The sequence below is a fragment of the Pseudomonas sp. NPDC089530 genome (genome assembly GCF_050280705.1).
Classification (GTDB): Bacteria; Pseudomonadota; Gammaproteobacteria; order Pseudomonadales; family Pseudomonadaceae; genus Aquipseudomonas.
In genome coordinates, this window is sequence record NZ_JBNNVU010000001.1 from 168,245 (window position 1) to 223,692 (window position 55,448).

Below are 55,448 nucleotides of genomic sequence, written 5' to 3' on the forward strand. Positions count from 1 at the left end.
TCCGAGCTCAGGTTCTTTGCTTTATCATTTGCGACTTTGTAGATCTTTGCTTCGGGGCTTGCATAGCCACTAATATCTTCTTCGATGCCCTGATATTCCAAGACTTTCTTGCCAATCTCTTCTCCGAGACTTCTGCAGAGCCCTTGCATATCTTCCGCCCGTTGGATTGCTCCCTTCCTTCCCAACACAATGCTTTTAAGCAGCTCTTTTCTTTCTTCCTGCGTTATTTCCTCAGCGCCAATTTTGGTAAACTCTTCAAACTCAGACTGATACACTCTGGATTGGGAGACGATATCCGTGGCAAGAGATATTATTTTTCCAAAAACATCTTTTGCTTGTTTTGTCGGAGAAGAGTCCGCAAGGTAATTATTGAATGAATCAACATCCCCAAACGCCTTCATAAACAGGGACAATTTATTTAACGCAGCGTAACAGTTTTCAACCAGAGCCTCTTCCTCCGGAAAATTGCCATAGGTATTGACAAAGCTGTTTCTCCTGATGGGCAGGCAGTACACCTTCAATATTGCCATTTGCAATTGGTACCAATCCTCCTTAAATAAAGAAAAGCTGGTTGTGCCGCTGCTCGTTGTCGTAATGAGCTGCAGGCTGTTTTCCATGTTATCGAAGGCGAGTTTTATATCAGATAGGTTTGACATTGCTTCTTTCCTTGAAGTCTGTTGGCTGAAAATTCCGAGCACGGAAACTCTATATCATCAGCACGCTGACAATATTTATAAAGCGAAGACTACAACGATCAACTTGCCTTGACCTTATAGTCAATGAAAGTAAGCACTGCAAGTCGAATTAGCCTTTCGAGGAGTTCTCTAGCCTGTCGTCTCAAACGAAGTGCATTGGCATATCGTACGTTGCAGCATCCCGCAGATTTCTTCGCACAGCTCTTATGCGTCTTCGGCAACAAGCGTCGCCTTTAAATACTGTGCAGAAAGTAATTGGTTAGGATGTGATCTTCGAAAACAGCCGTTCCTGCCCACCTGATGACTGTCCCAACAGGCTGCATGCATCCCTGCTGGCCAATGCGAAGATTTTGCCGCGCGCCAGACAGGGAGCTGCTTTTCAACAGAGTCGGCAGGAAGCAGCCTCGGGTCAACGTCTCTCCTGCTGTTTCTGGCCAATAGCCGCCTATCGCCAAGGGCAGCTCCGGGTCGGCAACCGACCTACAGAGGAAGCAGAAAACATCCAGGTTCAGTCGTCTATGAATAACGGAAGGCCCCTTGATCGGTTACAACACCATGCATCGCAACAGCTAAGCTTTTTCCAGTGAACCTCGCCTTTCAAGGGTGACTCCATGAACAGCGCCCCGCTGTCTGAACTCGATGCCGCGCTACCGGGTCTGGCTCGCAAGATCCGTGTACTGGATGCCCTGTCCTGGCCGGATGGCGTCGAGGAAGTTTTCCTGGCGCATTGGCGTGACGGCAAAGCGCAATTGCCCAGCGTCCAATTGCGCCCCCGCGATCACAGTGCCGACATCGCCGCTCTGGAAGCCTTTATCGGGCGTTGCGATCTGGGGCATCCCGCCGGGAACTATCTCGCCATGACCGCGCGTAGCTATGCCACGGCCGGACGCCTGCTGGGGGCGATTGGCACTCCCGCCTTTACTCGCTATTCATCCGCGTTGTACCGACGCCCGGATTTCTATTATTCGAACCAGAAACTCAGCATGCTGGACGCGGCCCAATTCTTTCTCACCACCACCGACGCCCTGCTGGGGGGAGCGCGTATTCCACCGACCCAGGCTGAGATCCCGGCCGAGGCGTTCGCCGCCTGGATGCAGCCGGAACTGGACCGTTTCTTCGGCGAGGGCCGGGTCACGGTCGTGCTCGACCCGACCCTGGCGGCCAAGGCGATCGCCGGGGCAAGCCGCATACGCCTGCGTGCCGGCGCCCTGTTCTCTGAACTGGACAAGAATCAGTTATTGCAGCATGAGGCCTTCGTGCATGTGGCTACCGCGCAAAATGGCGCGCTCCAGCCCAACCTCAAAAGCCTGGGCCTGGGAGCGCCACGCACGACTCAAACCCAGGAAGGCATTGCCACCCTGGCCGAACTCTTCACCGGCAGCATGGATATCAGCCGCTTGCGCCGCCTGGCCCTGCGCGTGCTGGCGGTCCAGCAAGCGTTGGACGGTGCCGACTTCATACAGGTATTCGAGGGTTTTCTTGCCGCCGGCCAGTCCCAAGAGGAGTCCTTCCGCTCAACCCAGCGGATCTTCCGTGGCGCCGATCTACGGGGTGGTTCGGCGTTTACCAAGGATGCCGCTTACCTGACGGGCTTGCTGGGCGTCCATACCCTGCTGCGCATCGCGATCCGCGACAATCGACCGGAACTGGTAGGGCATTTGTTTGCCGGGCGTCTCAGCCTGGCCGACACCGTACGCCTGGCGCCGCTATTCGAGTCCGGCTGGCTCCAGGGCCCCGTCCATCTACCGGCCTGGGCCTGCGATCTACGTCGGCTCGCCGCCAACCTGGCCTTCTCCGCATTTATCGCCCAGATAAAACTGGATGTACTCGACCTGGAAGTGTTCATGGCATTTGCGGACGAGCACGAAGACGATGCCAGCGCCCTGTGATCATGGGCATCGCTCTCATGTATCACAGTGTGTCTGCATGACGTCCCGCTACATAAGCTTTCATCCCCCTAAAAACCCGACACATCCCAGATACGTCTCTGCCTCCAAATGCACCCACGGTTGAAGTGGATCACCCCGATCCCCTACCCCACACGCTGCATTCAATGGAGAGACCAGCATGAAACTGCTCAACCCCACTACCGGCAAAATCGGCTCATCAATCCTGGCGCTCACCCTGTTCGGCCTCCTCGGCACCGCCCAGGCGCAAACGACCACTGCAGTACCGCCAGAAGCGAAGAGCGCCAACACCCCTTACGCAGCCCCCTCGCCTTTCGGCCCGCTGAAACACGTCGAGGCCGGATTGCTGAATGTGGCCTATGCCGAAACCGGCCCCGCCGATGGCCCGGTGGTGATTCTGCTGCATGGCTGGCCGTACGACATTCACAGTTATGACGAGGTCGCGCCCTTGCTGGCGGCCAAGGGGTATCGGGTGTTGATGCCTTATGCGCGGGGTTACGGCGATACGCGTTTCCTGTCGGCGAACACCCTGCGCAACGGTCAGCCGGCCGCGCTGGCCAGTGATGTCATCGATTTCATGGACGCACTGCAGATCAAGCAGGCGGTGCTCGGCGGTTATGACTGGGGCGCACGTTCGGCGGATATCGTGGCGGCGCTGTGGCCGGAACGGGTCAAGGCGCTGGTGGCGGTCAGCGGCTATCTGATCGGCAATCAGGCAGCCGGGCAGAACCCGCTGCCGCCCAAGGCCGAATTGCAGTGGTGGTATCAGTTCTATTTCGCCACCGATCGTGGCCGCGCCGGCTACGCCAAAAACACCCACGACTTCGCCAAATTGATCTGGCAACTGGCGTCGCCGAAATGGACGTTCGACGACGCCACCTTCGAGCGCAGCGCCCAGGCCCTGGACAACCCCGACCATGTGGACATCACGGTGTTCAACTACCGCTGGCGCCTGGGGCTGGTCCAGGGCGAAAGCCGCTACGCCGCGCTGGAGCAGAAACTGGCCACGGCGCCGGCCATCGGCGTGCCGACCATCGCCCTGGAAGGCGATGCCAACGGCGCGCCGCACCCGGCTCCCGAGGATTACGCCAAGCGCTTTACCGGTAAATACCAGTTCCGCCTGATCAGCGGTGGCATCGGCCATAACCTGCCGCAGGAAGATCCGCAGGCGTTCGCCAAGGCGGTGATCGATGCGGATCATCTTTGAATGAGCGGCTTCGGTAACTGATCCATCGCCGCTTCCGAGAGCCCGCGGGCAGGCCTGTCGACATTGAGCAGGCTGTGCCCGCGGCCCCAGTAACGCGCTTGCTCATCGACAAGCCTTCTCCCTCGACCGGTCCCAGACGCTCCTTTTCGAAAACATGGCTTGCTCAATATATATGGATATCCGTATATTCGGTTTTCCATATTCATGAGCCACCCCATGATCACTCCCCCCGAGGTTTTCAAGAGCCTGGCCGACGAGACCCGCGCTCGCGCCACCCTGCTGATCGCCCATCAAGGCGAGCTGTGCGTGTGCGAACTGATGTGCGCCTTGAGCGACAGCCAGCCGAAGATCAGCCGCCATCTCGCCCAGTTGCGCAGCAGCGGCCTGTTGCTGGATCGCCGTCAGGGCCAGTGGGTCTATTACCGGCTCAATCCGCAGTTGCCGGCCTGGGTCCACGACATGCTGCAGCTGACGCTGAAGGCCAATGCGGGGTGGCTGGAAGACAACGCCGCCCGCCTGCAGAACATGGACGGCCGCCCCGTGCGCGACGCGTCCTGTTGCTGAACTTTTGACATTCGCCTCGACGCCATAGGAGCCACCATGCGAGTCCTGTTCATGTGCACCGCCAACAGCTGTCGCAGCATTCTTTCCGAAGCGCTGTTCAACCACCTGGCGCCGCCGGGTTTCACCGCGGTGAGCGCCGGGAGCTTTCCCAAGGGGCAGGTGTTGCCGCGCAGCCTCAGCACCTTGCAGCAGGCCGGCATCGCCATCGCCGGCTTGAGCAGCAAAGGCAACGACGCCTTCGCCGACAACCCGCCGGATATCGTCATCACCGTCTGTGACAAGGCCGCAGGCGAAACCTGCCCGGTGTATTTCGGCCCGGCGCTGAAGGCCCACTGGGGGCTGGAAGATCCTTCCGAGGTCAAGGGCGACGAGACCACCGTCGACGCCGCCTTCCGCGCCACCCTGGCGCATATCGAGCGGCGCTGCAAAGCCTTCCTCGCCCTGCCCTTCACCACCCTCGGCCGCGACGAACTCCAGCGCGAGCTGGACCGTATTGGCGCTCTCTGAGCCGGAGAATCCATGTCGGAACAACTGCCCAACCTCGACCTTTCCCTGTTCGACACGCTCCCGGCCGCCAGCCGCTCCGGCAGCCACAAACCGCGCATCCTGCTGCTCTACGGATCCACCCGGGAACGTTCGTTCAGCCGCCTGCTGGTGGAAGAAGCGGCACGCCTGCTGGAGCACTTCGGTGCCGAAACCCGGGTCTTCGATCCTTCAGGGCTGCCGCTCCCCGACGATGCCCCCGTAGAGCATCCGAAAGTGCAGGAACTGCGGGAACTGATGCAATGGTCGCAGGGCCAGGTCTGGTGCTCGCCGGAACGCCATGGCGCGATGTCCGCGGTGTTCAAGGCGCAGATCGACTGGATTCCCCTGGCGCTCGGCGCCCTCCGCCCCACCCAGGGCAAGACCCTGGCGGTGATGCAGGTCTGCGGCGGCTCGCAGTCCTTCAACGTGGTCAATCAGCTGCGGGTGCTGGGCCGCTGGATGCGCATGTTCACCATTCCCAACCAGTCCTCGGTGCCCAAGGCCTACCTGGAGTTCGACGATGCCGGGCGGATGAAACCCTCGGCGCTCTACGACCGCGTGGTCGATGTAATGGAAGAACTGGTGAAGTTCACCCTGCTGTTGCGCGATCACCAGGAGGTCCTGGTCGATCGCTATTCCGAGCGCAAGGAGAGCGCCGAACAGCTCAGCGCCCGCGTCAACCAGCGCTCGATCTGAGGCCGCCGCGCCTGGCGCGGCGAATCAACGGCTTAGGCCCGCCGCGCCAGCAGCAACACCGAAGCCGCCGCCGACAACAACGCTGCGCAACACCGATTGAAGATCTTCTTGCCCCGCGGCTCGGCGAACCAGCGGCGCATGTGCAGGCCCATGTAGGCGTAGGCGCTGATGGCGATCCATTCCAGGACCAGGAACAAGGCGCCCAGCACCAGGAACTGGCCGGGAACCGGGGCCGCGGGGTCAACGAACTGCGGCAGGAAGGCGGTGAAGATCAGGATGGCCTTGGGATTGCCGATGGCCACCAGGAATTCCTGCCTGGCCAGGGCGGACAGCCCCAAGGGCGCGCTCTTGCTCTCGGTCTCGGCCTGGGTATCGGCGGTCCAGAGCTGATACGCCAGGTACAGCAGGTAGGCCGCGCCCAGGATCTTGATCCCGTAGAACAGCAGTTCCGAGGCTTGCAGCACCACCGCCAGGCCGGCCGAGGCCAGGGCGATCATCAGGGCGAAGGCGGCCAGGCGCCCGGCGCCCGCCAGGCAGGAGGTGCGAAAGCCGTAGGCGGTGGCGTTGCGGACCGACAGCAGGTTGTTGGGCCCCGGCGCCATGTTCAGGGCGAAACAGGCCGGGAGAAACAGCACCAGGGTGGCGAGGTTCATAGGGAGTCCATCTGCAAGGAATCGAACGGGTCGGGCTTGAAACATAAAGAGCATCAGGGCGCAATACAACCCGCATCCGCGACCCGGCCGTCACTAAAACCGTCGCCACCACCACGGTGTTCTAGGCTACTGAAAACCCGTTACCCTCTTCACCCCCACGCCATCGCAAGGAGCGCCCCATGGCCGATTTCCAGAACGCCCAGACCCTTGACGGTTTCACCATGAAGCTCTGGCGCGGCGAACGCATGTGCCTGATCGGCTTCGATGTCGAGAACCCTCCCGCGGACCTGGTGGGGTTCGCCATCGAATGCAAGTTCCCCGGCAGCGACGACTTCACGCCCCTGCCCAACCGCATCGCCTTCACCTACGACGAACCCGCGCACACCGCCGTCGATGGCACGCGCAAGTTCTCGTCGCTGGAAGCGCCGTTCCAGAAGTTTCGCTGGATCCACGTGCCCCATGATGTCGAGCACGGCACCTTCGTCTATCGGGGGCGGATGATGCATATGCCCAGCGATGGCCAGCTGGTCGCCGGCACCACCATCGAGCTGCCTATCGACCTCAACCCCACCAGCTACGAAGGCATCCTGGACGTTGGTTTCACCCGCGGTTTCACCTCCTCCCAGGCCTTCGTCGACCGGGTGCCGGCGGGCGTCGATGTGAATACCTATGGCAAGAGCCTGATTCCCTCGAAGACCAAGGACGGGCTCGACCACCCGAAGACCGAGACGGCCATGTACCAGTGGATGGGCTTCGAGGCCGTGGCCATGATTTTCGCGGTGCTGGACGAAGTGCAGCAGCAGCCGGACACCACCCTGGATGTCTTTGCCTATGACTTCAACGAACCGGACATCCTGGCCAAGATGGAGGCCCTCGGCGGCCGTCTGCGCATCATCATCGACGACGCCGGCGATCATGCCGCCCCCGACAGCTGCGAGACCCGGGCCGCCCAGCGCCTGACGGCCTCCGCCGGCGCAGCCCGGGTCAAACGCACCCATTTCAACGGCCTGCAGCATCACAAGGTGCTGATCGCCCGACGCAACGGCCAGCCTTACCAGGTGCTGTGCGGCTCCACCAACTTCAGCTTCCGTGGCTGTTATGTGCAGAACAACAATGCGCTGCTGTTCAAGCAGCCCGACGTGGCGGACCTGTTCGGCGAGGTCTTCGAGGCGTCCTTCAACGACCCCGAGCACTTCAAGGCAGGCGCCCTGGCGCAAAAATGGCACATCATCGAAACCGCGGTCGCCGGGGCGGCAGCGGGCCCGCGCCTGCACTTCTGCTTTTCGCCGCACGCCAGCAGCGATCTGTCGCTCGACCCGATCGGCAACGCCATCGACCAGGCGACCGATTCGGTGCTGTTCAATATCGCCTTCCTCAATCAGATCACCAGCGGCCCGCTGTACGACTCCATCAGCCACCTCTACAAGCGCCCGCTGTTCAACTACGGGGTTTCCGACAAGGCCTCGGGCATGGATGTGATCAAGCCGGACGGCACCTCGGCCGAGGTGGACTTCGCCTATCTGGCCAAGTACGCGCCGGAACCCTTTCGCAGCGAATGGTCGGGCGGCACCGGCATTTCCGTGCACAACAAGTTCGTCGTCACCGACTTCAACCTGCCCAGCGCCAAGGTCTTCACCGGCTCTTCGAACCTGTCGGTCTCGGGGGAGGAAAAGAACGGCGATCACCTGATCCTGATCGAGGACCAGAAAATCGCCGTGGTCTATGCCATCGATGCCCTGCTGATCTTCGACCACCTGCACTTTCGCAGCGCCATGCAACAGGCCTTCACCAACGGCGGGAACAACCAGAAGACACCGATCCCGCCCTTGCTGCTGAAAAAGCCCACGGCGATCTCGGGCAAGCCGGCCTGGTTCGAGGAGTACTACGCCGAAGGCTCGCAGAAACAGAACGACCGGCGCTTGTTCTCTCACTAGGGCAACCGGGAGGGCTTTGTGCCCTCCCGTCGCCTGTACGGGTCAGACCGAGAAGATCATGCAGCCGATGGCGCCGGCCTCATGGTAGATGGCCTGGCCGCTGTTCTCGGCCGTGAACCCGCGCAGCATGCGCTTGGCCTCGTCGCTATAGCCCAGGGCCACCACCCAGCGGGCCTCGACGGGCTCGGTGTATTTGGCGATCTTCTCGATGTCCTTGCGGGTTTCCGTCAGCAGTTTGCCGCCGGCGTTGGTGGCGCTCTCGACTTTCGCCTCGATGGCATAACTCTCGACGTTATGGCTGGCCAGCACATCCAGGCGCAGGGTCCGGTTCGGCGGCGGGTAAGGCACTTCGCGGGCGACGTCCATATGGGCCGCCCGCAGCAGCATGAGAAATTCGACCTGGAACCAGACGTCCCAGGCGGCGCCGGTACTGATGGCGGCCTCGATGCGCGAGTGGTCGCTCAAGATGATATGGCTGAGTTCGTTGTTGTTCATGGTGCGCTCCTTCTGCTGGATGGGTGCGGATAGGAACGCACCGGGCGCGGCGCTGTGAAGGCGAGGCCCGGGCGGCCCCGGCATAAAGCCGCTCGGGCGGAACGGTTCTGATTTACAATGCCCGCCCCTTTGGCCCAGGCGAGCGTGCCGTGGATGCTTTCGCGTTTGTCTACCCGCATCTGAACGAATGGCTGATCGAGCCGGTCAGCCGACAGTTTCTCGGCCTGTTCAACCTGAACGGCCGCCTCGGGGCCGGCTTCCTGCTGATTTCCTATGCCATTGCCTACGGCCTGTTCCGCTACCGCAAGCAGCACAGCCTGACCGAGGCCCGGACCTTCGGCCAGTTCATCGGCGGCCGCCGGGTGCACCTGCACCGCTCGGCGCTGCTGGATTACCGCTACTACTTCGTGCGCGCCATCCTCAAGGTCGCCCTGGTGCTGCCCATCGTCCATCTGGTCGACCCCTATATCCTGCGCTCCGGGGACTACCTGGCGTTCTTCGGCAATCTCTGGGGCGCCCGCCCGCGCCTTGGCGAAAACCTCGCCCTCGCCCTGCTGTACGGGCTGGGGCTGTTCCTGCTCAAGGACTTGATCCATTACTGGCTGCACCGGGCCTTTCACAGCCGCTGGCTCTGGGAATTCCACAAGGTCCACCATTCGGCGCCAGTGCTGGTGCCGGCGACCGCGAGTCGGGTGCACTTCGTGGAAAAGATCGTCGAGAAACTGGCGCTCACCGCGGGCCTGGGCCTGTATGCGGGTGGCTTCTGGTATCTCTGCGGCGGTGAGGTCGGCCGCTACACCCTGTTCGGCGTGACCTATCTGGTGTTCATCTTCAATAGCCTGGGGGCCAACCTGCGGCACAGCCATGTCTGGCTGTCGTTCGGCCCGCGGCTCGAGCATGTGCTGAACAGCCCGGCGCAACACCAGGTTCACCACAGCGACGCGCCGCGCCACTTCAACAAGAACTTCGCCATCAACCTGTCGCTCTGGGACTGGCTGTTCGGCACCCTCTATGTCACCACGCCGACCCCGGAACCCCTGCGCTTCGGCACCGGGGAACAGGACCAGCGGCGCTACCTGACGGTCTACAGCCTGATCGTCACGCCCTTTGTCGAGACCGCCCGCAAGCTCCTGCTCCTGGCCAGGCGCCCGCAACGGGTAGCCGTCCGGGGTCGCGTCAGGCCTTGAGGCTGTCCAGGGCGCGCTGGGTCACTGCCTCGATATAAACCGGATCGGCATAGATGCGCGCCAACAGGATCGCGCCCTCGTAGTCCGCCACCAGCTGGCGCCCCAGCGCCATGGCCTGCGCCTCGTCGAAGCGGTCGCGGAACAGCTGGGCGAAGGCCTGGGCCCAGTCATCGAAAAACGCCCGGATCGGTGCCATCAGCGCGCTTTTACCGTAGGCCGCGTCGACCGCGACCACGCCCATCAGGCAGCCGATGGAGTCGTCCTGGAACAGCCGAGCGGCCTTGCGCCCCATCTTCGTCAGGCGCTCGGCCGGGGTCAGCTTCTCGTCGAAGGCGGTCGCGAACAGCGCCTGGCCGATGCTCTGGTGGGTCCACTCCAGGACATCGCGCAGCAGCGACTCCTTGTTCGGGTAGTGGTGATAGAAGGAGGCCTTGGTGAAGCCGCAGGCCTCGGCCAGCACGTCCATGGTGGTGCCGTGATAACCGAGGCGCTTGAAGGTACTGGCGCAGCGTTGCAGCAGCTCGTCACGGGGAATTTTCAAAGGGCGCACGGGGGTTTCCTGCTCTCGATCACGGCCGGTGATTCTAGGGCATAAGCCATCCCCGCTCAATTTGACGCTAACCAAACGTTCGTTTAATTTCTCAAAACCAAACGAACGGTCAGTAACTTTCAAGCGCTGACCCACCCTCGATAGCCAGGAGAGCAAAGTGATGAGCGAAGCCAATAGCGGACCGGGCCGGGTCACCCGTGAACAGCGTGGACACCTGTGGTTGATCGGCCTGGACCGGGCCGGAAAACGCAACGCCTTCGACAGTGCCATGCTCAGCGACCTGGCCCTGGCCCTGGGCGAATACGAGCGCAACGACGAGCTGCGCTGCGCCGTGCTGTTCGCCCACGGCGAGCACTTCACCGCCGGGCTCGACCTGCTGGAACTGACGCCGAAACTGGCGGCCGGCGGCTTCCAGTACCCGGAAGGCGGCATCGACCCCTGGGGCGTTTCCCACCCCCGGCGCACCAAGCCCGTGGTCACCGCCGTGGAAGGCACCTGCTGGACCGCCGGCATCGAGTTGCTGCTCAACGCCGATATCGCCATCGCCGCCAGCAACGCGCGCTTCGCCCATCTGGAAGTGCTACGCGGCATTTCCCCAGCCGGCGGCTCCACCGTGCGTTTCACCCGGGCGGCCGGTTGGACCGATGCCATGCGCTATATGCTGACAGGCGAGGCGTTCGACGCGGCGGAAGCCCGGCGCATGCGCCTGCTGACCGAGGTGGTCGAACCCGGCCAGGCCCTGCCCCGCGCCCTCGAATACGCCGAGCGCATTGCCAAGGCCGCGCCCCTGGCGATCCGCGCCACCCTGCATTCGGCCTTCGAGGCCCTGGACGAAGGGGACGATTTCGCCCTGTCTAGACTCAACGAATACCTGCTCGGCCAGATCAAGAGCGAGGACGTCCGCGAGGGCGTGATGGCGATGATGCAAAAACGCGAACCGCAGTTCAAAGGCCGCTGACCCAAGCCTCTCCACCGCCCTGGCGCCGGCCCGATGACGCCCGCGCCAGGCAGTCCACCCAGCGGAACCCGACAGATGAAAGCGACTCCTCCCGCCCCGGACCCGACGATCCGGATGGAATCCATCCCCCTGCCCGCCCGCGATGGCTACCCGCTGATCGCCCAGCGCTACCTGGCCCCAGGCCCGGCCAAAGGCAACCTGATCGTGGCCGGCGCCACGGGCGTGCAGCAACGTTTTTACCGGCGTTTCGCCGAATACGCGGCGTGCCAGGGCTTCAACGTGCTGACCCTGGATTACCGGGGGATCGGCCAGTCCAAGCCGGCCAGTCTGAAGGGGTTTGCCATGTCCTACCTGGACTGGGCCAGCCTGGACCTGGCCGCCGCCGTCGATCTGCTGCGCCAGGAACCGCTGCCGCTGTATTGGGTGGGCCATTCGTTCGGCGGCCATGCCATCGGCCTGCTGCCCAACCACGAGGCCATCGCCGCCTGCTACAGCCTGGGCTGCGGCGCCGGCTGGAGCGGCTGGATGTCGAAGACCGAGGCCCTCAAGGTGCGCCTGCTGTGGACCCTGGTGCTGCCGCCGATCGTTGCCTGGAAAGGTTATATGGCCTGGAGCCTGCTGGGCATGGGCGACGACCTGCCCCTGGACGTGTACCGGCAATGGCGGCGCTGGTGCACCTACCCGCATTACTACTTCGACGACCCGGCCATGGCCCATGTCGCCGAGTTGTACGCCCAGGTGCGCACGCCGTGCCTGTTCGCCACCTCGGTGGACGATCCCTGGTCGCCGCCCCGCTCCCGGGACGCCTTCGTCAAGAGCTACCGCAATGCCCCGCTGACCCGTCTCGACCTGCGCCCGCCGGCCGGCGGCAAGCCGTTGGGGCATATGGGCTATTTCCGCGACAGCTCGCAACCGCTGTGGGACGACATCCTGCACTGGCTGTTGAGCCATGGGCCGGCGCCCGTTGCGCCTTAGCCGGCAGCCGACGACAGGAACCGGCGGCCCGGCTCCTGTCTGCCTCAAGGGGGTTATCGGCTGATGGAGACGATACTGGCCGCGCCGCCTTCCAGGCGGAAGGTAAAGGTCACCCGCTCGCCCACCTTCAGCCCCGCCAACTGCTCCGCGGTCGCGGCGAAGGCCATGGTCATCGGCGGCCACTGCACGGCGGGAACGGCGCCGTGGGCGATGGTCACCCGCTGCTTCTGCATATCGATGGCCTTGATCGTGCCTTCGGCGGTGGCCTGCGGCGCCTTCGAGGCTTCCTGTTTCATCGGCATGCCCTCCATTTTCATGCCCGGCATGTCGTTCATGTTCATGCCAGGAATTTCTTCTGCCCAGGCTGCAAGAGACAGCGCCGCCAGGGTAGCGGCCACAACGATGCGTATCGGTTTCATAGGTCTTTTCCTTCGGTGATGGATGCAACAGGGAGATGCCGGCGGCGCATCAGGCGATAGGCCGCCGGAATCACGAACAGGGACAGCAGGGGCGCGGTGAGCATGCCGCCGACCATGGGCGCGGCGATGCGGCTCATCACTTCGCTGCCGGTGCCGCTGCCCAGCAGGATCGGCAACAGGCCAGCGACGATTACCGCCACGGTCATGGCCTTGGGGCGCACGCGCTGCACCGCGCCTTCGCGGATCGCCGCGAGCAACCCGGGCTCGCTGGCCTCGCCGCTTTCCTGGCGCTCGGTCCAGGCGTTCTTCAGGTACAGCAGCATGATCACACCGAATTCGGCGGACACCCCGGCCAGGGCGATAAAGCCGACGCCCGTGGCCACCGACAGGTTGAACCCCAGCCCATAGAGGAACCACACCCCGCCGGTCAGGGCGAACGGCAGCGTGGCCATGATCAGCAAGGCCTCGTCGAAGCGGGCGAAGGTCAGGTACAGCAGCACGAAGATGATCAGCAGGGTCGCCGGCACCAACCACTGGAGCCGGGCGTTGGCCCGTTCGAGAAACTCGAACTGCCCGGAGTAGCTCAGGCTCATGCCCGGCTGCAGCTTGACCTGCTCGCCCACCGCCCGGCGCAGGTCGGCCACCACCGAAGCGATATCCCGCCCGCGCACATCGACATAGACCCAGCCCGAAGGCCGGGCGTTTTCGCTCTTGAGCATGGGCGGCCCCGCGCTGACCTTGACCCTGGCCACCGTGCCGAGGGTGATCTGGCTGCCCTGGGGGGTGTAGATCGGCAACTGCTCCAGGGCATCCAGCGAGTCCCGCCACTCCCGGGGGTAACGCAGGTTGATCGGGAAACGGGCCAGCCCTTCCACCGTCTCGCCGATGTTCTCCCCGCCAATGGCGCCGGCGACGATCGACTGCACATCGGCGATGTTCAGGCCGTAGCGCGCCGCCGCCGGGCGGTCGATGTCCACATCGACGTAGCGGCCACCGCCCAGGCGCTCGGCCAGGGCCGAACTGACGCCGGGCACCGTCCTGGCCACCCGTTCGACGGCCTGGGTCGCCATGTCGATCTCCCCCAGGTTACTGCCGGCCACCTTGACCCCGATCGGGCTCTTGATCCCGGTGGCGAGCATGTCGACCCGGTTGCGGATCGGCGGAATCCAGATATTGGTCAGCCCTGGCACCCGCACCACCCGGTCCAGCTCTTCCACCAGCTTTTCCTGGGTCATGCCGGGGCGCCATTGCCCGTGGGGCTTGAACTGGATGGTGGTTTCGAACATCTCCAGCGGCGCCGGGTCGGTGGCGGTTTCGGCGCGGCCGGCCTTGCCGTAGACATGGGCGACCTCGGGCACGCTCTTGATCAGCCGGTCGGTCTGTTGCAGCAGTTGCGCCGCCTTCTGCGCCGACAGGCCCGGCAGCGCCGAAGGCATGTACAGCAGGTCGCCTTCGTCCAGGGGCGGCAGGAACTCGCCGCCCAGGCGCGAGATCGGCCACAACGCGCTGAGGAACACCAGCAAGGCCACCAGCAGCGTGGTCCTGGGCCAGCGCAATACCGCGTCCAGGGCCGGTTCGTAGCAGCGGATCAACCAGCGGTTCAGCGGGTTCTGCTGCTCATTGGGAATCCGCCCGCGAATCCAGTAGCCCATCAACACCGGGACCAGGGTCACCGACAGCCCCGCCGCCGCGGCCATGGCATAGGTCTTGGTGAAGGCCAGCGGCCCGAACAGCCGCCCTTCCTGGGCCTGCAGGGTGAACACCGGAATGAACGACAGGGTGATGATCAGCAGGCAGAAGAACAGCGCCGGCCCGACCTCGGTCGCCGCCGCGGTCATCACCTGCCAGCGCGCCTCGCCCCGCAGTTCCTGCCCAGGGTGAGCGTGGTGCCAGGCTTCGAGCTTCTTGTGGGCGTTCTCGATCATCACCACCGCGGCGTCGACCATGGCCCCGATCGCGATGGCGATGCCGCCCAGGGACATGATGTTGGCGTTGAGCCCCTGGTGGCGCATCACGATAAAGGCCATCAGCACCCCCACCGGCAAGGAAATGATCGCCACCAGGGACGAACGCAGGTGCCAGAGAAAGAGCCCGCAGACCAGGGCGACGACGAGGAACTCCTCCAACAGCTTGTGGCTGAGGTTGCTCACCGCGCGGTCGATCAGCTGGCTGCGGTCGTAGGTGGTGACGATCTCCACCCCCGCCGGCAGGCTGCCCTTGAGCTCGTCGAGCCGGGTCTTGACCGCGGCGATGGTGTCCCGGGCGTTCTTGCCGCTGCGCAGGATCACCACGCCGCCCACCGCCTCGCCTTCACCGTCGAGCTCGCCGATGCCGCGGCGCATCTCCGGCCCGAGCTGGACCGTAGCCACATCACCCAGGGTCACCGGCACCCCGCCCGCCCCCGACTTGAGCGGGATCGCACGAAAGTCGTCGAGGCTCTTCAGGTAGCCGGAAGCGCGCACCATGAACTCGGTCTCGGCCAGCTCCAGCACCGCGCCGCCGGTTTCCTGGTTGGCCCTGCCGATCGCCGCGCCGACCTCGGCCTGGGTGATGCCCAGGCTCGCCAGCTTCAACGGGTCGAGCTGCACCTGGTACTGCTTGACCATTCCGCCCACGGTGGCCACTTCCGCCACGTTGGGCAGGGTCTTGAGCTCGAACTTGAGGAACCAGTCCTGCAGCGCGCGCAATTGCGCCAGGTCGTGCTGGCCCGTGCGGTCCACCAGGGCGTACTGGAAAATCCAGCCCACCCCCGTGGCATCCGGCCCCAGCGCCGGCCTGGCGTTGGCCGGCAAGCGGCTCTGGACCTGGCTCAGGTACTCCAGCACCCGCGAACGGGCCCAGTACAGGTCGGTGCCGTCTTCGAACAGCACATAGACGAAGCTGTCGCCGAAGAACGAATAGCCACGCACGGTCTTGGCCCCGGGCACCGCCAGCATGGTGGTCGCCAACGGGTAGGTGACCTGGTTCTCGACGATCTGCGGCGCCTGCCCCGGATAGGGCGTGCGGATGATCACCTGCACATCCGACAGGTCCGGCAGCGCGTCGACGGGGGTACTCTGCACCGACCAGATGCCCCAGGCGGTGACGAACAGGGTCGCCAGCAACACCAGGAAGCGGTTGGCCACCGACCAACGAATCACCGCGGCGATCATGGCTGGCCCTCCATTTTCTCCAGGCGCTCGACCTGCAGCCCACTGTCGGTGGTAGTCACCGCGACCCGCACCTTGTCACCTACCTTGAGGCCCTGCATCAGGCCTGGGTTGGCCAGGAGGAAGGTCATGGTCATGCCGGGCATGCCCAGGGTCTTGAACGGGCCGTGGGCCAGGGTGACTTCCTGGCTGTCGAGCGCCAGGATCTGTCCTTCGGCTTCATGCAGGGCGGTTTCATGCAGGACGGTTTCATGGGCAGCGGCTGTCGCGGCAGGCCGGTCCAGCGGCGCGGCGACCAGGCCTTTGAGGCTGGCTTCCGAGTCCAGCAGGAACTGGCCGGAACTCACCACCTGCTGCCCCTCCTCCAGGCCTTGCAGGATTGCAGTCTTGCCGTCGCTGTCCGGCCCCGTCCGTACCTCCACCGGACGGTAGCGCCCCGCGTCTTCGGCGAGCATCACCAGGGCCCGGCGTCCCGTGCGGATCACCGCCTCGCTGGGCACCCACAACAGGCTTTGCCGGGTCGAGCGCCGGAGACTGACCTCAGCGGTCATGCCCGGCCGCAGCCGGCCCTGGGGGTTGGGCAACTCGACGCGAACGCGCAACGTGCGGCTATCGGCATTGGCCTCCGGCAGAATCGCGCTGACCCGCCCCTTGAACACCTCCCCCGGGAACGCCGGCAAACGAGCCTCGGCGTCCTGCCCCGCGACTATCGAGCCGGCCTGGGACTCCGGCACCGCCACGGCCAGCCAGACCTGGCCCAGGCCATTGACCCGCGCCAGGGTCTCGCCGGCGGCGACCGTCATGCCCTGGCGCACGTTCAGCTCTTGCAGCACCCCACCGATGGGGCTAGTGAGGGTCAGGGTCGGCTGGACCTTGCCACTGCGCTCGACCTGGGCGATCAACCCCGGCGGCATCCCGCTCAGGCGCAAGCGTTGCCGTGCCGCCGCGAGCAAACCCGCATCGCCACTGCGCTTGAGGGCCAGGAACTCTTCCTGGGCCGCTGCCCACTCCGGCACCAGGATTTCCGCCAGGGCCGCGTTGGCCTCCAGCACATCCCCCGGCGCCCGGGCCTGCACCCCTTCGACGAACCCCGCGGTCCGCGATTGAATCACCGCCACCTCGCGCTCGTTGAAGGCCAGCCGGCCGGTCACCTCGACGCTGGCGGCAAAGCCGGCGCGGCTGACGGTGGCCAGGCGCACACCGAGGTTCTGGGTCAGGCCCGGGTCGATGCGCAGCGCTGCGCTTTCACCCTGGCCGTCGGCATAACGCGGGACCAGGGGCATGTCCATGAAGGGCGATTTTCCCGGCTGGTCGAACTTCTGCTGCGGGTACATCGGGTCGTACCAATACAGCGCCTTGGCTTCGCCCGGGCTGCCCGGCCCGGCCGCGACCGGCGCTACATCGCCGATGCGCGCTCGGGCCAGCCAGTAACCACCGGCCCCGCCCAGGGCAATCGAACAACCGACTATGACCGCCACTTTCCAGATCGGCGAACTCATTGCGCAGACTCCCCATAGGCAAAATACAAGCGGGCATTGATCAGGGCCCGCTGTTCCTCGACATCGATCTGTTTGAGGCGGGCTTCGATCAGCTCGCGGCGGGCGGCGACCACCGCCGCCAGGTCGCCCTTGCCGGCGCGGTAGCTGGCCAGGCTCAGGGCGACCTTTTCCTGGGCCAGGGGCACCAGGCTCTGCTGGTTGCGGCGCACCGCGCGATCGAGCCGCTGGAAGTCGGCCAGCTGCGTTTCCAGTTGCTGGGCATGCTCACGCGACAGGGCTTCGCGCTCGGCCTCCAGTTGGCTCAGCTCGGCCTGCCGGGCAGCAATCCTCGGGTTCTGCCGCGAGCCGGGAAACAGCGGCAAGTCCCAGGAGAACTGCACGCTGACCATGTCGCCGAACTCCCGGCCACGGCGCTGGTAATCCACCTCCCAGCTCCAGTCCGACTGCTTTTCCGCCTCGGCTTCGCGAACCCTGGCTTGCGCCTCGCGGGTCATGGGCGCGAACGCCGCCAGCTCGGGGTGGTGTTGCAACTGGTGCGAGTAGCCCGCGGTATCCACCGGCCATTGCGGCAGGCGCCCCACCGGCTGTTGATTGGCCGCCGCGCCAATCCAGCGCTTGAGGGCCGCCCGGGCCTGGGCCCGCTGGCTGACCAGTTCGTCCTCGCGCTCGGCCAATTGCGCCGCTTCCTGCTTGGGGGCCACGGCGTCCGCCGGCAGTGCCCGGCCACCAGCGATCTGCACCCGGACGCTGGCGCCGAGCAAGCGGTTCTCCTGGTAGAAGTCCTGGAACAACGCTTCCTTGCGCGCCACCGAATAGCTGCCGATCCAGGCCAGGGCCGTGGCCTGGCGCACGTTCAGCCGCTCGACCCGGCGCTCGGCGGCGGCACGCTCCACCGCCCCGGCGGCCACCTCGATGCGGGCCTTGCGCTTGTCGCTGTTGGGCATGTCCTGGCGGATCCCGACCATCTGCATGGTCATGGAGTCCTGGTCGAGGCTCCCGCGGTCCGGACCGCCGATGGGGAAGTTCTGCACTCCCAGCAACAGCTTGGGATCGGGCAACTCGCCAGCGGGAATGGCCGCGCTGCTGGCGGCCTGGATTTTCGCGTCTTGGGCGCTCAGGGACGGCGCGTTGTTCTCGGCCAGCCGCAACGCTTCATCGAGCGTCAAGCCACTGGCGAGACTCGGCAACGCCAGCACGCTCGCCGCCAGGCCGGCCACCAGGGGCCAGCCGGTGCCATAGCACTTGGGGTTCATGTGGATGATTCCTGTGATGATCCGCCGCGCGCCCGAAAGACCGGCACGCAGCCATGCCACCCCGCTCAAGCGGGATGGGGTTCAGAGCGGTACAGGAATCAGGCGCAGGGCGGTCGCCATACCCCGGAAGGGGTTTGCGCGGGCAGGAAATCGCTGGAGAAGGATGCAACCACAGGGCTGAACAAGGTCACGGCGGGCTTGACGAGCGAAACCTGCAGCAGGCCGCCGGTCTTGCATTCCTGGCCCGGCTTGCAGGGTTTGCCGTGCTCGACCGGGCTTTTCATGTCGTTGCAGCAGTCCATGCCCATGTCGTCCATCGCCGCCATGCCCATGGTCTGCATCGGGCAGGGTTCGGTCGGCGCCTGGACGCCCGCCATCCCGCTCAAGGGAAGCGCCAGGCTGATCAGGAAGACAAGACAAAACCGCAGGTAGCGTTTCATGGGCTGGAGTCTAGTGCTGGAAAACGACGCCTACAATCGGGCCGATAACATAAACAGGCCGGCGCGAAACCGGCTCCGCGCGATATCAACGCAGCGGGATTAAGCCAGGATTATCGGGTGGGAAAATACCGGGCCACCACGGCCATGGGCCACGAGGATGGCATCGACGCCTCAGACTACAGGCCCCCCGCAAGCAAAATCCGCGGGTTCGAAGCGTTCGCTGGTGTCCATGCGGATATTGCGCAGGCCCAGGGTTTCCAGGTGCGACGCATAGAGCGGCTCGGAAAAATAGCTGATCAGGATCGAGCGGCGACGTGCGCCGATCAGGTTGCGGCTGCCCCCATGCACCAGATCCACATCGAACACCAGGATGTCCCCGGCGCAGCCTGCAAGCTGCACCGACCGGGACTCGTCGCTGAAATCGAAAGGCGGCTCGCCCGGTCCGGGGCGGTGGCTGCCGGGGACGATCCGGGTCGCGCCGTTCTCGGGGCCGTAGTCGTCGAAAAAAGCCAGGGCGTTGGCGATGTCCCCTGGCCGCTGGGCCGACAGGTCCCGGTGCAACTGCTGCAGACCGCCACCGGCCAGGGGTTCACGCCCCTCCACCTGGGACAGGAAAAAACGCTCGCCGATCAATTCCCCCACCGCCGCCAACACCTGCGGCAGACGACACACCGCCTGCACCCTCGCATCGGCGTCCAACAGCGAATGGCGCCAGTCCACGCCCCGCGGCACCGGCCATTGCTCCGACGGCTTCACGCCCGCATCGAACACGGCACGCAGCTCGTCCAGCCACTCGGCCGGGATCGCTCGACGCAGTAGTACATAACCCTCTCGATGGAGTTGCTCGTGATCGATCATGGTGGCCTCGACTTCCATGTGCTCAAGCAAAAGTAGACGAAAAAATCGGTCTCAGTCCCTGCAATGGAACGGCCTGGGTCTTTCAGGATCAGTCGCAGGCCAGCCAAGGCTGTCCTTTATGAAAGGCAGCTACCGAAACGAGATGTGCCACATCCACGAAGGCACCGTGCGCCTGACCGATGCGGACGGCGTGGCGAAGACCTTCGGGCCGGGAACCTGGGGAAACATCACGCCTGCGCCTCGCCTGGGACCACCAGCAGCCCGTACGTCAACGCAAGTTCCAAGGTCGGTTACAAGGGGTATAACTATCAGAAAAAAAGATGGGTCACCCAGAACAGGCCCTCCAAAGGCAGTGCCCGGACCAGGCGCCCCAGGCCTGATCGGTGCCCACGGCGCGGAGCGATGTGATGAGTTCCAGAGCATGGCGATGGGCTCGCAAGAGCCTTCTTGGCTGCATAGAACTGACCTTGCTGGTCGCTCCACTGTGCGCCAGCGCCATGTTCAAGTGCCAAGCCAGGGACGGAACCATCAGCTACACCAGCCAAGCCATCGCCAGCGCCCGCTGCACCCGCCTGAATGGTCTGGCGGGCACCGGTGTCGGCATCAAGCCAATGGCCCAGCCACTGCTTGTGCGGGGCGACAACCCAGGCGCGGTGCGGATTCGGGTATTCACCTTCATCCACAAGGGCATTCGTCGATATGTGAGCCGGCGCCCCGAGGGGATCTCCGCACGGGTCGATGTCCTTGACCTCTATTACATCAAGGGCTGCTATCTGTGCATGGCGCCGAAGGATTTCAAGGTCGCCTCACTGCGCCTGGACACCCACTCCTATCGGCGAGAGATCGAAGCCGCTTCGGGTCATTATGGTGTCGACAGAGCGCTGGTCCGCGCGGTGATACATGCCGAATCGGCGTTTCGCCCCAACGCCATTTCCGAAGCCGGCGCCCAAGGGCTGATGCAGTTGATGCCCGCCACCGCCGAACGCTTCGCCGTGGACGATCCGTTCGACGCACGACAGAACATTCGTGGCGGCGTGCGCTACCTGGCCTGGCTGCTCAAGCGCTTCAATGGCAACCAGGTGCTGGCGTTGGCAGGTTACAACGCCGGCGAAGCGTCCGTGGATGAGTACAACGGGGTGCCTCCCTACGCCGAGACGCAATCCTACGTCACCCTCGTGCAGTCCTTGACCGAACGCTATCGCAATCAACGCTAGTCCCCTAGGGCGCATGACCCGGACCAAGTCATACGCCGGGCGGGGAGCGGCTCAACCCAACCTCCACGCTAATCGGTAGCTATCGACCCACAGCGGCCGGTGGCGATAGGCAGAAAACGCCCCATAGCTGCCATCCTGCCCATACTGCGGCAGGCGGCATAAGGGGGGGCGAGCTTGTACCCTGGTAACTTGGAGGCTGCCAGGGTAGAAGCAACATCAAAATGCCATTATCGGCTGTTGGCTGTTATGCTCGGCTCCCTGACCAACTCTGCTCATGGAGAGCTCATGTTTTTGCGCCATCCTCTCTCGTCGATCCTCTTCTCGGCCTTGCTGGTTGCAGGCTGCGCGAACCAACCTGTTTCCGTGAAACCAGCGGAACCCATCCATATGGAGCCCCTGGGCCAGAGTCTGCCTCAGACGAGTGCACGTACTGTGTTGATTGACCAGATTATCAACAAGGACCCTGTCGTCATCTCGTCGCTCAAGCCCGTACTCAACACCAGTACCGACAACGATGAGCGTATTGCCGCGCTGCGAAAGAAAGACGGTGGCGCGTTGCCAGACAGTTACTGGACGCTCTACAAGCAAAACTTAGAAGCGCTTCAGTACGATCTCAATCACCAGCATGATGCCGCACGTGCCCAGTACATCGAAACCTACCGCGACGAGTTGAGCCGAGTCGACGACGGCACACTTCAAGCCATGGCCACGTCAGCAAAAGCCCTGGATGAAAAGAACCGGCGCCAATGGAGTGCACGCATGAGCGATAGAGCCGCGCGCTACATGGTCACCAGCGAGCAGTCGCTGAACGCCGCCACTGATGCCCATCTCAACCGTATGGCGTTGATGGATCGTCAATACAACGTGTGCTCACTTAACCCCGAATGCTGGGATGCACCGGTTAAAAAGTGATTCGATTGGGTCCTTTCGCCGAAAGCTGTCGATCAGTACGGGCAGCTTTCGACTGTAGATTCAACCCAAAGCGCTCATCCCAGCGAAGTCACCAGACTGGTTTCGATACCCACTGAATAGTCCCTGCTTTTGTACACACATCGGATTGGTGTTTTTTAGTCAACAGCGGTTACTGAACTGACCGTCCCCTTTTTGCCGGAAGCCGCCATTCGACATCCCCCAACACCGGCTGTTTAAATGAACGCCCTCCGTTCCAAGGTGCGCCCTCAAATGACTGACACCTTCCAAGGCAGCTGCCTCTGCGGCGCCGTCCAATACCGGATCACGTCGCGCCCCAAGGCGCTTTCCCACTGCCATTGCAGCCAGTGCCGCAAGAGCCATGGGGCGGCCTTCGCCAGCTATGGCAGTGTGTTGCGCAGCGACCTGCATATCGATCAGGGCGCCGATAGCCTCAAGTCCTATCCGTCCTCCGAGTCAGTGCTGCGCCAGTTTTGCGGCCAGTGCGGTTCATCGCTGTTCTGGTCAAGGAACCAAGGTGAACACGCCGACTGGATCTCGATCGCCCTGGGCACCCTGGATACGCCATTCACCGCGGAAAAGCAGAAGCACATTCAGGTGGCGTCCAAGGCCTCGTGGTACGAGATCGAGGATCAGTGGCCGCAACACCCATAAGCACAAATGCGGCGCAAGGTGAGTCGATCATCCAGGCGCCCTCCCCTCGACAAGACGACAGCATGGAGGCTGATATGGGCAATAGCGCAGGCAAACGAGTCGTGGTGGTGGGCGCCGGCATCGTGGGCGCATCCCTGGCGTATCACCTGGCCGGCAAAGGCGCGCAGGTCATTCTGGTCGAGGCCGAAGGCGTAGCATCCGGGGTGACGGGACGCTCATTCGCCTGGATCAACACCACCCACAGCGGGCCCGATCCCGTCGCGGCATTGCGCGGTGCGGCGATCCAGGAGTACCGCCGGCTCGAGACCGAGCTGCCTGAGCTGAAGGTACGCTGGACAGGCGCCTTGTCTTACGGCACGAACCCGGATGAGTTGCCTGCCTCCAACCACTCACCTTCGACAAGCCAGGTGTCACGTGCGCAGATTCTCGAGCTTGAGCCCAACCTCAAGCATCCTCCGCAGCAGGCCTTGTTCGCAGCCGAAGAAGGCGCGCTGGACGCCGTGCAAGCAGCCCATGCCTTGATCGCCGGCGCCGAGGCTCATGGCGCGAGGGTACTCACCCAGACCCGGGTGCTCGGTTTTACCACCCAAGGGGCCCAGGTCACGGGCATCGAAACCGCAAAGGGCCCTATCGAAGCCGACCTTGTGGTGCTGGCGGCCGGGACGGGTATCAGCCAGCTGACGGAGACGCTGAACCTGCCCCTTCCCATAGCGGCCTCTCCCTCGATATTCATCCGCTACCAGGCCCAGCCCGATCTTGTGCGCACCTTGATCTCCAACCCTGAAATGGAAGTGCGGCAAGGCGCGGGCGGTCAGTTGCTGGCGGCGGAGGACTACCTGGATGACACCCTGGAAAACCAACCGGCGGCGATAGCCCTGCGCACCGCCCGAGCCATCCAGGACGAACTGCACGGGGTCACATCCATCGTTCCGGAACTGGCGTGCGTCGGGCTCAGGCCCATGCCGGTCGATGGCCGCCCCATCGTCGGTTACCTGCCCGGTATCGCCGGCGTATATGTTTGTGTGATGCACCCCGGTGTCACGCTGGCGGCTATCGTGGGCCGCCTTGCCAGCGAAGAGATCGTCGACGACGAGGTCGCTTCGGTACTTGCCCCCTGTCGGCCCGAACGCTTCTTCCGGGCGTAGGGGGATGGCGTGCAGCGCCGAAAGCGGGCTGTACGCAGGGACGGAAGCCCAAGCGGCCGTGACCGCAGAAATGGATATGTACCTCATCAAACCTGCCGGGCCCAAACAGGTGCCATCGCGGGCAAGCCTCGCTCCTACAAGATCCTCTCCTGCCGGAGCCACGCAGCTCGCAATGGCACCGACAAGACTCAGAACGACAACGGGTAACTGACGATCGACCGTGTCTGACCGAAGTCACTGTTGAAACTGCGCCGGTTGGTGGCGTTGTTCAGCCGCACACCGAGGTTCTTCAAGCGACATTATTGTTCACCGCCTTGCATGGGCGCAGCCGGTCCTCGACGGGCCGCTTGCGGCCCGCCTCCGGTCGACTGCGAAAAGGCCCGGGGCTTTTTTGGAGGGCGCCGGGCGACCCACCTCAGCTCAACGCATCAGAAGGGATAGCGACGCGCCGAGTGCTGCACGCTGATCCAGTGGTCGCGGGTGAATTCATCGATCGCCCAGTCGCCGTTGAAGCGCCCGAGCCCCGAGTTCTTTTCCCCGCCGAAGGGCGCGTTGGCCTCGTCGTTCACCGGAATGTCGTTGATATGGGTCATGCCGGCGCGGATCTGCCGGGCGAAGTTCACCCCGCGCTCCAGGCTACCGGTGAACACCGCGCTGGACAGGCCGAACTCGCTGGCGTTGGCCAGCTCCAGGGCATGGGCTTCGTCCCGCGCGCGCAGCAGCCCCACCAGCGGGCCGAAGATCTCGTTGCGCGCCAGGTCCATGTCGGCCTGCACCTCGCCATAGACATGGGGCGCCAGCAGATTGCCCTGCCCTGCGCCCTCGTACAGCGGCTCGGCGCCTTCGCGGCGGGCCAGCTCGATCTTCTCCCGCAGCCCCTGTAGCTGCCGCTCGTTGATCACCGGGCCGATGGCCGTCTCGACCAGTTGCGGATCACCGACCCGGAGCCCCTTGACCCGCTCGACGAAGCGCCGGGCAAAGGCGTCGTACAGACGGTCGTCGACGATGATGCGGTTGATCGCCATGCAGATCTGCCCCTGGTGCAGGAACTTGCCGAACACCGCCGCATTCACCGCCTGTTCCAGGTTGGCGTCCTCCAGGACCACGAAAGGACTGTTGCCGCCCAGTTCCAGGGCCACATGCTTGAGGTGCGCGCCGCCGCTGGCGATGCGGCCGATGCCGCGCCCCACCGGCGTGGAGCCGGTGAAGGTGATCAACGACGGTATCGGGTGCTCGACAAAGGCATCGCCGATCTCGCTGCCCGCCCCCACCACCACACTGAACACGCCCAGCGGCAGGCCGGCCTCCTCGAAGATCCGCGCCAGCAGCAAGCCGCCGCAGACCGGGGTGTCGCTGGCCGGCTTGACCACCACTGCGTTGCCCAGGGCCAGCGCCGGGGCGATGGAGCGCTGGGTCAGGTGCAGGGGAAAGTTCCACGGGCTGATGACCCCGACCACCCCCAGGGCGCTGCGGTAGACCCGGCTTTCCTTGCCCGGCACATCGGACTCGACGATACGCCCGTGGACCCGCGCCGGAAACGATGCCGACTCCAGGGCGATGGCCCGCGCCGCGCCCCACTCCAGCTGCGCCTTGAGCCGCGTGCTGCCGGACTCGCGAATCAGCCAGTCGACGATTTCCTCGCGGCGCTGGTCGAAGATCGCCACCACCCGATGCAACACCTCGGCCCGCGCCGACGGCCCGAGCGCCGCCCATTGCGGCTGCGCCTCGGCGGCCTTGGCGTAGGCGGCGTCCAGGTCCGCACGGTTGGCCTGGGCCACCTCCAGCAGTTGCGCGCCGTCGAACGGGTTGGTCACCGTCAGGGATCGGCCGGCGGCGCCGGCGCGCCATTCCCCAGCGATGGGTTGCAGGTGCAAATCGGTGTAGACCGGTGGGGTATCACTCATGACAAAACTCCTCGATGACAGGGTTCATACGCAAGATAGGCCCACGACGCCGGGCCCCGAAGCCAATGTGTGTGTGTCTATTCGCTACCGCCGCCGGCCGCCCTTGCCTCGACCAGGCGCAGCAGCCTTAGCAAGGTTTCGGTGTGCGGCACGGCAATACCGGCCCGGCGCGCCCGGGCCACGACCTCGCCGTTGATCGCGCCGATTTCCGTGGGTCGGCCGGCCAACACGTCTTGCAACATAGACGGCTGGTGCGTCCGGTGATGGGCGATGGCATAGGCCACGCTGTCCAGGCTGCGTTGCGCGTGGGCGGCCACCCCCGCCGCCTGCGCGACGGCCACCACCTCGAGCACAATGGCGCGGGCCAGCGCCGGGCCTTCCGGCGCCGCGTCCAGTTGCCCCACCGTACAGCCGGTAACGGCGCACAGGCTGTTCAAGGCCGCGTTGAACGCCACCTTTTCCCAGATGGCGGTCCAGACGTCCCGATCCAGCGCACAGCGCAACCCCGCCGCCTCCAGCACGGCCACCACTTCGGCAGCGGTCGGACGTTCGCTGCCATCCAGCGCCAGCGTCCGGACTACACCCAGGCCGTGGGAGCGCACGTGCGCCGGTCCCGCCATATCGGCGGGCCAGGTGGTCATGCCGATCATCACCTGCTCCGACGCAACGTGGCGGCACAGGGCTTCGGCATTGCCCAGACCGTTCTGCAGGGTCAGCACCGTCGTGTGCTCGGCGATATGCCCGGCGATCCCCCGCAGGGCGACGTCGGTGTGCTGACTCTTGGTAAACACCAGCAGCAGGTCGGGATGCCCCTGGGCCTGCTCCGGGCGGCAGGCGTTCAAGCCGCCGACGCGCCGGTCGCGGCTGTCGGTCTCCAGGCGCAGCCCCTGGCGGCGGATCGCCTCCAGGTGCGTGTCGTTGATATCCAGCAGCGTGACGTTCTGCCCGCTTTCCGCCAGCAGCCCGCCGAACAGCGAGCCCATGGCGCCCGCTCCCAGAATCGTGATGTTCATCGAAGCTCCTTATGAGTGGTGAGGGGTCAGGGCTTGTCCGTCGCGCGGCGTGGAATGTGCCGCCGCACCAGCACCAGGGCGATCAGCGCCAGGACCATGACCGAGCCCAGCAGCGTCAGGTAGCCCTGGGCGCCGCCCTGGGTGATGACCGTGGCGCCGGCGAACGCGCTGAGGATCGCCCCCAGGCGGCCGAACGCCAGGGCCGACGCGGTTCCCGTGGCGCGCACGCCGGTGGGATAGATAAAGGCGCACAGCGCATACAGGGTCGACTGCACGGCGTTGACGAACAGGCCGTGCACGCCGAAGCCGAAGATCAGCAGGCCGGTGCTGCGGTCGACGTCCACGGCCTGCAGGGCGAAAGCGCTGGCCGCGCCGCCCGCGCAACAGATCAGCAGCGGCCAGAACGATCCCCAGCGGGTCATGGCCACTGCGCAGAGCAAGGCGCCGATCACCCCGCCGAGGTTGTAGGCCGTCAGGCCGGAGCCGGCGACCGTCAGCGGCAAACCTTCGGCCAGGAGCATGGTCGGCAGCCAGCTGAAGGCGCTGTAGACAGCGGTCAGGCACATGAAGAACGCCACCCAGACGGCCAGGGTGTCGCGCCCGTAACCGGGGGCGAACAAGGCACGAAAAACGCCCTGCTGCTCGCGCTTCTGCTCCAGCGCATCGGTGTAGTGCACACCTTCAGGCATGGGCCGCCCCATGCGCCCCAGCAGCAGGCTCAACTCGCCCCAGCGCTGCGATCGGCGCGCGAGAAAGCGCGGCGACTCCGGCAACGCAGCCAACAGCAGCAGGCCGAGGACGATGGGCAGGCTGCCGCCGACGAAGAACAGCGTGCGCCAGCCGTACAGCGGCAGTACATGGGAGGCGAACAACCCTGCCAGCATCCCGCCCAGGGGCACGCAGACGATGGTCGCCGTCACCGCCAGGGTGCGGCGGCGCGCCGGAGTGAATTCGGCGGTCATGGTGGTGGCGCTGGGCAGCGCGCCGCCGATCCCCAGCCCGGCGACGAAACGCAGCGCCGCCACGGTCAACGCGTCCGGCGCCAGGCCGATGGCGCAGGTGGCCGTACCGAACACCAGCACGCTGGCGATCAGCGCCAGGCGCCGCCCGAAACGGTCGGCGAACAGCCCGGCGCAGGCGCTGCCGATGCCCATGCCGATCAGCCCCGCTGCCACCGCCGGGGCGAAGGCTTCGCGGGTGATGCCCCATTCCTTGATCATCAGCGGTATCGCGAAACCGATGAGCTGCCCGTCGAAACCGTCCAGCACGATGGACAGCGCCGCCAGCAGCACCACGATCTTCTGCATCGCGGTATAGGGGCCTTCGTCCAGCAAGCTGCCGATATCGGCATGACCGGATCCTGGGCTCGATTGCCGGGGTGCGGCGTCCATCGTTTCGGTGACCGAAGTCGTGTTCATAACCACCTCTTCTTATTCTTGTTAGGGGGGGGCGCTAGGTGCGCTGGGCAACGCCGGACCCACGGCCCGGCGCCTGGACACTCAGGGTTCGATGGTTAGCGTCGGCACCTCGATCAAGACCGGGCGATTGCCCGCCAGGGCTGCGCTGAAGGCCGCGGCGAACTCGGCGCCGGTGGCGGCATGCAGCGCATGCACGCCGTAACCCTGGGCGATGGCGCAGAAGTCCAGGCCCGGCACGTCCAGCCCCGGGGCGTCGCTGACTTGCAGCACGTCGGCGAACCAGCGCAGGGCGCCGTAGGTGCCGTTCTTGAGGATGATGAACACCACCGGGATGCCGTACTGCGCAGCGGTCCAGAGGGCGGTGATGCCGTAGTTGGCCGAGCCGTCGCCGATGATCGCCACCACCTGCCGCTGCGGCGTCGCCAGTTGCACGCCGACCGCGGCCGGCAAGCCGAAACCGAGGCCGCCGGCGGCCGGGAAGAAGTAGCTGCCGGGTTCGCGCATCTCCACCCGTTGCCAGAACGCGCCCACGGTGGAGGTGGACTCCTTGACGTAGATCGCGTCCTTCGGCGCCAGTTGGTCGATCAGGTCGAACACGGTTTCCGGGCGCAGCAGGCCGCCCTCCTCGCGCACCGGCGCCGGCCGCGGCAAGGCGCTCGGCAACGGCCGCGCGCTCGGTTGCACGGCGCCGACCAGAGCCTCGAGGGTCTGGGCGATATCGCCCACCAGCGCGTCGCCCATGGGCGCCCGCGCCGCCTCGCCGGGGTCGCAGGTCAGGTGCACCAGTTGGCAGTCGGGCGGAAGGTAATCGCCCGGGGCGTATTGGTGGTAGCGGAACACCGGGGCGCCGACCACCAGGATCAGGTCGTGGTCGGCCAGGCAGCGGCTGATCCCGGCGATGGCCGCCGGCAGCACGCCACGGAAACACGGATGACGGGTGGGGAACGGAGAGCGCGACGCCGAAGGCGCGACCCAGGCCGGCATGCGCAGTTTTTCCGCCAGTTGCACTGCCAGACCGTTGCTGCCACTGCCGTCGACATCCGGGCCGAGCACCAGCACCGGATTGCGCGCCGCCGACAGACGTGCTGCCAACCCTTGCAACTGCGCCGCCGAAGGCAAGCCGGCGACGGCCACCTGGCGCCGCGCCAGATGCTCGACCCCGGCCGGCGCCGCGCAGGCCCAATCGTCATAGGGAATAGACACATACACCGGCCCGCGCGGCGCCAGGTTGGCCAGATGAATCGCCTGGCTCAGGGTGCGCGGCACGTCCTGGGCCGAGGCCGGTTCGTGGCTCCACTTCACCAGTGGCTTGGGCAGTTGCGCCGCGTCGACGTTGGCCAGCATCGCTTCCACGCCGATCATCGAACGCACCTGTTGGCCGGCGGTGATCACCAACGGACTGTGGGAATACCAGGCATTGGTCAGCGCGCCCATGCCGTTGCCAGTACCGGCGGCGGCATGCAGGTTGACGAAAGTCGGTTTACCGCTGGCCAGCGCGTAACCGTCGGCCATGCTCACCACGGCGCCTTCATGCAAGCCGAGGATGTACTGGAAGTCCTCGGGAAAGCCCTTGAGAAAAGGCAGCTCGTTGGAGCCCGGGTTGCCGAAGACGGTGGTCAGGCCTTGCTCGCGAAGGATCTCGTAGGTCGCGCTGTGAACGGTTTTCATAAGAACCCTTGTCGGTGGATTTCGGGTTACTCTTGCAGCCGCCAAGAAATTGATCAAATCGATACTATCTCTATCAAAAATAAACCAGATCTATATCCAAGGGACGGCATGAGCCACATCGACCTGAACCTGATCCGCACCTTCGTCACCCTCTACGAAGCCCGCAGCGTGACCCTGGCCGCCGAGCGCCTGTTCGTCACCCAGCCGTCGGTCAGCTACGGCCTGGCGCGCTTGCGCGAGCTGTTCGACGACGCGCTGTTCAGCCGCACCCGCGATGGCATCCAGCCGACCTTTGTCGCCGAGCAGCTGTACCCCGCCCTGCGCGAATCCCTGAGCCGTATCGAAAGCGCGGTACAGGGCAGCCGCCAGTTCGACCCGGCGAGCACCGAGCGGCGCTTTCGCATCGCGCTGTCCGATCTGGGCGAAATGGGCTTTCTGCCGCTGATCCTGGCGCGCCTGAACCAGGAGGCGCCCCAGGCCGAAGTCGAGGTCCTGCCGCTGCAGGTGGACCAGGTCGGCGAGTGGCTCGCCAGCGGCAAGATCGATGCCGCGATCTGCCGCCATCCGGTGCCCGGCACCCGCAGCCAGGCACTGCTGCACGAACGTTATGTGTGCCTGCTCAGCGCCGGCCACCCGCGCATCGGCCGGCAGTTGAGCCTCGAACAGTTCCTCGCCGAACGCCACATCGCGGTGACCCGCACCACCGGCCACGGCAATGTCGAAGACGCGCTCGACAGCATGAATCTGAAGCGCCGCATCAGCTTGCATGTGCCGCACTTCTCGGTGCTGCCGAAAATCATTCCCGGCACCGACCTGCTGGCGGTGTTGCCGGCACAGATTGCCCGGCTGTTCATGCACGAGGGCGGCCTGAAGATGCTCGAGTTGCCGTTCCCGGTGGCCGAGTTCGCCGTGTCCCTGAACTGGCACCCCAACAGCGACAGCTCCGCCGCCCTGCGCTGGTTCTGCGGCACGGTCGCCGACGCGATCATCAGCGGTCAGGGCTAGCGCCTCTCATTCTTTGACGCCGTTGGCTCAAGCCCCTGCCTCACAACCTGTAACACACTCGGCTGGCCCCGCCAGCCGGTTACATGAGATGGTCCCCTGTTGATTGTTTTGGAGGCATGTCATGACTACATTTCAATTCATCGCAGGCATGGTCGTTTGTCTGGCAGGACTGGGCGTGAGGGCCTACCTGGCCGTGCAGCATCCCGGGGAAGAAAAGGCATGGCGTTCGACAACTGCCCGCAAGTCCGCCAAATAAGCCTTTCCCCCTTAGCTTGAATAGCGCCGACGACCTCCCCGTCAGACTCACCACGCAGCAGTGGAGGCGAACAGAAAATGCCCGTATCTCGCGATACGGGCATTTTTTCAGCTCGAGCAATTCCCCCCCCAATGCGCAATGCCAGATGGCCTGTGTCGTTCATCGGGATAACGGGATTGCGCCCTTGGCTTTTTGCCGGGGTTCTATACTCAGTTCCGAAAGAGACGCGCTTTCGCACCGCGCGCCTCATGAGCGCAGTTCCGCCGTGAACATGAAGTCGCCAGCGGCAAAGGATTGCGATGGGCGTGGCGCCACAGCCGCCACCCTGGCCTGATGCCGCAAAGGAGAATGCATTCATGAACACGGTTCGACAGGACGTGGCAACACTCGGCTCCGGATGGAACAACAAGGTCTTGCTCAACTATGCGCTGGCCATGCGCGAGCTGGACAAGCTGCCGATCACCGACCACAACAGCTGGAAATTCCTCGGCGCCATGCACGGCTTCGATCGCCAGTTGTGGGTCGAAAGCAATGTCCTGGATGACAGCGATCCGGTGCCCAAGGACCTGACCAACTTCACCTACGGCAGCCAGTGCCAGCACGGCAGCTGGTACTTCCTGTCCTGGCATCGCGGTTACCTGTTCGCCTTCGAGGCGATAGTCGCGGCCAAGGTCAAGCAACTGACGGGTGACGACTGGGCGCTTCCGTACTGGAACTACCTCAACAACAAGAACCCGGAGGCGCGGCGAGCCCCGGAGGCGTTCCTGTTGGACACTCTGCCGGACGGCAGCCCCAACCCGCTGAAGAAATACCCGCGCCGGCAGGGCTTCAGCACGCTGCGGCCGACCTCGCTCGATGCGTTCAGCCTGGCGGCGATGGCGGAGAACGACTTCCAGGTCGGCAACGACGGCAGCATCGGCTTCGGCGGCGGGGTCACCGGGAATTTCGCCCAGTTCGCCCGCTGGACCGGCGACCTGGAGAACAACCCGCACAACACCGTCCATCGCCTTGTCGGCGGCGGCGAAGGCTTCATGGCCGACCCGTACCTCGCCGCCCTGGACCCGATCTTCTGGTTGCACCACTGCAACGTCGACCGGCTCTGGGAAGCCTGGATGAACACCGCGGGCAAGACCATGGTCCGCGATCCGCGCTGGCTCGACGGCCCGGCCGACCGTCGCTTCATCATGCCGGTGCCCGGTGGCGCCGCGGGCATGAGGTTCTCCGGCCGCGATACGTTGAAGGGTGGCAAGTTGCACCCGCGCTATGCGGACTTGAGCATCGGCACGGGGGTCAAACCAGGAGTCGAGACCGTGACCAGGGTCAGTATGGGTGCGCCGGAACAACAGAACATCGAGCCGATCGGTGCCAATAGCGCCGTGGTCAAGGTCGGCAGCGGCCCGGTGCGCACCCGGGTCGACCTCGACCCCCAGGCCACCAACACCGGCATCGCCGCGATGGGCGCGACGGCCCCGGGCACGCCTGTGACCCGGCTCTACCTGGCGCTGGAATCGGTGCGCGGCTCCGCGCCCTCTCCGCAGTTGGAGGTGTACGTCAACCTGCCGGAAGGCGTCGACCCCTACCTGCATCCCGAATGCCATGCCGGCAGCCTGACGCTGTTCGGGCTGAACGTCGCCTCGCGCGCGGACGGCGGCCATGGCGGCAACGGCCTGGGCTATACGATCGACATCACCGACCTGGCCCAGCGGCTGACGAATGCGGGGGATTTCGATCCGAACCACCTGCGGGTGACCCTGGTCCCGGGCGAGCAGATCACGGCGCAGAAACCGGTGACGGTGGAACGGATCAGCGTGCTCAAGCGCAGCGGCATCGTCAGCTGAGTCCCGTTCCATGCCATCGGGATCGATCCTGCGCAGCTTTACCCAGGCACCCTGGCCGTTGCTGTTCGCCACGGCCGGGCTGGGGCTCGCGCTCAGCCTTTACCACGGCGGGCACACCGCCCTTCCCGCTTTCTGCAGCGTGGCCGACGGGCTGTCGGCGGTCACCCGCTGGCCCACCGCGCTGGCCGCGGAATGGGCGCTGAACCCACCGCAGCATGGGCTGGCGAACTGGGCGCTGATGCTGCTGGCGATGATGCCGCCGCTGCTGGCGATGCCGCTCATGCATGTCTGGCACTCCAGCCGGCCCCGTCGGCGCCTGCGAGCAGCGCTCGGCTTCCTGTTGGGTTACACCGCCCTGTGGCTGGCCGCCGGACCGCTGCTGAGTAGCTTCGCCTTGCTGCTGCAACTGAGCTTCGGCGAAGCGGCCCTGGCGAGCGCGCTGCTGATGGCGATCCTGTGGAGCGCCAGCCCGTGGCAGCGAGCGGCGCTCAACCGTGGCCACCGGATGCGCCGGATCGGCCTGTTCGGCTGGGCCGCCGACCGCGATTGCCTGTGCTTCGGCGCAACCCACGGGGTCTACTGTATCGCCTCGTGCTGGGCCTGGATGCTGGTGCCACTGCTGGGCGGGGCCTGGCACCTGCCGCTCATGCTGCTGGCCGGCGCCATCCTGCTGGTGGAGCGCCTGGCCCCGAGCGACCGGCCGAGCTGGCGCTGGCCGGTGCTGCTGCCGCGCCTCGATCTGTGGTGGCTGGCTGCGCGCAAGGCGGCGCGCGCCCATGACTAGGCGCGCCTGCCTGGCTATCGGCGTCAGCACCCTGACGCCGCTGCAAAACCAGACGCTGCGTTTTGCCTACCTCGATGGCGCCGTGCTTGCCGCGCGCTCGATCGGCGACTGGGCGCTACGCACGGGCTTCGGCGCCGACAACGTCCGGATTGTCGACGACGGCCCCATCGACGGCGCGGGCAACCCGGTCACCCGGGAGCGGGTGCAGCAGGCGGTGGACGAGCTGTTCCCCAGCGGCGCCGAGGTGGTCGAACAATTGCTCCTGGCGTTTTGCGGCCACGGCCTGACCGACGCGAACATCGGCTCGATCTCCTGGCTGTTCAGCGACTCGCTGCGCCAGAAGTACCGCGTGCTGGCCGACTCGTTCTACACCGAGCTGCTCCTGCACGGCGTCCAGCGCATCACCCTGATTACCGATGCCTGCCGCGAGGCGCCGAAGAATCTCGACCTGACCCGGCTCGATGCCGTGCGCGGCATCGTCGTGCAGGGCACCCAGGTGGAAAACCCGAAATTCGATCGCCTGGCCGCCTGCCAGGACGGCCAGTTGGGTTACATGGTCTCCGACTCGATGTCCGGCGCTCCGGGCAAATGCGTGTTTTCCGGGGTGATCGCCGATGCCCTCTGGGGCACCGAGCCGAGCGCCATCAGCAATGGCCTGATCACCACGGCGACGCTGGGCGTCTGTGTGCGCTCGCGCACCACCGAACGCGCCAAGGAGTACCGCCTCAAGCTCAACCCGCAATGCCTGGTCGACCCGGAACCGGCCGTGCTCTACGACACCACCCAGCCCTTGCCGGGCCCCTCCGGCCTGCAGCCCTGGCCGCCCGCGGGCAATGCCGCGGTCATGGGCGCGACCGATGCCGCGGTGGATTCCGCCGAGCAGAATCTGCAACGGCTGCACACTGACGCGGACTTCCGCCAGCGCATGCTCGGCAGCGATTTCGGGCTCCAGCAGCACGACCTGGTGCTACCGGCCGACCAGCCCCTCACCATCCCCGCCACCAGCAAGGAACTGGTGCAGGACCTGGTGGTGCTGCGCCAGAAGCCGCTGCGTTTTCCGGAAAAGAAACAGATGGTCAAGGCACTGGTCCAGCAACTGGCGGCCGATGTCGCCGCCGATGTGCGCCAATCGGCGGCGGGCGAGGTTCGGCGCCGCCTGGAACAGATCCGCAGCCCTGGCTGGGCGAACCTGCTGGTCTGGGGCCAGCGGACCAGACTCCTGTCCCGGGACCCGGTCGAGCGGCTGGGCGCAACACCGGTGTTCGACGCCTTCCGCCTCAAGAGCGATCCGCAAGGCACGCCGGTCCTGGTGGAGTTGGCCGACGGCACCTGCACGCCGGTGGTGCCCTACGAGAACCTGTACAGCGCCGTGACGCCCAGCACCACTGGGGACATTTTCCAGGTCTACGGGATGCCCAACGCTCCCGAACGCTACCTGGGAGTACTCGGCGCCATCGACGATTTCGCCGCCGGGCGGCTCCAGGCGGCGAATATCGATCGGCTCGCCGCCGACCTGCGCCACGAAAAACACGCCGACCCCATGCTGGGCGCGATCTGCGCCTACCTGTACCGGGCGGTGGCCGACTACGACAGCATCCGGCGCATGGCTTATTTCTATGTTGCCCATCGCCAGCCGGTGCCCTTCGACATCGCCTTGCTCGGGGCGATGCCGGTGATCCGCGCGGCCAATGGCGCTCTGCAATTGCAGGTACCGGCGGTGAAAGCGCGCCGGCCCTGCCGGGGTGATTCCGCAGTGCCTGACTATGTCCGCCGCGCGACACCCGCCGTGCAGGCCTGGATCGGCGGACGCTGCCCCTGGCTGGGCCTGGGCTGGGACTATGTCAGCGACCCGCGGCCGGAATGGGCCGTGCTCGTCGAAGGGCTGGCCGAACACGCCCGGACGGTGCGCCGCAGTGGCTCCACGGCGCTGCCGAACAAGGTGGCGCGCAAACTGGCAAAAGCCTGGAATCTGCAACCGCGCTGATCGCCCCGGGGCTGCTCCACCTCGCCAACCTGGTAACCCGCGAAATTCCAGCGCAAGAGACCGAGTGCAGCCCCCCGGCCTGGCCAGCTAGTCTCTGCCCACGCCCTTTATCCAGGACTTTCCATGCCCGACCCGTTGCTCCAGGCCCGTACCTTCCTTGCCGGGCTCGACGCCGACTGGGCCCGCCATATCGAGGCGGTCGGCCCCTGTCTGCACCAGCCCAAGCCGACCCGCGAGCCCTATGAGGCGCTGGTACGGGCGATTGCCTATCAGCAGCTGCATGCCCGTGCCGGCGATGCAATTCTTGGGCGGTTCCTGGGGTTGTATGCCCAGGCGGCCTTCCCCGCCCCCGAGCAGATCCTCGCCACCGATGTCGAGCAGTTGCGCGCCTGCGGCTTTTCCGCCAGCAAGGTCGCCACGGTTCGCGGTATTGCCGAGGCGACCCTGAGTGGCGTGGTGCCCGGCTACGAAACGGCCCGGGCCATGGACGACGCAGCCCTGATCGAGCGTCTGAGCAGCCTGCGCGGCATCGGCCGCTGGACCGTGGAGATGTTGCTGATCTACAGCCTGGAACGCCTGGATATCCTGCCCGCCGACGACTTCGGCGTGCGTGAGGGCTACCGGCGCCTGAAAGGCCTGGAGCAACAGCCGACGCGCAAACAGATGGTCGAGATCGGCCAGGCCTTACGTCCCTATCGCACCGTAGCAGCCTGGTATCTGTGGCGGGTGCCAACCCGCTGACCCATGACCATGACCACGTCCCCGTAGCCGCTGCCGAGCCTTGGCGAGGCTGCGATCGGGGCGCAGCCCCGCAAACCCGACGACGCAGTAGGCCTGACTGTCGGCGGTGCTGCTCTGGCGACCGCTGCGCGGCCGATCGCAGCCTCGCCAAGGCTCGGCAGCGGCTACAGAGGGCGAGGAGAAGGCATGAGGGACCGATGAACGCCGATAAACGCTGGGTACTGCTCGATGCCCATGGAGAAAGCTTTTTCAGCGCACAGCCGGGAACCCTCGGCGGGCACCGTGGCAGCCGGATCTACGGCCGGCTGGACTGCCCGGCCGCCCTGCGGGCCATCGCCCGGGGCGGTTATGTGGGCCAGCGGGTGTTCTTTCTCGACGAAGCCAGCGCCCACGCCGCCGGTTATCGCCCCTGCGCCCGCTGCCTGCCCCTGGCCTATGCCGCCTGGCGCACATCCAGCCACCACCCGCCCCCGTAGGAGCGAGGCTTGCCCGCGATCAGATCCCGAGAGCGCCATCGCCCTTAAGGGTCTCATCGCCGGCAAGCCCGGCGCCGACAGAGGCCGGTGTCAGTTCATCCCCAGCCAGTTCGGCAGCGCCAGGGAAATGAACGGCACGTAGGTCACCAGGATCAGGAACGCCAGCAGGATCATCAGCCACGGCAACGCCGCGCGGATGGTCTGGCCCAGGCTCAGGCCGGTGACCGCCGAGGTGACGAACAGGTTCAGGCCCACCGGTGGGTGCACCAGGCCGATCTCCATATTGACCACCATGACGATCCCCAAGTGGATCGGGTCGATGCCCAACTGCATGGCGATCGGGAAGAAGATCGGCGCGAGGATCAGCACAATGGCCGAGGGCTCCATGAAGCTGCCCGCCACCAGCAGCACCACGTTGACCATCAACAGGAAGCCGATGGGCGACAGCCCGGCGTCCATGACGAAAGTGGTGATCTGCTGCGGGATCTGCTCGGTGGTCAGCACATGGGCGAACAGCATGGCGTTGGCGATGATGAACATCAGCATGATCGACAGCCGCCCGGACTCCAGCAGCACTTTCGGGCAGTCGCGCAGGCGCATGTCCTTGTAGACGAACAGCGCGACGAAGGCCGAATACACCGCCGCCACCGCCGCTGCTTCAGTCGGTGTGAACAGGCCGCTGTAGATGCCGCCGAGGATGATCACCAGCAACAGCAGGCCCCAGAAAGCCCGGCGCGCGGTGCTCAGCCATTCGCGGAACGACACCCGCGGTTGCGCCGGCAGCTTCTTGACCCGCGCGACGATGTAGATCACCACCATCAGGATCACCCCGAGCAACAGCCCGGGAACCACACCGGCCATGAACAGCTTGCCGACCGAGGTTTCCGTGGCCGCCGAGTACACCACCATGACGATCGACGGCGGGATCAGGATCCCCAGGGTCCCGGCGTTGCAGATGATCCCGGCGCCGAACTCCCGCGGGTAACCGGAACGCACCATGCCGGCCACGGCGATCGAGCCCACCGCCGCCACGGTCGCCGGCGACGAACCGGACAACGCAGCGAACAGCATGCACGCCAGCACCGCGGCAATCGCCAGGCCACCGCGAATATGCCCGACGCAGGCGTTGGCGAAATCGATCAGGCGCTGGGCCACGCCGCCGGTGGTCATGAACGCCCCGGACAGCAGGAAGAACGGGATCGCCAGCAAGGTGTAGGCCTCGGACGTCTCGAACAGCTTGATCGCCAGGGAACTCAGGGAGTCCGGGCTGAACAGCAGGATCGAGGTGGCGCCGGCCAGCCCCAGGGAGATGGCGATCGGTACGCCAAGGAACATGAACACGAACAGCATCAGAAACAGACAGAGAATGGCCATCAGTGCTGATCCTCGTGGTGGCTGGCAAGCTTGCTGGCCTCGGCCGCCTCATCGGCCAGGCCCAGGTTGATCTGACCGCGCATGAGGATGCGCCACATGATTTCCAGGTAACGGATCAGCACCAGGGCAAAACCGAAGGGCACGATCATCGCGATATGCGACAGGTGAATGCCGAACCGGTCCAGGTCCTCGGCTTCGATGCCGGCCTGGATCAGCGCCACCAGCCACTTGAAGCTGGCGACCATGAACAGCCCGGCATAGACCATGCAGCACAGGCAGGCGATGACCGCCAGCAGGCGCTGGGCCGGGCGCGAGGCGAGCTTGACCAGCGCATCCACCCCCAGGTGCCCGGCGGTGCGCACGCCGTAGGAAATGCCGAAGAAGATCAGCCAGCCGAACAGCATCTTGGTCAGCGCCACGCTCCAGACCATCTCCTGGGCCAGCTCCATGAGGAAGTCGCCGATGGCCAGGAACAGCGCGCTGCCGCCGGTCCAGGCGTCGCCGATGGCGTAGAACAGCGGATAGAGGTTGTTGAGCACCACGTAGACGAACGTCACCAGCGTCATGGCCGCCAACAGAAAGGCGATGAACGCTTCTTCAAAATGTTCCCAGAACCGCCTCAGCGTGTGCATTGAGGTTCTCCGCGAAAAGACCAGTGGAGTGCAGCCGGTAGCGGCTGCCGAGGACGGCCGCGGCGAGCGCCGCGGCCAGGGTGTACGTCGTTACTGCGGGTGGTTGGCGGCTTCGGCGGCCTGGATCAGGTCGGCGCCGATATCGCCCTCGAACTGCTTCCACACCGGGCGCATGGCCTCGCGCCACTCGTTACGCTGCCCGGGTGTCAGGGCCACGACTTCGCTGGTCTTGGCGTCGATGATCTTCTGCCGGGAAGTCTGGTTCAGCGCTTCGGCCTGCTTGTTCACCTCCACCGAAACCTCGGCCATGATCTGTTCCAGCTCGCCGCGCACATCCGCCGGCAGGCCGCTCCAGAACTTAGCGTTGGTGATCACCATGTAGTCGATCAGGCCGTGGTCGGTCTCGGTGAAGTACTTCTGCACCTCGTGGACTTTCTGGCTTTCATAGTTCGACCAGGTGTTCTCGGTGCCGTTGACCACGCCGGTCTGCAGGCCCTGGTAGACCTCGGCGAAACTCATCTTGCGCGGGTTGGCGCGCACCGCCTTGAACTGCTCCTCGAGCACGCTGGAGGCCTGCACGCGGAATTTCAGGCCACGGACGTCCTTGGGTTCCAGCAGTTTCTTGTTCGCCGACAGCTGCTTGAGGCCGTTGTGCCAATAGGCCAGGCCGAGGATGCCCTTGTCCTGCATCGCGGTCAGCAACTGCTTGCCCTGGGCCTGCTGGAAGCGATCGACGGCGGCCAGGTTGTCGAAGAGAAATGGCAGGTCGTAGATCTGGATCTGTTTGGTGTACTGCTCGAACTTGGCCAGGGACGGCGCCAGCAACTGCACGTCGCCCAGCAGCAGCGCCTCCATTTCCTTGCCGTCGCCGAACAGCGAGGAGTTCGGGTACACCTCGACCTTGACCCGGCCCGGCAGGCGTTCCTCGGCGAGTTTCTTGAACAGCAAGGCACCCTGGCCCTTGGGGGTGTTTTCCGCCACCACGTGGGCGAACTTGATGACGATAGGGTCGGCGGCCTGCGCGACAGCGGCGCCCAGCAATGCGGCGGCACAGAACAACGCCCGGAAGAGCTTGAACATGGACTTCACCTTCTTATTGTTGTGGTTGATTGCAGAGTGCCTAAGGGCACGCGTATTGAGAATTTCGAATTTTTGATACCCGCGTTCGGCCCGGCCGAACGCCACGCGCGCTACTGGCGATAGGCGTCTGAGTTTCCATCCCCCTACGACAGAATCAGCCCCGGCTCTGTCTCTTGCAGATTCCTCCTAACTCCTTGCACCGCCATTCCCGGTACGGTTTTCAGCACCCTCTTCGACCGAACCAGGACCCGCCATGGCCAGCAATGGACCCGGGCCGATGCCCAGCGTTTTACGACCCGTCTCCCCTAACGAGCGCCCTGCCGAACGCGCCGCCGAAACCGAGCAGCCCAGCTACGGCGAACAGCTCTGGGCGCAGTACGAGAAATATGCCAAGGAGCCTGCGCCGCCGCCCGAGAAGGTCCAGGTGGCGCTACGCATTGGCGTGTTCTTCGACGGCACCGGCAATAACGCCAGCAACTCGGCCATGGGGCAGTTGTGTGGGGCTCAGCACCCTATCGCCCCCCAGGATCTCGATGGCAGTTGCAAGCCGTATATGAGGGATCCGGAGAGTAGTTATGGGAATGATGTGAGCAATGTTAAGCGGTTGAGTGATTTGTACTTTTCCAACCGAAAAGTCGAAGGTGAAGAAATTCGAAAGCTAGCCTATCGATCAATCTACATCGATGGGATCGGCACGCAGGCAGGAGAAAAAGACAGTCTGATCACTTCAGGTACAGGGCGTGGCTACACAGGAATCTCTGGATGTGTGCAGAAAGCATTTGGTGCGGTCAAGCAGCGTATCGGTGAGGTCCTCGAAGAGAATCCCGAAATTGAAATCACCTCGTTGACTTTCGACGCTTTTGGCTTTAGCCGAGGTGCCGCAGCAGCCCGGCACTTTGCCAATGAGGTCGTCCGCTGGCTTGGCCCGCTTGAGCTGATTCTGCACGACCACTCCAAGGCCTTGAGCCCACGCTTCAACCGACAGTACGGCAACGATGTCGATATGGGCTTTATCGGTCTGTTCGACACCGTGCCGTCGGTTGCCGGGATGAGCAATCTGGGTAACGTGCGCAGCACCATTGCCCCAGGAATCAAACTGCACCTCGAGCGTCGCTACTTTCGCTCGGTGGTGCAACTGGTCGCGCGCGACGAGTACCGCGCCAACTTTGCCCTGAGCCGGGTCAAACCCGACCATGTGGAGATCACCCTGCCCGGCGCGCATTCGGATATCGGTGGCGGTTATCTGGATGAGGTGCAGGAGTGTGTCTTGGTCAGTCCGATGCAGGCACTGGAAGTCTCGATCACTACTGACGTGACTCAGACTTCGATTTACCGGGATGCACTCCAGGCAAGAACACGCTGGCTGGCACAAGGTTGGCCCGAGCAATGGCTGGAGATCGTCACACCAGAACCGCTGTTGCTACCGCAGGATTCACAGGACCGCCTCGGATTACGACAAAAGCGGGTGTATGTCGGCGTACAGCTCAAAAGGCCAATGAGCAACAAGCTGTCGAGGGTGTATCTGCGGGTCATGTATGAATTGGCTAAGCAGAACGGTGTGCGCTTCAAGGTGATTGACGAACAGGATCCGGATTACGCGATCCCGCAAGAGCTGCAAGCCCTCTGTGACAGATTTGTCGCCGGCGACTACAGTACGACGCCAACTGAGGAAACCATGCTCAAGCTGCGCTATATCCATCTCTCGGCCCACTGGAACCACCCGCTTGGCAAACAAAATGGCGGCAGCCTCAAAGTCGTCTATATCAATGCCCCCACGGTAGATGCCGTGCGCGTGCAACACCCTCACGTACCTGACTGGACGCTTTGGTAATGAGAGTACTCATCGCCCTACTGGGCGCACTGCTGTTGACTGGCTGTCAGGCCAGTGACCCGCTATCCGGAAAAAACGATCCCAAGGATCCCTGGTGGGAGCTTGGCTTTATCGAGCCGTTCTACATGGAGGTCTGGGTCGAAGACAGCGCCGTTGAAGATATCAACGGCAAGCTATTCCGTCGTACTGGGGGCGGTTCCGCAGCAGGTGGTGATATGGGTTACAACAAAGAGTGGGCCAGAGGATGGGGTGGAGGGGGTGGAGGTAGCGGTAAGTCGGTGGTTGGCGCTGACCTGCCCAAGCGTATTTTCGTACGCTGGCAATCTGTAGTAGAGCCACAGACCTATCGGGCATGGGTGGATATTCCGGAGGAGGCCCGAAAAATCATGACTACCTCGACTAACCGACGCTGCCCGAAAACCCCACACCAGACCGCCCGCTATATGGCATCGGTCTATCTGGGCCTGGCTCCGGGCGGCATCGTACAAGTCTGGGTCAGGGACGAATGCCATCACCCGGTCAAAGTCGCCCGCGCTCAGGGTGAGATCGAGCCACTGGGCCCCCACCTGGGCAAATCCAACGGTCACTATTACCCCCTTTCCGAAAACTCCAAACGCTACATAGAGCGATACGGCATCCCCTATGGCAGTTGGTAACGCACTCCTGCGCGCTGGCAGTCTTCAGGGGTTCAGCGCCAGCAAGCGCTGCGCCCGCAGCAACACCGGCGCGTCGACCATCTGCCCGTCGATCTGGTAGGCGCCGGCGCCATGGTGGCCGGCGTCCACTACCCGTTGTGCCCAGGCCAGGTCTGCGGCGCTGGGGGCCAGGGCCTGGTGGATCACCGGCACCTGTTTCGGGTGAATGCACAAGGCGCCGGCGAAACCCATTTCGTAGGCGTGGCGAATGGAACGGCGCAAGCCATCGGGATCGTCGATGGCCGGGTGCACGCCATCCAGCGGCGGCACCAGCCCTGCGGCGCGCGAATGCAGGATCAGCGCCAGCCGTGCCTGGTCCAGGGCGAACTGCGCAGGTGCCGAACCGCTGCAGAGGTTCAGGTCCAGGGCCAGGTCCAGGCCGCCGAAGGACAGGCGCTGCACCGCCGGCGCCCTGGCAATCTCGGCCAATGCCAAGAGCCCGCGGGCGCTTTCGATGATCGGCCAGACCCGTTTGCCGGTGGCCGCCACAGAGGCGATCTGGGCCGCGCTTTCGACCTTGGGCAGCAGAACGCCGGCGACCCCGGCGTGGCGCTTGCAGAACGCCAGGTCAGCCGCGTGTTCGGCATGTTCCGGGGCATTGACCCGCACCCACAGCCGGACCTGGGGCTGGCCGTCGAGGAACTGGCCGAGATTGTCCCGGGCCTGGCGCTTGAGCGGCTCCTCCACGGCGTCCTCGAAATCGACGATCACCGCATCGGCGCCGCTGGCCAGGGCCTTGCTGAAACGCTCGGGACGACTGCCCGGCACGAACAGGGCAGAACGAACAATCGGGTTTGGCATGGTGAACTCCTTGTGAGTGATGCCAGGTCCGCAGACCGGGTGGCCAGGGCTTTGGCGAAGCCCACTGGCCCGCGAAAAATCTCAAGATCGCTGCATATTTCCAGGGCCTCATCGCCAGCAAACTTGGCTCCTACAAGGACCGCGTCAGCCAGCAGACCTGTGCCCTACCGCTTCTGTAGGAACGAGGCTTGCCCGCGATAAGCCCGCAAGGTCGAGGCAAACCTCAAAGCCGGCTGGCTTCAGATCACGCCCTGGGCTCGCAGTTGGTCGATGGCTGCGCTGGACAGCCCCAGTTCGGCGAGGATCGCTGCGCTGTGTTGGCCCAGCGCCGGGACGCCGTCCATGCGCGGCGCGAACGCGGCGTTGCGCGCCGGCGGCAGCAGCGCCGGCAACTTGCCGGCCGGGCTGTCGACCTCGCGCCAACCGTCGCGCGCCTGCAATTGCGGGTGCAGCCACACGCCCTGCATGTCGTTGACCCGGGCGCTGGCGATCTGCGCCTGCTCCAGTCGGGCGATCACCTCCTCCACCGTCAGCCGGGAAAAACTGTCGACGATGATCTGCCGCAGCGCGTCGCGATTGGCCGAGCGCTTGAAGTTCGCCGCAAAACGCTCGTCACCGGCCAATGCGGGCAGCAACAGCACCTTGTCGCAGAACGCCGCCCATTCGCGCTCGTTCTGCAGCCCCAGCATTACCGTGCCGCCATCTCCCGCCGGGAACGGCCCGTAGGGGTAGATGGTCGAGTGCGCCGCGCCGGCCCGGGGCGGTGGCGGCGCGCCGTCGAAGGCGTAGTACATCGGGTAGCCCATCCACTCCACCAGGCTTTCCAGCATGCTCACGTCGATGCGGCTGCCCTGCCCGGTCCTGCCGCGCAGCAACAGCGCCGAGAGGATGCCGCTGTAGGCGTACATGCCGGCGGCGATGTCGGCGATGGAGCAGCCGGCCTTGGCCAGTTGCTCCTCCCCCGGGCCGCCGGTCACCGACAGAAAGCCGCCCTCGCTCTGGATCAGCAGGTCATAGGCCTTTTTCTTTTCATAAGGGCCGCCCTCGCCGTAACCGGAAATGTCGCAGACGATCAGTTGCGGAAAGCGCTCATGCAATGCCTCGAAGGACAGGCCCATGCGCGTCGCCGCCCCCGGTGCGAGGTTCTGCACCAGCACATCCGCCTGCCCCAGCAGGCTTTCGAGAATGTCGCCGGACTCGTCCTGCTTGAGGTCCAGGGTCAGGCTTTCCTTGGAGCGGTTGGTCCAGACGAAATGCGAAGCCAGGCCACGCACGCGCTCGTCGTAGCCCCGGGCGAAATCGCCGCTGCCGGGGCGCTCGACCTTGATTACCCGGGCGCCCAGGTCGGCCAACTGACGGGTGCAGAACGGCGCGGCGATGGCGTGCTCCAGGCTGACCACGGTGATGCCGTCCAGCGGCCGGGGGTGTGCGGTATTGAGTGTCATAAGGCGTCCTCGGAGCTGGCTCAGAGCAATTCATTCAATTGCGCGGTCTCGCGCAGGTTCCACACCTGCCGGATCAGGGCTGCGCCCTGCTGCGGTGCGCGCGCGCCGGAAAACTGCAACAGGCGCTGGAACTTGTCCGCCAGCTCCGCCCGCGACAGGCCGTTGCCCGGGTCGCCCTTGGGCTCGTCGATGGCACCGTGCAAGGTGCGGCCGTCGTCGGAGACGACCGTCACCCGCCCCAGCCAGCGCTGCGGATAGGCGCGGTCCACCTCGGAGTCGAGGCGCATCGACACCTTGTCGCGAAACGCCGCCACCGCGGGATCGTTCAGCGCCCGCTCATGGAATTCCGGCAACCCGGCCCGGCCGTGCACGGCGATCAATCCGAGCACGGTGCCCATGGAGAACTTGGCCTGGTGCACCGTGCGCGGCACATCCACCCGCCCCAGCACATCGATGGCGCCCTGATGCACATGAGTCTCGACGCTGACGATCTGCCGGTGGTCGAGCCCTTCGCGCTGCATCAGCGCCAGCAAGGCATCGGCGGCCGGATGGGTATGGCGGCAGGAGGCATGGAACTTGAACGAGGTTTCCAGCAGCGCCCAACGGCTGCCGAGGCGATCGGACAGCTTGCCCGGCTCGGCGTCCCAGGACATGCCCGCGGCCATGCCCTGCTCGCCCTCGAGAATATTGCGCGCGCCGGTCAGCCCGTCGCGGGTCAGGTACGCCGCCAGCAAGCCGTCGGCGGCGGCCTTGGCGGTGTGCAACTGCTTGGAATCCGCGGCATCGCGCAGGAACTCCCAGAGCCCGGCGGCCTGGGTGCCGGCAGTGCCCAGCAGGTTGATGAACTGTTCCTGGTCGAAGTCCATCAGCTTGCCCACCGCCACGGCCGCGGCCAGGGTGCCGACGGTGGCCGTGGTATGGAAGATCCGGTAATGGGACCGGCCCATGAACTCGCCGATGCGAATCCCCGCCTCATAGCCGGCCACCGCCGCCAGCAGCAGCTCGCGGCCGGATTTGCCCAGGTCCTGGGCGGCGGCCAGCGCAGCGGGAAACACCACGGTCGCCGGGTGCAGCACCGAGCTGTTGTGCAGGTCGTCCTGCTCCACCAGATGGGACGACGCGGCGTTCACCAGCGCGGCGAAATACGCCGAGCTGCCGCGACCGTTGACCAGGATTCGCGCCGGGCCGTCGGCCGGGCCCATCCGCTGCGCATAACGCTCGAACAGCGGGATCGGATGCGCGCCCTGGCTGGCCAGCGCCGAGCCGAGCCAGTCGAGGAACAGTTCTTCGGTGCGCGCCAGCACGCTGTCGGGCAGCTGCGGGTAACTCAGGCCGGCAAGGAACCCGGCCAGGGCTTGGGTATGGCTCATGTTCGGTTCCTCAGAAGCTGCGCGGCAGTTCGAGCAGGTGCTCGGCGACGTAGGACAGGATCAGGTTGGTGGAGATCGGCGCCACCTGGTACAGCCGGGTCTCGCGGAATTTGCGCTCGACGTCGTATTCGCAGGCGAACCCGAACCCGCCGTGGGTCTGCAGGCAGGCGTTGGCCGCTTCCCACGAGGCCTTGGCCGCCAGGTACTTGGCCATGTTGGCGCTGGCCCCGGCATTGGCGCCGCTGTCGTATTCCTCACAGGCGCGCCAGCGCATCAGGTCGGCGGCCTCGATCTCGACATGGGCTTCGGCGATGGGGAACTGCACGCCCTGGTTCTGCCCGATGGGCCGGCCGAACACCACGCGGTCGCGGGCGTACTGGCTGGCCTTGTCGATAAACCAGCGGCCGTCGCCGATGCACTCGGCGGCGATCAGGGTGCGCTCGGCGTTGAGGCCGTCGAGGATGTACTTGAAACCCTTGCCCTCCTCGCCGATCAGGCTGGCGGCGGGGATTTCCAGGTTGTCGAAGAACAGCTCGTTGGTCTCGTGGTTGACCATGTTGGCGATCGGCTGCACGGTCAGGCCGTTGCCGATCGCCTCGCGCAGGTCCACCAGGAAGATCGACATGCCTTCGGACTTCTTCTGCACCTCGGCCAGCGGCGTGGTGCGCGCCAGCAGGATCATCAGGTCGGAATGCTGGATACGCGAGATCCACACCTTCTGCCCGTTGATCAGGTACTTGTCGCCATGCTTGATCGCGGTGGTCTTGATCTTGGTGGTGTCGGTGCCGGTGGTGGGCTCGGTCACGCCCATCGATTGCAGGCGCAGTTCGCCGCTGGCGAGTTTCGGCAGGTAGAAGCGCTTCTGCGTCTCGCTGCCGTGCCGCAGCAGGGTGAACATGTTGTACATCTGCCCGTGCACGGTGCCGGAGTTGCCGCCGCAGCGGTTCACCTCTTCAAGGATCACCGAGGCTTCGGCCAGGCCCAGGCCGGAGCCGCCGTATTCGGTCGGGATCATCGCCGCCAGCCAGCCGGCGTCGGTCAGGGCTTTGACGAAACGTTCCGGAAAGCCTTTTTCTTCGTCGATCCGGCGCCAGTAGGTGGCATCGAACTCGGCGCACAGGGCACGCACGCCCTCACGGATGGCATTCAATTCTTCATTGTGGTTGGGGTTCATCGAACGGCGCTCCGCCTGTGATTATTGGGGGATGGGGTCGAACAGCGCTTCGCCCTGCTGGGCCAGGCCCTGGGCGTTGCCGGCCCAGAGCTGGGCCACGCCCGGGCGGACGATGCGCCCACCGACCTCGAACGGTTGCGGCGCGATCAAGGGCCGCACGCCGCGATAGGCAAACCGCCGCAACCGGGCCTGCGGATGGGCGCGGCAGAACGCTCGCAGGCTGAGGGTGGCGATCAGCGGGCCGTGCACCACCAGCCCCGAGTAACCTTCGTTCCGGGTGACATAGGGGAAGTCGTAATGGATGCGATGGCCGTTGAAGGTCACGGCGCTATAACGGAACAGCAGGGTCGCGCTGGGCTCGACGGTTTCGCGCCAGTCGCCCCGGGGCAACGCCTCGCCACTGCTCGACTTGGGCGGGGTCGGCTCGCGGTAGACGATGTCCTGTTCCTCGCGAATCGCCAGGCGGCCGTCCTGGGAATACTCATGGCGCACCGTGACGAACAGCAGCGCGCCGGTGCGCCCGGCCTTCTCCTCGACCTGGCTGACAGTCGACACGCAGTCCGCCTCGAAACCGGCGCGCAACGGCTCGAAGAACTCCACCCGGCCACCGGCCCACATGCGGTTGCGGTTGGCCGCCGGCGGCAGGAAGCCGCCCCGGGCCGGGTGGCCGTCTTCGCCCAGCGCGCTTTCGGCCAGGGGCTCCTGGAAAAAGCACCAGTGCCACAGCGGCGGCAAGGGCTCGCCATGGGCCGGCGCGGGTTCGCCAAAGGTCGCGGCGATACGCTTGAGCAGGTTACGGCTGAGCTGGTCGTGGGCTTGCAGGCTGCGGCCTGTCCAGGCGCTGGGGTCGGTCACGCTCATCGGGTCGGGTCCTTGCGGTGGTGATGGACCCGATCATGCAAGCCGCCGCGCGTTCCGAGAATTTGCATTTCAATAAACCGGCGTTCGGTTATGCTGAACGCCGCCTCATCCAACGCCGCTTCACCCCAGGAGTCCGCCCATGCATTTCGATCTGGCCGACCTGCGCCTGTTCATCCATATCGCCGAATCGCCGAGCCTGACCCAGGGCGCCCGGCGCGCCTTCCTCTCGCCGGCGGCGGCCAGCGCACGGATCAAGGCCCTGGAAAGCCAGCTCGAGACCCGCCTGCTGTACCGCGACAGCCGCGGCGTCGAAGTCACCCCGGCGGGCGAGCGCCTGTTGCAGCATGCGCGGCTGATCATGCGCCAGGTGGATTACCTGAAAAGCGAGTTCACCCAGTACGGCGGCGATTCCACCGGGCATATGCGGATCTTCGCCAACACCACGGCGGTGACCGAATTCCTTCCGGAGATACTCGCCGGCTTCCTGTCGCAACGCCCGGGGGTCACGGTGGACCTGCAGGAGCGCCTGTCCCGGGACATCGTGCGCGGCGTGCTCGACGGCACCGCCGACCTGGGCATCATCGCCGGCCCGGTGGAAGCCAGCGGCCTGCAGGTCCTGCATTTCAGCACCGACCACCTGGTGCTGATCCTGCCGGTCGGCCACCCGCTGGCGACCCAACAGGCGGTCACCCTCGAACAGACCCTGGCCTACCAGCACATCGGCCTGCACGAAGGCAGTACCCTGCTGAGCTTTCTGCGCGAGCACGTGGAGCGCACCGGCAAGCAACTGTCGCTGCGGATCCAGGTGTCGAGCTTCGAAGCGATTTGCCGCATGGTCGAGGCCGGCGTGGGCATTGGCATCATTCCCGAGTCGGCCGCCATCCGTCACAGCCGCACCATGCAACTGGTGACGGTGAAACTCGACGAGGCCTGGGCCGTGCGCGAACGCAGCATCATCGTCCGCGAACTGGAGGCCCTGCCCGGCACCGTGCGGGCGCTGATCGCGACCCTGATGCCCGAGCCCGCCCCGCCTTCCCTGCGCTGATCGCCCCGATGCCAGCCAGCCGTCTGGCGCCAAACCCGCTCCGACACCGACAGCCGTTGACCTGAATCAAACGCCGGGCGCCAGACAGGTGTAGATGTTCAGGCAATCTTCTGCCCCTCTACGGAGAGTCACCCATGACCAGCACCGCCATCCACATGCCCGACCTGGCCGCCTTCGCCCAGCAGAAAGGCGAACACTGGATCGACACCCTCAACGACGGCAGCCCGGTACTGATCCGGCCGTTGCGGGCCGAGGACCGCGAGCGGGAAAGGGCCTTTATCGAGGACCTTTCGCCACTCACCCGGCACCATCGGTTTCTCGGGGAAGTGAAGGAAGTGGGCGACGCCCTGCTCGCCCAGTTGATGGACGTCGATGGCACCCGGCGCGTGGCCTATGTGGCCCTGGTGCATGACAATGGGGCGCTGCGGGAAATCGGCATCAGCCGCTACGCCATGATCGACACGGATCCCCACACCTGCGAATTCGCCGTCACCGTGGCCGACGACTGGCAGCCCAAGGGCCTGGGCGCCCTGCTTATGCAGCACCTGATCGCCCGGGCCCGGGACCTGGGGTTCAAGCAGATGTACTCCCTGGATTGCCCGGCCAACCACCGCATGCGCGAACTGGCCGTGACCCTTGGCTTCGCCCGGACCATCGACCCGGACGACGCGACCCAGGTCCGCTACAGCCTGGCGCTGTAGACCGGCCTCAGCGCGCCGCGCCGCCGCATTGCCCGCAGAACCGCGCACCGGCGGCCAGCGCACTGCCGCACTGGCCGCACGCGGCGGGCTGCAACGAAGTCCCGCACTGCTGGCAGAACCGCGCCTTGGGCGCATTGTTCACCCCGCAGTCCGGGCAAGGCTGGCCGGCCGCGGGTGGCGCGCCGCCACCGGAACGCTGCCCGTGCCCGCCGCCATGCCCGTTCCCGTGGCGCCCGCCCTGATAACCGCCATGCCCGCGACCATGATGACCGCCCAACAGACGTTCGAAAAAGCTCATGTCGATCACTCCTGGTTGAGATGATCGCCAGTAAAAAGCCTGAAGTAGCTACAGAGTCAACCCAGCGCTGACACCGGTTCATGGCGAACAACGACTAGGCTTTGGTTCATCGCCCACGAAGCGTCGGAGGTCATCATGCAACTCGAAGGTTCCTGCCACTGCGGCGCCGTCCACTTCAGCCTGACCAGCGCCCATCCCTACCCTTACCAACGCTGCTACTGCTCGATCTGTCGCAAGACCCAGGGCGGTGGCGGTTATGCGATCAACCTCGGGGGCGACGCCGCCAGCCTGAAGGTCCGTGGGCGCCAGCACATCACCGTCTACCACGCGCGGATCAAGGCCGACGGGGCCAAACGCGCCCGGCGCAGCAGCGCCGAACGGCACTTCTGCAGCCTCTGCGGCTCCGGATTGTGGCTGTTCAGCCCCGAGTGGCCGGAGTTGATCCATCCCTTCGCCTCGGCCATCGACACGCCCTTGCCGATCCCCCCGGAACACACCCACCTGATGCTCGACTCCCGGGCCTCCTGGGTCGAGATCGACTGGCATCCCCACGACCTGCAATTCGCCCACTACCCCGAGGAGTCAATCGCTCAATGGCATGAACGCCTCGACCTGCAACGCTGAGCGCGGGGCCATTCACAGTCTTTGACAGTTTTCCGACAAAGCTGCCAAAGATTGCCCGTGCCGCCCGCCCTAGCATGAGCGCTTCCATTTCTCCACGGGGGCCTCATGTCGGGCAGGTTCTGCAGTCTTCTCCTGGGCATGCTGCTCGGCAGTTTCAGCTGCCAGGGCACGCCGCCAGCCGCCATCGTGCCGCCCCCTGAAACTGCCCTGCGGGCCAAGGCCGAAGCGATCGCCCCCCTCCCCGCCACCGCTCCGGTGCGCAAGGCCGCGAGCCGCCCTCGCGACGGCCTTGGCAGTTCCTATGCGAGAAGTGGCGACCCTTCCCATACCCTGCTGAGTTTCTGATACCCATGAACCCTCTGAGCAAACCCAGAACCTGGTACCTGTCCCTGAGCTCACTGTGCCTGCTGGCACCCGGCGCCCAGGCCGAAGACTGGCACTACAGCCTGCAACTCGGCGCCGCCAGCATCCCGCGCTACAGCGGCAGCGACGAACGCACCCTGGCGCCTGTGCTGGGCGGCGCGATCAGCAGTCCCTACGGGGCCTTTCTCAACACGGAACAGGGCCTGGGCTGGCAGGGCGAATGGGGCAACCTGGCGTTCAGCACCTGGGTCGGCCCCAGCGAAACCCGCAAGGACCGCAAGACCGGCTACAAGGGCTCCGACCGCCTCAACGGCATGGGCTCGATCAAGTCCCGGGCCCAGGTGGGCGCCAACCTCAGCTACACCCTGGGCGCGGTGGTGATTGGCGCGACGGTGGAGCACGCATTCAAGAAGAACGACGACCCGGACACCGGCTCGGCCTACAACCGCCTGGAATTGAACATCGCCACCACACTCTACAAGGGCGACTACGGCAGCCTGGACGGCAGCCTCAACAGCCGCTTCGGCGACGGCGACTATATGCAGACCTGGTATGGCGTCAGCCGCCACCAGGCGGCCAACAGCCGCTTCAGCGCCTACCACGCCAAGGGCGGCATGCTCAGCCAGGGCGGCGACCTCACCTGGAGCCTGCCGCTCAATGCCAACACCAGCCTCTCCACCGTGCTGGCCGTGGATTACCTCGGCAAGGAAGCCGGTGACAGCCCGATCGTCGACAAGCGCCTGCAGACATCGCTGGCGGCGACCCTCGAATACAGCTTCTAAACGGTAGCGGCCGCTCCGACGTCATCGCGGGCAAGCCTCGCTCTTGCAGGAGCGAGGCTTGCCCGCGAAAAACGGCCGCGACACCGCGTTATTCGGGACGGGCCCAGGTCATGCGGAACGACGCCCCGCCCCACTGCGAATCCGTCACTTCGACCTGCCCACCATGGGACTGCGACACCCGCCGCACCAGCGCCAGGCCAAGGCCGAAACCGCCGGTGCGGCGGTCGCGGCTGGCATCCAGGCGCGAGAACGGTTCGAAGATCTTCTTGCGCCCCTCCACTGGCACCCCCGGGCCATCGTCGTTGACCTGGACTTCATAACCCTGCCCGACCTGCCTCAGGGACACCTCGACACGCCGCTCGGCGTATCGAATGGCATTGCGCAGCAGGTTGATCAGCGCCCGCGCCATGAACCGCGGCTCGATGCTGATGTGCTCGACCTCGCAGGCCTGGATCGCGATCTGCACCCCCGCCGCATCCGCCTCCAGGGCCACACTGCCGACCACGCTGTCCAGCCAGTTGCGGGCCTGGATGTCCTCGCGGTGGATCACCGTGGCGCCGCGCTCCAGGCTGGCATAGGTCAGCAGCTCGGACACCATCTCCTCCAGCTCGCCCAGGTCGGCGTACATGTCGGCGATCAGCTCGCGGTTCTGTTTCGGATCGGGTTGCTGGCGCAGCTGATCGAGCTCGAACGACAGCCGGGCGATGGGCGTGCGCAGCTCGTGGGACACCGCGTTGGTCAGCTCGCGCTGATTGGCGATCAGGCCTTCGATACGACTGGCCATGCGGTTGAAGTGTTCGGCCAGCTCGCGAATGTTCGAGCGCCGCGACAGGTGCAGGCGCGCGCTCAGGTCGTTGTCGCCGAAACGTTCGGCCGCCAGCCGCAGCCGCTCCAGGTCGCGCCAGTGTGGGCGCACCCAGAAAAACAGGACCAGCCCCACCATCGTACCGAGCGAGACATAAGCGGCGATGGTATAGAACCGGGTCAGCGAGGGCTCCTCGGGCAGCCTGATGCTCAGCAATTGCGGCCCCTGGTCGATGCTGGCGATGAACTGGGTGAAGTCTTCCCGTACCACCAGTTGGTTGGAGGCGAGCAGCGCCTGCTCACGGTCGCTCAAATCCAAGGCTCCAGCATCCAGCAGGAGCAACTGCAGGCCATAGTGCGGTTGCAGCGCCTGCAACTGCCGCTCGCGTTCGGCGCTGTCGAGCGGCCGCAGCTGCTCCACCAGGCTGTAGGCCGGCCCGCGCACCGCATCGCGGTTGTAGTCTTCCAGCGGGTCTTTGAGGATGGCCGTGAAAATGTGATCGACCGCGGTGATCGCCCCGGCAAACCCCATGGCCAGGACAACGTACAAGCCCAGGAACAGACGCAGCATCTACAGCTCCCAGGCGAACGGATTGAACAGGTAGCCCTTGCCCCAGATGGTCTTGATGCACACCGGCTCGCGAGGGTTGTCGTGGAGCTTGCCGCGCAGCTTGCTGATATAGACATCGACGCTGCGGTTGAGGCCGTCGAAGGCGATGCCGCGCATCCGGTTGAGGATGTCGTCGCGGGAGAGGATCTTGCCCGCCGAGCTCGCCAGCAGCCACAGCAGCTCGAATTCCATGGTGGTCAGTTCGATCAGCTCGCCGCCCAGGCGCACTTCCCGGCAACTGCGGTCGATGGCCAGGGTGCCGAACTCCAGCGCGCCGCGCACCACCGGCTCCGGCAACTGACGCCGCTGCAGGGCGCGCAGGCGGGCCAGCAACACCGGCGGCTTGATCGGTTTGATGACGTAATCGTCGGCGCCGGACTCCAGGCCCAGGATATGGTCCAGGTCGTCTTCCTTGGCGGTGAGGATGACGATGGGGGTGTCCGACACACTGCGGATTTCCCGACACACATGCAGCCCGCTCTGGCCCGGCAGCATCAGGTCGAGCACGACGATTTTCGGCTTGAATTCGAGAAAGGCCGCCAGCGCCACATCGCCGCGATGCACCGCCAGGACCTCGAAACCGTGTTGCGACAGGAAGTGGGCGATCAGCCCGGCGAGCTTCTCGTCGTCTTCCACCAGCAATACTTTGCCAAGTCCCGGGTTATCCATACACACCAGTCTGAGAACGCACAATTTGAGTGCGCGCATTATAGGCGGCATCGGATAAATCTGAGAGCCGGGCACAACGCAAAAACCGGCTCGAACGGCCGGTTTTCAGCGATGTTTCATACTTTTAAGAGTTTTTTACAATTTGCCTGTAGTTTTCGACAGACAGCCTCTCAATAGCCTTACGCAGCAGGCACGCCGCTGTGGAAGCGGAACTCCACGTCCGGCGACTCGATCAGCTCGCGCTCGGCGGCGCGCACTTTTTCGATCACCTGGGCGATGTCCTTGGCGTCGCCGTACTGATAGGCCAGCTTCAGGTAACCCTGGAAGTGCCGGGCCTCGCTTTTCAGCAAGCCGAAGTAGAACTTGCCCAGCTCTTCGTCCAGATGCGGCACCAGCGCCTCGAAACGCTCGCAACTGCGGGCCTCGATAAAGGCACCGACCACCAGGGTATCCACCAGCTTCACCGGCTCGTGGCTGCGCACCACCTTGCGCAGGCCCGAGGCATAGCGCCCGGCCGACAGCTGGCGCAGCTCGATCTTGCGCCGCTTCATCAGGCGCATGACCTGTTCGTGATGCACCAGCTCTTCCCGGGCCAGGCGCGACATCATGTTGATCAGGTCGATATGGGAGTGGTACTTGGCGATCAGGCTCAGGGCCGTGCTGGCCGCCTTGAACTCGCAGTTCTTGTGGTCGATCAGCAGGGTTTCCTGATCCGCCAGGGCCGCCCGGACCCAGGCATCCGGCGTGCGGCAGCCGAGGAAGTCGTGGATTTCCGGCAGGTTCATGGCTGCCCTCCCGCTACGGCGGCGGGTGCGCAAGACAGGACGCGGGCGACTACAGGGATCGATAACATGGGGCTCACGGCATAAAGGGTTCACGGCGAAGGGCGCCGATTATACCGGCCGCGCCGCAGACCACCAGCCGCGGCGCTTGATATGCATCAACATCCGCGCCGACGCGCAGCAACTATAGTTGTGCAACACAGCCTTCATCCCTCTCTGGAGATCCCGACCATGCAAGCCATCCGCAGCATCCTGGTGGTCATCGAGCCCGAGCATTCCGAAAGTCTGGCGCTCAAGCGCGCCAAGCTGATCGCCGGGGTGACCCAGGCCCATCTGCACCTGCTGGTGTGCGACAAGAAGCATGAGCATTCGGCCCTGCTGAGCGTGCTCAAGGCCAGCCTGCTGAGCGAAGGCTACAGCGTGACCACCGAGCAGGCCTGGAACGACAGCCTGCACGGCACCATCATCGACGTGCAGCAGGCCGAAGGCTGTGGCCTGGTGATCAAGCAGCAC

Annotated in this window: 53 protein-coding genes and 1 pseudogene (2 of these 54 running past the window's edge); 27 read left to right on the forward strand and 27 right to left on the reverse strand. The window is 65.1% G+C overall.

Annotated elements, in window-relative coordinates:
* Window positions 1-656 carry the 5' portion of a hypothetical protein gene (locus ACQKQA_RS00815; RefSeq protein WP_427552434.1) on the reverse strand. Its footprint begins 541 nt before the window's first position, so 656 of the gene's 1,197 nt are visible here — the first part of the coding sequence; its start codon is at window positions 654-656; the stop codon falls past the left edge of the window.
* A 650-nt stretch (window positions 657-1,306) separates the two neighbouring features.
* Between ACQKQA_RS00815 and ACQKQA_RS00820 the strand changes: the two genes are divergently transcribed.
* From ACQKQA_RS00820 to arsH, 5 genes are all read left to right on the forward strand, one after another.
* Window positions 1,307-2,584, forward strand: a complete 1,278-nt coding sequence (locus ACQKQA_RS00820) for a flavohemoglobin expression-modulating QEGLA motif protein (protein WP_427552435.1) — start codon at window positions 1,307-1,309, stop codon at window positions 2,582-2,584.
* Between the two features lie 178 nt (window positions 2,585-2,762).
* Window positions 2,763-3,809, forward strand: coding sequence for an alpha/beta fold hydrolase (locus ACQKQA_RS00825; RefSeq protein ID WP_427552436.1), 1,047 nt, complete (start codon window positions 2,763-2,765; stop codon window positions 3,807-3,809).
* A gap of 216 nt (window positions 3,810-4,025) precedes the next feature.
* Window positions 4,026-4,373 (forward strand): metalloregulator ArsR/SmtB family transcription factor, encoded by a 348-nt coding sequence (locus ACQKQA_RS00830; RefSeq protein WP_427552437.1) that lies wholly within the window; start codon window positions 4,026-4,028, stop codon window positions 4,371-4,373.
* Between the two features lie 36 nt (window positions 4,374-4,409).
* Window positions 4,410-4,880: an arsenate reductase ArsC gene (locus ACQKQA_RS00835; RefSeq protein ID WP_427552438.1), complete on the forward strand. Its 471-nt coding sequence runs from the start codon at window positions 4,410-4,412 to the stop codon at window positions 4,878-4,880.
* A gap of 12 nt (window positions 4,881-4,892) precedes the next feature.
* Window positions 4,893-5,594, forward strand: coding sequence for an arsenical resistance protein ArsH (gene arsH, locus ACQKQA_RS00840; protein ID WP_427552439.1), 702 nt, complete (start codon window positions 4,893-4,895; stop codon window positions 5,592-5,594).
* A 32-nt stretch (window positions 5,595-5,626) separates the two neighbouring features.
* Here arsH and ACQKQA_RS00845 read toward each other — a convergent pair whose 3' ends face one another.
* Window positions 5,627-6,247, reverse strand: a complete 621-nt coding sequence (locus ACQKQA_RS00845; RefSeq protein WP_427552440.1) for a LysE family translocator — start codon at window positions 6,245-6,247, stop codon at window positions 5,627-5,629.
* Window positions 6,248-6,426: 179 nt separating this feature from the next.
* Between ACQKQA_RS00845 and ACQKQA_RS00850 the strand changes: the two genes are divergently transcribed.
* Complete coding sequence (locus ACQKQA_RS00850) at window positions 6,427-8,181, forward strand: phospholipase D-like domain-containing protein (protein WP_427552441.1); 1,755 nt, start codon at window positions 6,427-6,429, stop codon at window positions 8,179-8,181.
* A 42-nt stretch (window positions 8,182-8,223) separates the two neighbouring features.
* On the opposite strand, the gene ACQKQA_RS00855 is transcribed toward ACQKQA_RS00850, so the two are convergent.
* A complete protein-coding gene (locus ACQKQA_RS00855) occupies window positions 8,224-8,676 on the reverse strand; it encodes a hypothetical protein (RefSeq protein ID WP_427552442.1) in 453 nt (150 codons plus the stop codon).
* Between the two features lie 149 nt (window positions 8,677-8,825).
* Between ACQKQA_RS00855 and ACQKQA_RS00860 the strand changes: the two genes are divergently transcribed.
* On the forward strand, window positions 8,826-9,863 hold the full coding sequence (locus ACQKQA_RS00860; protein WP_427552443.1) for a sterol desaturase family protein: 1,038 nt from the start codon (window positions 8,826-8,828) through the stop codon (window positions 9,861-9,863).
* Here the strand turns inward: ACQKQA_RS00860 and ACQKQA_RS00865 are convergent.
* Window positions 9,853-10,413: a TetR/AcrR family transcriptional regulator gene (locus ACQKQA_RS00865; protein ID WP_427552445.1), complete on the reverse strand. Its 561-nt coding sequence runs from the start codon at window positions 10,411-10,413 to the stop codon at window positions 9,853-9,855. The genes ACQKQA_RS00860 and ACQKQA_RS00865 overlap by 11 nt on opposite strands.
* Window positions 10,414-10,573: 160 nt before the next feature.
* Between ACQKQA_RS00865 and ACQKQA_RS00870 the strand changes: the two genes are divergently transcribed.
* Both ACQKQA_RS00870 and ACQKQA_RS00875 read left to right on the forward strand, forming a co-directional pair.
* On the forward strand, window positions 10,574-11,371 hold the full coding sequence (locus ACQKQA_RS00870; RefSeq protein ID WP_427552447.1) for a crotonase/enoyl-CoA hydratase family protein: 798 nt from the start codon (window positions 10,574-10,576) through the stop codon (window positions 11,369-11,371).
* A 75-nt stretch (window positions 11,372-11,446) separates the two neighbouring features.
* On the forward strand, window positions 11,447-12,346 hold the full coding sequence (locus tag ACQKQA_RS00875) for an alpha/beta hydrolase family protein (protein WP_427552449.1): 900 nt from the start codon (window positions 11,447-11,449) through the stop codon (window positions 12,344-12,346).
* A gap of 53 nt (window positions 12,347-12,399) precedes the next feature.
* On the opposite strand, the gene ACQKQA_RS00880 is transcribed toward ACQKQA_RS00875, so the two are convergent.
* The 6 genes from ACQKQA_RS00880 to ACQKQA_RS00905 form a co-directional block, all read right to left on the reverse strand.
* A complete protein-coding gene (locus ACQKQA_RS00880; protein WP_427552451.1) occupies window positions 12,400-12,765 on the reverse strand; it encodes a copper-binding protein in 366 nt (121 codons plus the stop codon).
* Window positions 12,762-15,917, reverse strand: coding sequence for an efflux RND transporter permease subunit (locus ACQKQA_RS00885; RefSeq protein ID WP_427552453.1), 3,156 nt, complete (start codon window positions 15,915-15,917; stop codon window positions 12,762-12,764). The genes ACQKQA_RS00880 and ACQKQA_RS00885 overlap by 4 nt, the downstream gene beginning before the upstream one ends.
* Window positions 15,914-17,413, reverse strand: coding sequence for an efflux RND transporter periplasmic adaptor subunit (locus tag ACQKQA_RS00890; protein WP_427552455.1), 1,500 nt, complete (start codon window positions 17,411-17,413; stop codon window positions 15,914-15,916). Before ACQKQA_RS00890 ends, ACQKQA_RS00885 begins: the two co-directional genes overlap by 4 nt.
* Window positions 17,410-18,666 (reverse strand): TolC family protein, encoded by a 1,257-nt coding sequence (locus ACQKQA_RS00895; RefSeq protein WP_427552457.1) that lies wholly within the window; start codon window positions 18,664-18,666, stop codon window positions 17,410-17,412. The genes ACQKQA_RS00890 and ACQKQA_RS00895 overlap by 4 nt, the downstream gene beginning before the upstream one ends.
* Window positions 18,667-18,764: 98 nt before the next feature.
* A complete protein-coding gene (locus tag ACQKQA_RS00900; RefSeq protein WP_427552459.1) occupies window positions 18,765-19,106 on the reverse strand; it encodes a hypothetical protein in 342 nt (113 codons plus the stop codon).
* 171 nt (window positions 19,107-19,277) lie between these two features.
* Window positions 19,278-19,964 carry a phytanoyl-CoA dioxygenase family protein gene (locus ACQKQA_RS00905; protein ID WP_427552461.1) on the reverse strand — a complete coding sequence of 229 codons (687 nt, stop codon included), beginning with the start codon at window positions 19,962-19,964 and terminating at the stop codon, window positions 19,278-19,280.
* 407 nt (window positions 19,965-20,371) lie between these two features.
* Between ACQKQA_RS00905 and ACQKQA_RS00910 the strand changes: the two genes are divergently transcribed.
* The 4 genes from ACQKQA_RS00910 (at window position 20,372) to ACQKQA_RS00925 (ending at window position 23,907) form a co-directional block, all read left to right on the forward strand.
* Window positions 20,372-21,178: a lytic transglycosylase domain-containing protein gene (locus ACQKQA_RS00910; RefSeq protein WP_427552463.1), complete on the forward strand. Its 807-nt coding sequence runs from the start codon at window positions 20,372-20,374 to the stop codon at window positions 21,176-21,178.
* A 285-nt stretch (window positions 21,179-21,463) separates the two neighbouring features.
* The gene (locus ACQKQA_RS00915; RefSeq protein ID WP_427552465.1) at window positions 21,464-22,090 is read left to right on the forward strand and encodes a hypothetical protein; all 627 of its coding nucleotides are present in this window, start codon (window positions 21,464-21,466) and stop codon (window positions 22,088-22,090) included.
* 270 nt (window positions 22,091-22,360) lie between these two features.
* Entirely contained in the window at window positions 22,361-22,762 is a 402-nt protein-coding gene (locus ACQKQA_RS00920) for a GFA family protein (protein WP_427552466.1), read from the forward strand.
* Window positions 22,763-22,836: 74 nt separating this feature from the next.
* Window positions 22,837-23,907, forward strand: a complete 1,071-nt coding sequence (locus tag ACQKQA_RS00925) for an NAD(P)/FAD-dependent oxidoreductase (protein WP_427552468.1) — start codon at window positions 22,837-22,839, stop codon at window positions 23,905-23,907.
* A gap of 188 nt (window positions 23,908-24,095) precedes the next feature.
* Here the strand turns inward: ACQKQA_RS00925 and ACQKQA_RS00930 are convergent.
* From ACQKQA_RS00930 to mdlC, 5 genes and pseudogenes are all read right to left on the reverse strand, one after another.
* Window positions 24,096-24,200 (reverse strand): annotated as a pseudogene (locus ACQKQA_RS00930) (hypothetical protein); the annotation flags it as partial.
* A 135-nt stretch (window positions 24,201-24,335) separates the two neighbouring features.
* Window positions 24,336-25,811, reverse strand: a complete 1,476-nt coding sequence (locus ACQKQA_RS00935; protein ID WP_427552469.1) for an aldehyde dehydrogenase family protein — start codon at window positions 25,809-25,811, stop codon at window positions 24,336-24,338.
* Window positions 25,812-25,888: 77 nt separating this feature from the next.
* A complete protein-coding gene (locus tag ACQKQA_RS00940; protein WP_427552471.1) occupies window positions 25,889-26,824 on the reverse strand; it encodes a ketopantoate reductase family protein in 936 nt (311 codons plus the stop codon).
* Between the two features lie 26 nt (window positions 26,825-26,850).
* Window positions 26,851-28,242: an MFS transporter gene (locus ACQKQA_RS00945; protein ID WP_427552473.1), complete on the reverse strand. Its 1,392-nt coding sequence runs from the start codon at window positions 28,240-28,242 to the stop codon at window positions 26,851-26,853.
* Between the two features lie 81 nt (window positions 28,243-28,323).
* Entirely contained in the window at window positions 28,324-29,910 is a 1,587-nt protein-coding gene (gene mdlC / locus ACQKQA_RS00950) for a benzoylformate decarboxylase (protein WP_427552475.1), read from the reverse strand.
* A 108-nt stretch (window positions 29,911-30,018) separates the two neighbouring features.
* On the opposite strand from mdlC, the gene ACQKQA_RS00955 reads away from it, so the two are divergent.
* The 6 genes from ACQKQA_RS00955 (at window position 30,019) to ACQKQA_RS00980 (ending at window position 36,994) form a co-directional block, all read left to right on the forward strand.
* Complete coding sequence (locus tag ACQKQA_RS00955) at window positions 30,019-30,915, forward strand: LysR family transcriptional regulator (protein WP_427552477.1); 897 nt, start codon at window positions 30,019-30,021, stop codon at window positions 30,913-30,915.
* A gap of 612 nt (window positions 30,916-31,527) precedes the next feature.
* Window positions 31,528-33,009 (forward strand): tyrosinase family protein, encoded by a 1,482-nt coding sequence (locus ACQKQA_RS00960; RefSeq protein WP_427552479.1) that lies wholly within the window; start codon window positions 31,528-31,530, stop codon window positions 33,007-33,009.
* A 10-nt stretch (window positions 33,010-33,019) separates the two neighbouring features.
* Window positions 33,020-33,793: a DUF2182 domain-containing protein gene (locus tag ACQKQA_RS00965; RefSeq protein ID WP_427552481.1), complete on the forward strand. Its 774-nt coding sequence runs from the start codon at window positions 33,020-33,022 to the stop codon at window positions 33,791-33,793.
* A complete protein-coding gene (locus ACQKQA_RS00970) occupies window positions 33,786-35,777 on the forward strand; it encodes a hypothetical protein (protein WP_427552483.1) in 1,992 nt (663 codons plus the stop codon). The genes ACQKQA_RS00965 and ACQKQA_RS00970 overlap by 8 nt, the downstream gene beginning before the upstream one ends.
* Window positions 35,778-35,900: 123 nt before the next feature.
* Window positions 35,901-36,518, forward strand: coding sequence for a DNA-3-methyladenine glycosylase family protein (locus ACQKQA_RS00975; RefSeq protein ID WP_427552485.1), 618 nt, complete (start codon window positions 35,901-35,903; stop codon window positions 36,516-36,518).
* Window positions 36,519-36,715: 197 nt separating this feature from the next.
* Window positions 36,716-36,994 (forward strand): Ada metal-binding domain-containing protein, encoded by a 279-nt coding sequence (locus ACQKQA_RS00980; protein WP_427552487.1) that lies wholly within the window; start codon window positions 36,716-36,718, stop codon window positions 36,992-36,994.
* Between the two features lie 90 nt (window positions 36,995-37,084).
* Here ACQKQA_RS00980 and dctM read toward each other — a convergent pair whose 3' ends face one another.
* The 3 genes from dctM to ACQKQA_RS00995 all read right to left on the reverse strand — a co-directional run bounded on the left by dctM (window position 37,085) and on the right by ACQKQA_RS00995 (window position 40,080).
* Window positions 37,085-38,368, reverse strand: a complete 1,284-nt coding sequence (dctM, locus tag ACQKQA_RS00985; RefSeq protein WP_427552489.1) for a C4-dicarboxylate TRAP transporter large permease protein DctM — start codon at window positions 38,366-38,368, stop codon at window positions 37,085-37,087.
* Window positions 38,368-39,000, reverse strand: a complete 633-nt coding sequence (locus tag ACQKQA_RS00990) for a TRAP transporter small permease (protein ID WP_427552491.1) — start codon at window positions 38,998-39,000, stop codon at window positions 38,368-38,370. The genes dctM and ACQKQA_RS00990 overlap by 1 nt, the downstream gene beginning before the upstream one ends.
* Before the next feature lie 90 nt (window positions 39,001-39,090).
* Window positions 39,091-40,080, reverse strand: a complete 990-nt coding sequence (locus tag ACQKQA_RS00995) for a TRAP transporter substrate-binding protein (protein ID WP_427552493.1) — start codon at window positions 40,078-40,080, stop codon at window positions 39,091-39,093.
* 253 nt (window positions 40,081-40,333) lie between these two features.
* On the opposite strand from ACQKQA_RS00995, the gene ACQKQA_RS01000 reads away from it, so the two are divergent.
* On the forward strand, window positions 40,334-41,911 hold the full coding sequence (locus tag ACQKQA_RS01000) for a phospholipase effector Tle1 domain-containing protein (RefSeq protein ID WP_427552495.1): 1,578 nt from the start codon (window positions 40,334-40,336) through the stop codon (window positions 41,909-41,911).
* On the forward strand, window positions 41,911-42,567 hold the full coding sequence (locus ACQKQA_RS01005) for a DUF2931 family protein (protein ID WP_427552497.1): 657 nt from the start codon (window positions 41,911-41,913) through the stop codon (window positions 42,565-42,567). Before ACQKQA_RS01000 ends, ACQKQA_RS01005 begins: the two co-directional genes overlap by 1 nt.
* Window positions 42,568-42,591: 24 nt before the next feature.
* Here ACQKQA_RS01005 and ACQKQA_RS01010 read toward each other — a convergent pair whose 3' ends face one another.
* From ACQKQA_RS01010 to ACQKQA_RS01030, 5 genes are all read right to left on the reverse strand, one after another.
* Window positions 42,592-43,407, reverse strand: coding sequence for an HpcH/HpaI aldolase/citrate lyase family protein (locus ACQKQA_RS01010; RefSeq protein WP_427552499.1), 816 nt, complete (start codon window positions 43,405-43,407; stop codon window positions 42,592-42,594).
* Between the two features lie 239 nt (window positions 43,408-43,646).
* A complete protein-coding gene (locus ACQKQA_RS01015) occupies window positions 43,647-44,852 on the reverse strand; it encodes a CaiB/BaiF CoA transferase family protein (protein WP_427552501.1) in 1,206 nt (401 codons plus the stop codon).
* 20 nt (window positions 44,853-44,872) lie between these two features.
* Window positions 44,873-46,222 carry an MmgE/PrpD family protein gene (locus tag ACQKQA_RS01020; RefSeq protein WP_427552503.1) on the reverse strand — a complete coding sequence of 450 codons (1,350 nt, stop codon included), beginning with the start codon at window positions 46,220-46,222 and terminating at the stop codon, window positions 44,873-44,875.
* A 10-nt stretch (window positions 46,223-46,232) separates the two neighbouring features.
* Window positions 46,233-47,396 carry an acyl-CoA dehydrogenase family protein gene (locus tag ACQKQA_RS01025; RefSeq protein WP_427552505.1) on the reverse strand — a complete coding sequence of 388 codons (1,164 nt, stop codon included), beginning with the start codon at window positions 47,394-47,396 and terminating at the stop codon, window positions 46,233-46,235.
* Window positions 47,397-47,417: 21 nt separating this feature from the next.
* The gene (locus ACQKQA_RS01030) at window positions 47,418-48,257 is read right to left on the reverse strand and encodes an FAS1-like dehydratase domain-containing protein (RefSeq protein ID WP_427552507.1); all 840 of its coding nucleotides are present in this window, start codon (window positions 48,255-48,257) and stop codon (window positions 47,418-47,420) included.
* Between the two features lie 139 nt (window positions 48,258-48,396).
* Between ACQKQA_RS01030 and ACQKQA_RS01035 the strand changes: the two genes are divergently transcribed.
* Window positions 48,397-49,302 carry a LysR family transcriptional regulator gene (locus ACQKQA_RS01035; RefSeq protein WP_427552509.1) on the forward strand — a complete coding sequence of 302 codons (906 nt, stop codon included), beginning with the start codon at window positions 48,397-48,399 and terminating at the stop codon, window positions 49,300-49,302.
* 134 nt (window positions 49,303-49,436) lie between these two features.
* Entirely contained in the window at window positions 49,437-50,003 is a 567-nt protein-coding gene (locus ACQKQA_RS01040; RefSeq protein WP_427552511.1) for an N-acetyltransferase family protein, read from the forward strand.
* A 7-nt stretch (window positions 50,004-50,010) separates the two neighbouring features.
* Here the strand turns inward: ACQKQA_RS01040 and ACQKQA_RS01045 are convergent, their stop codons facing one another.
* Window positions 50,011-50,301, reverse strand: a complete 291-nt coding sequence (locus ACQKQA_RS01045) for a double zinc ribbon domain-containing protein (protein ID WP_427552512.1) — start codon at window positions 50,299-50,301, stop codon at window positions 50,011-50,013.
* Between the two features lie 135 nt (window positions 50,302-50,436).
* Here ACQKQA_RS01045 and ACQKQA_RS01050 point away from each other — a divergent pair, with 135 nt between their 5' ends.
* The 3 genes from ACQKQA_RS01050 (at window position 50,437) to ACQKQA_RS01060 (ending at window position 52,070) form a co-directional block, all read left to right on the forward strand.
* Complete coding sequence (locus tag ACQKQA_RS01050) at window positions 50,437-50,925, forward strand: GFA family protein (protein ID WP_427552514.1); 489 nt, start codon at window positions 50,437-50,439, stop codon at window positions 50,923-50,925.
* A gap of 105 nt (window positions 50,926-51,030) precedes the next feature.
* Window positions 51,031-51,270, forward strand: a complete 240-nt coding sequence (locus ACQKQA_RS01055; RefSeq protein WP_427552516.1) for a hypothetical protein — start codon at window positions 51,031-51,033, stop codon at window positions 51,268-51,270.
* A 5-nt stretch (window positions 51,271-51,275) separates the two neighbouring features.
* The gene (locus tag ACQKQA_RS01060) at window positions 51,276-52,070 is read left to right on the forward strand and encodes a MipA/OmpV family protein (protein ID WP_427552518.1); all 795 of its coding nucleotides are present in this window, start codon (window positions 51,276-51,278) and stop codon (window positions 52,068-52,070) included.
* 88 nt (window positions 52,071-52,158) lie between these two features.
* Here the strand turns inward: ACQKQA_RS01060 and ACQKQA_RS01065 are convergent, their stop codons facing one another.
* From ACQKQA_RS01065 to ACQKQA_RS01075, 3 genes are all read right to left on the reverse strand, one after another.
* Window positions 52,159-53,445, reverse strand: a complete 1,287-nt coding sequence (locus ACQKQA_RS01065; protein WP_427552520.1) for an ATP-binding protein — start codon at window positions 53,443-53,445, stop codon at window positions 52,159-52,161.
* Window positions 53,446-54,153 (reverse strand): winged helix-turn-helix domain-containing protein, encoded by a 708-nt coding sequence (locus tag ACQKQA_RS01070; protein ID WP_427552521.1) that lies wholly within the window; start codon window positions 54,151-54,153, stop codon window positions 53,446-53,448. It lies immediately after the preceding gene.
* Window positions 54,154-54,332: 179 nt separating this feature from the next.
* Window positions 54,333-54,938: a tRNA-(ms[2]io[6]A)-hydroxylase gene (locus ACQKQA_RS01075; RefSeq protein ID WP_427552523.1), complete on the reverse strand. Its 606-nt coding sequence runs from the start codon at window positions 54,936-54,938 to the stop codon at window positions 54,333-54,335.
* Window positions 54,939-55,166: 228 nt separating this feature from the next.
* On the opposite strand from ACQKQA_RS01075, the gene ACQKQA_RS01080 reads away from it, so the two are divergent.
* Window positions 55,167-55,448, forward strand: the 5' end (the start) of a protein-coding gene (locus ACQKQA_RS01080; RefSeq protein ID WP_427552525.1) for a universal stress protein. Its footprint extends 582 nt past the window's final position; 282 of the gene's 864 nt are visible here — the first part of the coding sequence; the start codon lies at window positions 55,167-55,169; its stop codon lies off the right edge, out of view.

Bases quoted from the DNA above. Each gene is read 5' to 3' on its own strand.
- ACQKQA_RS00820 (WP_427552435.1), top strand. From the start codon at position 1,307: ATGAACAGCGCCCCGCTGTCTGAACTCGATGCCGCGCTACCGGGTCTG.
- ACQKQA_RS00825 (WP_427552436.1), top strand. From the start codon at position 2,763: ATGAAACTGCTCAACCCCACTACCGGCAAAATCGGCTCATCAATCCTG.
- ACQKQA_RS00830 (WP_427552437.1), top strand. From the start codon at position 4,026: ATGATCACTCCCCCCGAGGTTTTCAAGAGCCTGGCCGACGAGACCCGC.
- ACQKQA_RS00835 (WP_427552438.1), top strand. From the start codon at position 4,410: ATGCGAGTCCTGTTCATGTGCACCGCCAACAGCTGTCGCAGCATTCTT.
- arsH (WP_427552439.1), top strand. From the start codon at position 4,893: ATGTCGGAACAACTGCCCAACCTCGACCTTTCCCTGTTCGACACGCTC.
- ACQKQA_RS00845 (WP_427552440.1), bottom strand. From the start codon at position 6,247: ATGAACCTCGCCACCCTGGTGCTGTTTCTCCCGGCCTGTTTCGCCCTG.
- ACQKQA_RS00850 (WP_427552441.1), top strand. From the start codon at position 6,427: ATGGCCGATTTCCAGAACGCCCAGACCCTTGACGGTTTCACCATGAAG.
- ACQKQA_RS00855 (WP_427552442.1), bottom strand. From the start codon at position 8,676: ATGAACAACAACGAACTCAGCCATATCATCTTGAGCGACCACTCGCGC.
- ACQKQA_RS00870 (WP_427552447.1), top strand. From the start codon at position 10,574: ATGAGCGAAGCCAATAGCGGACCGGGCCGGGTCACCCGTGAACAGCGT.
- ACQKQA_RS00875 (WP_427552449.1), top strand. From the start codon at position 11,447: ATGAAAGCGACTCCTCCCGCCCCGGACCCGACGATCCGGATGGAATCC.
- ACQKQA_RS00880 (WP_427552451.1), bottom strand. From the start codon at position 12,765: ATGAAACCGATACGCATCGTTGTGGCCGCTACCCTGGCGGCGCTGTCT.
- ACQKQA_RS00885 (WP_427552453.1), bottom strand. From the start codon at position 15,917: ATGATCGCCGCGGTGATTCGTTGGTCGGTGGCCAACCGCTTCCTGGTG.
- ACQKQA_RS00890 (WP_427552455.1), bottom strand. From the start codon at position 17,413: ATGAGTTCGCCGATCTGGAAAGTGGCGGTCATAGTCGGTTGTTCGATT.
- ACQKQA_RS00895 (WP_427552457.1), bottom strand. From the start codon at position 18,666: ATGAACCCCAAGTGCTATGGCACCGGCTGGCCCCTGGTGGCCGGCCTG.
- ACQKQA_RS00900 (WP_427552459.1), bottom strand. From the start codon at position 19,106: ATGAAACGCTACCTGCGGTTTTGTCTTGTCTTCCTGATCAGCCTGGCG.
- ACQKQA_RS00905 (WP_427552461.1), bottom strand. From the start codon at position 19,964: ATGATCGATCACGAGCAACTCCATCGAGAGGGTTATGTACTACTGCGT.
- ACQKQA_RS00910 (WP_427552463.1), top strand. From the start codon at position 20,372: ATGAGTTCCAGAGCATGGCGATGGGCTCGCAAGAGCCTTCTTGGCTGC.
- ACQKQA_RS00915 (WP_427552465.1), top strand. From the start codon at position 21,464: ATGTTTTTGCGCCATCCTCTCTCGTCGATCCTCTTCTCGGCCTTGCTG.
- ACQKQA_RS00920 (WP_427552466.1), top strand. From the start codon at position 22,361: ATGACTGACACCTTCCAAGGCAGCTGCCTCTGCGGCGCCGTCCAATAC.
- ACQKQA_RS00925 (WP_427552468.1), top strand. From the start codon at position 22,837: ATGGGCAATAGCGCAGGCAAACGAGTCGTGGTGGTGGGCGCCGGCATC.
- ACQKQA_RS00935 (WP_427552469.1), bottom strand. From the start codon at position 25,811: ATGAGTGATACCCCACCGGTCTACACCGATTTGCACCTGCAACCCATC.
- ACQKQA_RS00940 (WP_427552471.1), bottom strand. From the start codon at position 26,824: ATGAACATCACGATTCTGGGAGCGGGCGCCATGGGCTCGCTGTTCGGC.
- ACQKQA_RS00945 (WP_427552473.1), bottom strand. From the start codon at position 28,242: ATGAACACGACTTCGGTCACCGAAACGATGGACGCCGCACCCCGGCAA.
- mdlC (WP_427552475.1), bottom strand. From the start codon at position 29,910: ATGAAAACCGTTCACAGCGCGACCTACGAGATCCTTCGCGAGCAAGGC.
- ACQKQA_RS00955 (WP_427552477.1), top strand. From the start codon at position 30,019: ATGAGCCACATCGACCTGAACCTGATCCGCACCTTCGTCACCCTCTAC.
- ACQKQA_RS00960 (WP_427552479.1), top strand. From the start codon at position 31,528: ATGAACACGGTTCGACAGGACGTGGCAACACTCGGCTCCGGATGGAAC.
- ACQKQA_RS00965 (WP_427552481.1), top strand. From the start codon at position 33,020: ATGCCATCGGGATCGATCCTGCGCAGCTTTACCCAGGCACCCTGGCCG.
- ACQKQA_RS00970 (WP_427552483.1), top strand. From the start codon at position 33,786: ATGACTAGGCGCGCCTGCCTGGCTATCGGCGTCAGCACCCTGACGCCG.
- ACQKQA_RS00975 (WP_427552485.1), top strand. From the start codon at position 35,901: ATGCCCGACCCGTTGCTCCAGGCCCGTACCTTCCTTGCCGGGCTCGAC.
- ACQKQA_RS00980 (WP_427552487.1), top strand. From the start codon at position 36,716: ATGAACGCCGATAAACGCTGGGTACTGCTCGATGCCCATGGAGAAAGC.
- dctM (WP_427552489.1), bottom strand. From the start codon at position 38,368: ATGGCCATTCTCTGTCTGTTTCTGATGCTGTTCGTGTTCATGTTCCTT.
- ACQKQA_RS00990 (WP_427552491.1), bottom strand. From the start codon at position 39,000: ATGCACACGCTGAGGCGGTTCTGGGAACATTTTGAAGAAGCGTTCATC.
- ACQKQA_RS00995 (WP_427552493.1), bottom strand. From the start codon at position 40,080: ATGTTCAAGCTCTTCCGGGCGTTGTTCTGTGCCGCCGCATTGCTGGGC.
- ACQKQA_RS01000 (WP_427552495.1), top strand. From the start codon at position 40,334: ATGGCCAGCAATGGACCCGGGCCGATGCCCAGCGTTTTACGACCCGTC.
- ACQKQA_RS01005 (WP_427552497.1), top strand. From the start codon at position 41,911: ATGAGAGTACTCATCGCCCTACTGGGCGCACTGCTGTTGACTGGCTGT.
- ACQKQA_RS01010 (WP_427552499.1), bottom strand. From the start codon at position 43,407: ATGCCAAACCCGATTGTTCGTTCTGCCCTGTTCGTGCCGGGCAGTCGT.
- ACQKQA_RS01015 (WP_427552501.1), bottom strand. From the start codon at position 44,852: ATGACACTCAATACCGCACACCCCCGGCCGCTGGACGGCATCACCGTG.
- ACQKQA_RS01020 (WP_427552503.1), bottom strand. From the start codon at position 46,222: ATGAGCCATACCCAAGCCCTGGCCGGGTTCCTTGCCGGCCTGAGTTAC.
- ACQKQA_RS01025 (WP_427552505.1), bottom strand. From the start codon at position 47,396: ATGAACCCCAACCACAATGAAGAATTGAATGCCATCCGTGAGGGCGTG.
- ACQKQA_RS01030 (WP_427552507.1), bottom strand. From the start codon at position 48,257: ATGAGCGTGACCGACCCCAGCGCCTGGACAGGCCGCAGCCTGCAAGCC.
- ACQKQA_RS01035 (WP_427552509.1), top strand. From the start codon at position 48,397: ATGCATTTCGATCTGGCCGACCTGCGCCTGTTCATCCATATCGCCGAA.
- ACQKQA_RS01040 (WP_427552511.1), top strand. From the start codon at position 49,437: ATGACCAGCACCGCCATCCACATGCCCGACCTGGCCGCCTTCGCCCAG.
- ACQKQA_RS01045 (WP_427552512.1), bottom strand. From the start codon at position 50,301: ATGAGCTTTTTCGAACGTCTGTTGGGCGGTCATCATGGTCGCGGGCAT.
- ACQKQA_RS01050 (WP_427552514.1), top strand. From the start codon at position 50,437: ATGCAACTCGAAGGTTCCTGCCACTGCGGCGCCGTCCACTTCAGCCTG.
- ACQKQA_RS01055 (WP_427552516.1), top strand. From the start codon at position 51,031: ATGTCGGGCAGGTTCTGCAGTCTTCTCCTGGGCATGCTGCTCGGCAGT.
- ACQKQA_RS01060 (WP_427552518.1), top strand. From the start codon at position 51,276: ATGAACCCTCTGAGCAAACCCAGAACCTGGTACCTGTCCCTGAGCTCA.
- ACQKQA_RS01065 (WP_427552520.1), bottom strand. From the start codon at position 53,445: ATGCTGCGTCTGTTCCTGGGCTTGTACGTTGTCCTGGCCATGGGGTTT.
- ACQKQA_RS01070 (WP_427552521.1), bottom strand. From the start codon at position 54,153: ATGGATAACCCGGGACTTGGCAAAGTATTGCTGGTGGAAGACGACGAG.
- ACQKQA_RS01075 (WP_427552523.1), bottom strand. From the start codon at position 54,938: ATGAACCTGCCGGAAATCCACGACTTCCTCGGCTGCCGCACGCCGGAT.